General features: G+C 74.2%; 56 protein-coding genes and 1 pseudogene (2 of these 57 only partly in view). 35 read left to right on the top strand and 22 right to left on the bottom strand.

Features of this window, described 5'->3' with window-relative positions; translation table 11 throughout:
* Positions 1–1,334 carry the 3' portion of an MFS transporter gene (locus E4U91_RS04625; protein WP_137305414.1) on the top strand. The gene continues 118 nt to the left of window position 1, outside the view, so the window shows 1,334 of its 1,452 coding nt (coding positions 119–1,452); the start codon falls outside the window, past its left edge; its stop codon occupies positions 1,332–1,334.
* 104 nt (positions 1,335–1,438) lie between these two features.
* On the opposite strand, the gene E4U91_RS04620 is transcribed toward E4U91_RS04625, so the two are convergent.
* Entirely contained in the window at positions 1,439–2,374 is a 936-nt protein-coding gene (locus tag E4U91_RS04620; protein WP_137305412.1) for a M56 family metallopeptidase, read from the bottom strand.
* 136 nt (positions 2,375–2,510) lie between these two features.
* A complete protein-coding gene (locus E4U91_RS04615; RefSeq protein WP_137305410.1) occupies positions 2,511–3,101 on the bottom strand; it encodes a DUF5134 domain-containing protein in 591 nt (196 codons plus the stop codon).
* A gap of 197 nt (positions 3,102–3,298) precedes the next feature.
* On the opposite strand from E4U91_RS04615, the gene E4U91_RS04610 reads away from it, so the two are divergent.
* Together E4U91_RS04610 and E4U91_RS38405 are read left to right on the top strand one after the other, a co-directional pair.
* Positions 3,299–4,984 (top strand): FUSC family protein, encoded by a 1,686-nt coding sequence (locus tag E4U91_RS04610; RefSeq protein ID WP_137305408.1) that lies wholly within the window; start codon positions 3,299–3,301, stop codon positions 4,982–4,984.
* Between the two features lie 269 nt (positions 4,985–5,253).
* The gene (locus E4U91_RS38405) at positions 5,254–5,715 is read left to right on the top strand and encodes a MarR family winged helix-turn-helix transcriptional regulator (RefSeq protein ID WP_137310663.1); all 462 of its coding nucleotides are present in this window, start codon (positions 5,254–5,256) and stop codon (positions 5,713–5,715) included.
* Positions 5,716–5,764: 49 nt separating this feature from the next.
* Here the strand turns inward: E4U91_RS38405 and E4U91_RS04600 are convergent, their stop codons facing one another.
* Both E4U91_RS04600 and E4U91_RS04595 read right to left on the bottom strand, forming a co-directional pair.
* Positions 5,765–6,529 (bottom strand): VOC family protein, encoded by a 765-nt coding sequence (locus E4U91_RS04600; protein ID WP_137305406.1) that lies wholly within the window; start codon positions 6,527–6,529, stop codon positions 5,765–5,767.
* 72 nt (positions 6,530–6,601) lie between these two features.
* Positions 6,602–7,000: a VOC family protein gene (locus E4U91_RS04595; RefSeq protein ID WP_137305404.1), complete on the bottom strand. Its 399-nt coding sequence runs from the start codon at positions 6,998–7,000 to the stop codon at positions 6,602–6,604.
* Between the two features lie 141 nt (positions 7,001–7,141).
* On the opposite strand from E4U91_RS04595, the gene E4U91_RS04590 reads away from it, so the two are divergent.
* Positions 7,142–7,684, top strand: coding sequence for a GNAT family N-acetyltransferase (locus tag E4U91_RS04590; RefSeq protein ID WP_137305402.1), 543 nt, complete (start codon positions 7,142–7,144; stop codon positions 7,682–7,684).
* Positions 7,685–7,702: 18 nt separating this feature from the next.
* On the opposite strand, the gene E4U91_RS04585 is transcribed toward E4U91_RS04590, so the two are convergent.
* Entirely contained in the window at positions 7,703–8,386 is a 684-nt protein-coding gene (locus tag E4U91_RS04585) for a glycerophosphodiester phosphodiesterase (RefSeq protein WP_137305401.1), read from the bottom strand.
* A gap of 252 nt (positions 8,387–8,638) precedes the next feature.
* Here E4U91_RS04585 and E4U91_RS04580 point away from each other — a divergent pair, with 252 nt between their 5' ends.
* The 4 genes from E4U91_RS04580 to E4U91_RS04565 all read left to right on the top strand — a co-directional run bounded on the left by E4U91_RS04580 (position 8,639) and on the right by E4U91_RS04565 (position 12,571).
* Positions 8,639–10,036, top strand: a complete 1,398-nt coding sequence (locus E4U91_RS04580; protein WP_137305399.1) for a DUF6421 family protein — start codon at positions 8,639–8,641, stop codon at positions 10,034–10,036.
* 38 nt (positions 10,037–10,074) lie between these two features.
* Complete coding sequence (locus E4U91_RS04575; RefSeq protein ID WP_137305397.1) at positions 10,075–10,821, top strand: SDR family oxidoreductase; 747 nt, start codon at positions 10,075–10,077, stop codon at positions 10,819–10,821.
* Positions 10,818–11,888: a threonine aldolase family protein gene (locus E4U91_RS04570; RefSeq protein WP_137305395.1), complete on the top strand. Its 1,071-nt coding sequence runs from the start codon at positions 10,818–10,820 to the stop codon at positions 11,886–11,888. The genes E4U91_RS04575 and E4U91_RS04570 overlap by 4 nt, the downstream gene beginning before the upstream one ends.
* A gap of 89 nt (positions 11,889–11,977) precedes the next feature.
* Positions 11,978–12,571 carry a transglutaminase domain-containing protein gene (locus E4U91_RS04565; RefSeq protein WP_168218066.1) on the top strand — a complete coding sequence of 198 codons (594 nt, stop codon included), beginning with the start codon at positions 11,978–11,980 and terminating at the stop codon, positions 12,569–12,571.
* Positions 12,572–12,576: 5 nt separating this feature from the next.
* Here the strand turns inward: E4U91_RS04565 and E4U91_RS04560 are convergent, their stop codons facing one another.
* On the bottom strand, positions 12,577–13,470 hold the full coding sequence (locus tag E4U91_RS04560; RefSeq protein WP_137305391.1) for a LysR family transcriptional regulator: 894 nt from the start codon (positions 13,468–13,470) through the stop codon (positions 12,577–12,579).
* A gap of 214 nt (positions 13,471–13,684) precedes the next feature.
* Here E4U91_RS04560 and E4U91_RS04555 point away from each other — a divergent pair, with 214 nt between their 5' ends.
* Complete coding sequence (locus E4U91_RS04555; protein ID WP_137305389.1) at positions 13,685–14,578, top strand: SDR family oxidoreductase; 894 nt, start codon at positions 13,685–13,687, stop codon at positions 14,576–14,578.
* Between the two features lie 99 nt (positions 14,579–14,677).
* On the opposite strand, the gene E4U91_RS04550 is transcribed toward E4U91_RS04555, so the two are convergent.
* Entirely contained in the window at positions 14,678–15,406 is a 729-nt protein-coding gene (locus tag E4U91_RS04550; RefSeq protein WP_137305387.1) for a lysophospholipid acyltransferase family protein, read from the bottom strand.
* Between the two features lie 188 nt (positions 15,407–15,594).
* Positions 15,595–16,011, bottom strand: a complete 417-nt coding sequence (locus tag E4U91_RS04545; RefSeq protein WP_137305385.1) for a DUF4395 domain-containing protein — start codon at positions 16,009–16,011, stop codon at positions 15,595–15,597.
* A gap of 75 nt (positions 16,012–16,086) precedes the next feature.
* Here E4U91_RS04545 and E4U91_RS04540 point away from each other — a divergent pair, with 75 nt between their 5' ends.
* The 4 genes from E4U91_RS04540 to E4U91_RS04525 all read left to right on the top strand — a co-directional run bounded on the left by E4U91_RS04540 (position 16,087) and on the right by E4U91_RS04525 (position 19,305).
* A complete protein-coding gene (locus E4U91_RS04540) occupies positions 16,087–16,500 on the top strand; it encodes a TlpA family protein disulfide reductase (protein ID WP_137305383.1) in 414 nt (137 codons plus the stop codon).
* 208 nt (positions 16,501–16,708) lie between these two features.
* Positions 16,709–17,281 (top strand): flavin reductase family protein, encoded by a 573-nt coding sequence (locus E4U91_RS04535; protein ID WP_137305381.1) that lies wholly within the window; start codon positions 16,709–16,711, stop codon positions 17,279–17,281.
* A gap of 219 nt (positions 17,282–17,500) precedes the next feature.
* Positions 17,501–18,289 (top strand): electron transfer flavoprotein subunit beta/FixA family protein, encoded by a 789-nt coding sequence (locus E4U91_RS04530; RefSeq protein WP_137305380.1) that lies wholly within the window; start codon positions 17,501–17,503, stop codon positions 18,287–18,289.
* A 53-nt stretch (positions 18,290–18,342) separates the two neighbouring features.
* Positions 18,343–19,305 carry an electron transfer flavoprotein subunit alpha/FixB family protein gene (locus E4U91_RS04525; protein ID WP_137305378.1) on the top strand — a complete coding sequence of 321 codons (963 nt, stop codon included), beginning with the start codon at positions 18,343–18,345 and terminating at the stop codon, positions 19,303–19,305.
* Positions 19,306–19,361: 56 nt separating this feature from the next.
* Here the strand turns inward: E4U91_RS04525 and E4U91_RS04520 are convergent, their stop codons facing one another.
* Positions 19,362–20,282 carry an endonuclease/exonuclease/phosphatase family protein gene (locus tag E4U91_RS04520; protein WP_137305376.1) on the bottom strand — a complete coding sequence of 307 codons (921 nt, stop codon included), beginning with the start codon at positions 20,280–20,282 and terminating at the stop codon, positions 19,362–19,364.
* A 196-nt stretch (positions 20,283–20,478) separates the two neighbouring features.
* On the opposite strand from E4U91_RS04520, the gene E4U91_RS04515 reads away from it, so the two are divergent.
* A complete protein-coding gene (locus E4U91_RS04515) occupies positions 20,479–21,783 on the top strand; it encodes a DUF6986 family protein (RefSeq protein ID WP_137305374.1) in 1,305 nt (434 codons plus the stop codon).
* A gap of 71 nt (positions 21,784–21,854) precedes the next feature.
* Here the strand turns inward: E4U91_RS04515 and E4U91_RS04510 are convergent, their stop codons facing one another.
* The 3 genes from E4U91_RS04510 to E4U91_RS04500 form a co-directional block, all read right to left on the bottom strand.
* Positions 21,855–22,244 carry a VOC family protein gene (locus E4U91_RS04510; RefSeq protein ID WP_137305372.1) on the bottom strand — a complete coding sequence of 130 codons (390 nt, stop codon included), beginning with the start codon at positions 22,242–22,244 and terminating at the stop codon, positions 21,855–21,857.
* A gap of 85 nt (positions 22,245–22,329) precedes the next feature.
* Entirely contained in the window at positions 22,330–23,091 is a 762-nt protein-coding gene (locus E4U91_RS04505; protein ID WP_137305370.1) for a hypothetical protein, read from the bottom strand.
* Positions 23,092–23,098: 7 nt separating this feature from the next.
* Positions 23,099–24,148: a LacI family DNA-binding transcriptional regulator gene (locus E4U91_RS04500; RefSeq protein WP_137305368.1), complete on the bottom strand. Its 1,050-nt coding sequence runs from the start codon at positions 24,146–24,148 to the stop codon at positions 23,099–23,101.
* Between the two features lie 239 nt (positions 24,149–24,387).
* Between E4U91_RS04500 and E4U91_RS04495 the strand changes: the two genes are divergently transcribed.
* The 3 genes from E4U91_RS04495 to E4U91_RS04485 all read left to right on the top strand — a co-directional run bounded on the left by E4U91_RS04495 (position 24,388) and on the right by E4U91_RS04485 (position 26,881).
* A complete protein-coding gene (locus E4U91_RS04495; RefSeq protein WP_137305366.1) occupies positions 24,388–25,341 on the top strand; it encodes an ROK family protein in 954 nt (317 codons plus the stop codon).
* A gap of 154 nt (positions 25,342–25,495) precedes the next feature.
* Positions 25,496–25,690, top strand: a complete 195-nt coding sequence (locus E4U91_RS04490) for a hypothetical protein (RefSeq protein WP_137305364.1) — start codon at positions 25,496–25,498, stop codon at positions 25,688–25,690.
* A 147-nt stretch (positions 25,691–25,837) separates the two neighbouring features.
* Positions 25,838–26,881, top strand: coding sequence for an NUDIX hydrolase (locus tag E4U91_RS04485; protein WP_137305362.1), 1,044 nt, complete (start codon positions 25,838–25,840; stop codon positions 26,879–26,881).
* A gap of 159 nt (positions 26,882–27,040) precedes the next feature.
* Here the strand turns inward: E4U91_RS04485 and E4U91_RS04480 are convergent, their stop codons facing one another.
* Positions 27,041–28,396, bottom strand: a complete 1,356-nt coding sequence (locus E4U91_RS04480) for a dipeptidase (protein WP_137305360.1) — start codon at positions 28,394–28,396, stop codon at positions 27,041–27,043.
* A 193-nt stretch (positions 28,397–28,589) separates the two neighbouring features.
* On the opposite strand from E4U91_RS04480, the gene E4U91_RS04475 reads away from it, so the two are divergent.
* On the top strand, positions 28,590–29,846 hold the full coding sequence (locus E4U91_RS04475; RefSeq protein ID WP_137305358.1) for a geranylgeranyl reductase family protein: 1,257 nt from the start codon (positions 28,590–28,592) through the stop codon (positions 29,844–29,846).
* Positions 29,847–29,925: 79 nt separating this feature from the next.
* Here E4U91_RS04475 and E4U91_RS04470 read toward each other — a convergent pair whose 3' ends face one another.
* The gene (locus tag E4U91_RS04470) at positions 29,926–30,378 is read right to left on the bottom strand and encodes a nitroreductase family deazaflavin-dependent oxidoreductase (protein ID WP_137305357.1); all 453 of its coding nucleotides are present in this window, start codon (positions 30,376–30,378) and stop codon (positions 29,926–29,928) included.
* Between the two features lie 147 nt (positions 30,379–30,525).
* Between E4U91_RS04470 and E4U91_RS04465 the strand changes: the two genes are divergently transcribed.
* The 3 genes from E4U91_RS04465 to E4U91_RS04455 all read left to right on the top strand — a co-directional run bounded on the left by E4U91_RS04465 (position 30,526) and on the right by E4U91_RS04455 (position 33,524).
* Positions 30,526–31,215: a TetR/AcrR family transcriptional regulator gene (locus tag E4U91_RS04465; RefSeq protein ID WP_137305355.1), complete on the top strand. Its 690-nt coding sequence runs from the start codon at positions 30,526–30,528 to the stop codon at positions 31,213–31,215.
* Between the two features lie 411 nt (positions 31,216–31,626).
* Positions 31,627–32,862: a sensor histidine kinase gene (locus E4U91_RS04460; RefSeq protein WP_137305353.1), complete on the top strand. Its 1,236-nt coding sequence runs from the start codon at positions 31,627–31,629 to the stop codon at positions 32,860–32,862.
* Positions 32,859–33,524 (top strand): response regulator, encoded by a 666-nt coding sequence (locus E4U91_RS04455; protein ID WP_137305351.1) that lies wholly within the window; start codon positions 32,859–32,861, stop codon positions 33,522–33,524. Before E4U91_RS04460 ends, E4U91_RS04455 begins: the two co-directional genes overlap by 4 nt.
* On the opposite strand, the gene E4U91_RS04450 is transcribed toward E4U91_RS04455, so the two are convergent.
* Positions 33,485–33,769, bottom strand: a complete 285-nt coding sequence (locus tag E4U91_RS04450) for a DUF6332 family protein (protein WP_137305349.1) — start codon at positions 33,767–33,769, stop codon at positions 33,485–33,487. The genes E4U91_RS04455 and E4U91_RS04450 overlap by 40 nt on opposite strands.
* 94 nt (positions 33,770–33,863) lie before the next feature.
* Positions 33,864–35,363 (bottom strand): MFS transporter, encoded by a 1,500-nt coding sequence (locus E4U91_RS04445; protein WP_137305347.1) that lies wholly within the window; start codon positions 35,361–35,363, stop codon positions 33,864–33,866.
* A gap of 87 nt (positions 35,364–35,450) precedes the next feature.
* On the opposite strand from E4U91_RS04445, the gene E4U91_RS04440 reads away from it, so the two are divergent.
* Entirely contained in the window at positions 35,451–35,837 is a 387-nt protein-coding gene (locus E4U91_RS04440; RefSeq protein ID WP_137305345.1) for a MarR family winged helix-turn-helix transcriptional regulator, read from the top strand.
* 33 nt (positions 35,838–35,870) lie between these two features.
* Here the strand turns inward: E4U91_RS04440 and E4U91_RS04435 are convergent, their stop codons facing one another.
* Both E4U91_RS04435 and E4U91_RS04430 read right to left on the bottom strand, forming a co-directional pair.
* Positions 35,871–36,608 carry a maleylpyruvate isomerase family mycothiol-dependent enzyme gene (locus E4U91_RS04435; RefSeq protein WP_137305343.1) on the bottom strand — a complete coding sequence of 246 codons (738 nt, stop codon included), beginning with the start codon at positions 36,606–36,608 and terminating at the stop codon, positions 35,871–35,873.
* Between the two features lie 124 nt (positions 36,609–36,732).
* Positions 36,733–37,905: an MFS transporter gene (locus E4U91_RS04430; RefSeq protein ID WP_137305341.1), complete on the bottom strand. Its 1,173-nt coding sequence runs from the start codon at positions 37,903–37,905 to the stop codon at positions 36,733–36,735.
* A gap of 292 nt (positions 37,906–38,197) precedes the next feature.
* Between E4U91_RS04430 and E4U91_RS04425 the strand changes: the two genes are divergently transcribed.
* From E4U91_RS04425 to E4U91_RS38870, 6 genes and pseudogenes are all read left to right on the top strand, one after another.
* On the top strand, positions 38,198–38,824 hold the full coding sequence (locus tag E4U91_RS04425; protein WP_137305339.1) for a DUF6629 family protein: 627 nt from the start codon (positions 38,198–38,200) through the stop codon (positions 38,822–38,824).
* Positions 38,825–38,966: 142 nt separating this feature from the next.
* Positions 38,967–39,152 (top strand): hypothetical protein, encoded by a 186-nt coding sequence (locus E4U91_RS04420; RefSeq protein ID WP_241678934.1) that lies wholly within the window; start codon positions 38,967–38,969, stop codon positions 39,150–39,152.
* 82 nt (positions 39,153–39,234) lie between these two features.
* On the top strand, positions 39,235–39,804 hold the full coding sequence (locus tag E4U91_RS04415; protein ID WP_137305335.1) for a TetR/AcrR family transcriptional regulator: 570 nt from the start codon (positions 39,235–39,237) through the stop codon (positions 39,802–39,804).
* Positions 39,805–39,940: 136 nt separating this feature from the next.
* Positions 39,941–40,642 (top strand): SDR family oxidoreductase, encoded by a 702-nt coding sequence (locus tag E4U91_RS04410; protein WP_137305333.1) that lies wholly within the window; start codon positions 39,941–39,943, stop codon positions 40,640–40,642.
* 168 nt (positions 40,643–40,810) lie between these two features.
* On the top strand, positions 40,811–42,709 hold the full coding sequence (htpG, locus tag E4U91_RS04405; RefSeq protein ID WP_137305331.1) for a molecular chaperone HtpG: 1,899 nt from the start codon (positions 40,811–40,813) through the stop codon (positions 42,707–42,709).
* Positions 42,710–43,376: 667 nt separating this feature from the next.
* Positions 43,377–44,216, top strand: a pseudogene (locus E4U91_RS38870) (MSCRAMM family protein); the annotation flags it as partial.
* Between the two features lie 256 nt (positions 44,217–44,472).
* Here E4U91_RS38870 and E4U91_RS04395 read toward each other — a convergent pair.
* Positions 44,473–45,252 (bottom strand): DeoR/GlpR family DNA-binding transcription regulator, encoded by a 780-nt coding sequence (locus tag E4U91_RS04395; RefSeq protein WP_137305327.1) that lies wholly within the window; start codon positions 45,250–45,252, stop codon positions 44,473–44,475.
* Positions 45,253–45,376: 124 nt separating this feature from the next.
* Here E4U91_RS04395 and E4U91_RS04390 point away from each other — a divergent pair, with 124 nt between their 5' ends.
* Complete coding sequence (locus E4U91_RS04390) at positions 45,377–46,258, top strand: SIS domain-containing protein (RefSeq protein WP_137305325.1); 882 nt, start codon at positions 45,377–45,379, stop codon at positions 46,256–46,258.
* 180 nt (positions 46,259–46,438) lie between these two features.
* Positions 46,439–47,293: a class II fructose-bisphosphate aldolase gene (locus tag E4U91_RS04385; RefSeq protein WP_137305323.1), complete on the top strand. Its 855-nt coding sequence runs from the start codon at positions 46,439–46,441 to the stop codon at positions 47,291–47,293.
* Here E4U91_RS04385 and E4U91_RS04380 read toward each other — a convergent pair.
* Positions 47,280–48,425 carry a methyltransferase gene (locus tag E4U91_RS04380; protein WP_137310662.1) on the bottom strand — a complete coding sequence of 382 codons (1,146 nt, stop codon included), beginning with the start codon at positions 48,423–48,425 and terminating at the stop codon, positions 47,280–47,282. The genes E4U91_RS04385 and E4U91_RS04380 overlap by 14 nt on opposite strands.
* A 66-nt stretch (positions 48,426–48,491) precedes the next feature.
* Between E4U91_RS04380 and E4U91_RS04375 the strand changes: the two genes are divergently transcribed.
* Both E4U91_RS04375 and E4U91_RS04370 read left to right on the top strand, forming a co-directional pair.
* Positions 48,492–49,187: an alpha-ketoglutarate-dependent dioxygenase AlkB family protein gene (locus tag E4U91_RS04375; protein ID WP_137305321.1), complete on the top strand. Its 696-nt coding sequence runs from the start codon at positions 48,492–48,494 to the stop codon at positions 49,185–49,187.
* Positions 49,184–50,428, top strand: a complete 1,245-nt coding sequence (locus tag E4U91_RS04370; protein ID WP_137305319.1) for an ROK family protein — start codon at positions 49,184–49,186, stop codon at positions 50,426–50,428. The genes E4U91_RS04375 and E4U91_RS04370 overlap by 4 nt, the downstream gene beginning before the upstream one ends.
* A gap of 26 nt (positions 50,429–50,454) precedes the next feature.
* Here E4U91_RS04370 and E4U91_RS04365 read toward each other — a convergent pair whose 3' ends face one another.
* Together E4U91_RS04365 and E4U91_RS04360 are read right to left on the bottom strand one after the other, a co-directional pair.
* Entirely contained in the window at positions 50,455–51,048 is a 594-nt protein-coding gene (locus E4U91_RS04365; RefSeq protein WP_137305317.1) for a DUF4865 family protein, read from the bottom strand.
* 14 nt (positions 51,049–51,062) lie between these two features.
* The gene (locus tag E4U91_RS04360; RefSeq protein ID WP_241678503.1) at positions 51,063–51,644 is read right to left on the bottom strand and encodes a TetR/AcrR family transcriptional regulator; all 582 of its coding nucleotides are present in this window, start codon (positions 51,642–51,644) and stop codon (positions 51,063–51,065) included.
* 200 nt (positions 51,645–51,844) lie between these two features.
* Here E4U91_RS04360 and E4U91_RS04355 point away from each other — a divergent pair, with 200 nt between their 5' ends.
* The 3 genes in view from E4U91_RS04355 to E4U91_RS04345 are tightly spaced (each overlapping or abutting the next) and all read left to right on the top strand, a layout consistent with a single transcriptional unit that may run on beyond the window.
* Positions 51,845–52,129 carry an SHOCT domain-containing protein gene (locus E4U91_RS04355; protein ID WP_137310661.1) on the top strand — a complete coding sequence of 95 codons (285 nt, stop codon included), beginning with the start codon at positions 51,845–51,847 and terminating at the stop codon, positions 52,127–52,129.
* Positions 52,126–52,878, top strand: coding sequence for an ABC transporter ATP-binding protein (locus E4U91_RS04350; RefSeq protein WP_137305314.1), 753 nt, complete (start codon positions 52,126–52,128; stop codon positions 52,876–52,878). The genes E4U91_RS04355 and E4U91_RS04350 overlap by 4 nt, the downstream gene beginning before the upstream one ends.
* Positions 52,875–53,884: the 5' portion of an ABC transporter permease gene (locus E4U91_RS04345; RefSeq protein WP_137305312.1), read on the top strand. 1,552 nt of this gene lie beyond the right edge of the window; 1,010 of the gene's 2,562 nt are visible here — the first part of the coding sequence; it begins with the start codon at positions 52,875–52,877; its stop codon lies beyond the right edge, outside the window. Before E4U91_RS04350 ends, E4U91_RS04345 begins: the two co-directional genes overlap by 4 nt.

The raw sequence follows: 53,884 nt of genomic DNA, 5'->3' as shown, positions 1-53,884 counted from the left end.
CGTCCTTCGCTTCCTCCTCCGGAACAGCGGCCACCCTGAGCTCCTTGTCCTGGGTGCTCAACGCCTACGCCATCGCCCTCGCGGCCCTCCTCGTCGTGGCGGGCCGCCTGGGCGACCGGATGGGGCAGCGGCCGGTGTTCCTCGCGGGCGTCACCGTCTTCACCCTCGCCTCGCTCGCCTGCGCCCTGGCGCCCGACCTGGGGACCCTGGTGGCGGCCCGGGCCCTCCAAGCCGTCGGCGCCGCCGCCCAGTTGCCCACCTCCCTGGCGCTCCTGCTGGCCTCCGTGCCGGCCGAGCACCGCACCCGCGCCACCCGCAACTGGGCGGCCGTGGGCGGGCTCGCCGCGGCCGCGGGACCCGTCGCCGGCGGACTGCTGGTCCAGGTCGACTGGCGCTGGGTCTTCGTCATCAACCTCCCCATCGGCATCGCCACCGTGGCCGCGGGGCTGCGCGTCCTGCCCTCGACCGCACGCAGGGAGAAGGGGCGACTGCCCGACCTGACGGGCGCCGTGCTGATCACCCTCGCGATCGCCGCCCTGTCCGGCGCCCTGGTGCAGGCACCGGACTGGGGCTGGCTGGACACCAGGAGCCTGGCGCTGTTCGCCCTCGCACTGGCCGGTGCCGCCGCCTTCGTCCGCCGCTCGCTCCGGCACAGCCACCCGCTGTTCGAACTGCCCCTGCTGCGCCTGCCCCAGTTCGGTGCCGCGAGTGCCGGCACCTTCGCGTTCGGCATCGCTTTCGCGATCATGCTCTTGTCCAACGTCCTGTGGTGCCAGGAGATCTGGCACTGGAGCGCCCTGCGCACCGGTGTCGCCATGGTCCCCGGCCCCGCCCTGGTCCCCGTCGTCACCCTGCTCACCGCGCGCTCCGCGCAGCGCCGGGGACACGGGCCGCTGGTCGCCACGGGCGGACTGCTCTTCGCCGCCGCCATGCTCTGGCGTACCTGCTTCGCCTCCCTCGACGCCGACTACTGGCGCGACCTGCTGCCCAGCCTGGTCCTCGGCGGCGTGGGGGTCGGGCTGACCCTCGGCACCCTGGTGGCCGCCGGCGTCAGCTCCCTGCCCGGCCACCGGGCGGCCACCGGGTCGGCCCTGGTCAACTCCGTGCGCCAGATGTCCGCCACGGTGGGCGTCGCGCTCCTTGTCGCCATCGTCGGCACGCACGTCGGCCCGGCGCAGCGGCAGGACTTCCGTGTCGCATGGGTGGTCGCGGCGGCGCTGAGCATCGCGACGGCCGTCGTCGGCGTGCGGCTCACCCGCAGCTCCACCCGCACCCGCTCGGCCACCGCCCCGGCGGAGGCCCCGGCCGCCGCCCCCCTCGCCGAGCCGCGCTGACCGGTAACCGGTCGCCCGCACACCCGCCGGAGCGATCGCCGCCAAGTGGCGCCCCTGACGCGGCTTCCGGAGAGCCCGGCCCTCTGGCGCAGCACCCCGGTGTTTCAGCCCAGCACCCTCAGCGCCGGCACCAGCGTCACCAGCACCGGGAGCGCGGGGACCAGCGCGGCCGTCGCGGTGAGGCCGAGCCTGCGCGTCGCGGGGAGGCGGTCCTGGGGTGCCAGCAGGCGCCGGACGCGCTCCGGGACGTACGCCTGCGGGGTGGGGGAGGGGCCGAACACACCACGGTCCTCGTTGAGTTCGACGAGGGCGAGGGCCGTGGTCAGCCGGCCGTGGCGCCGGGAGGCCATGTCGTCGGCGGCCAGCTCGACCAGGCGGTGCATCTCGTCGCGGAACGCCGCGAACACCGGAACCTGGGGGAACCCGCTCGCCAGCGCGGTCGAGCAGTGCAGCAGCCAGTGGTGCCGAGCCGTCGCGTGCCCCTGCTCATGGGCGAGGACGGCGTCCAGCCGACGCCCCTTCAGCCGGCGCAACGCGGCCGTGGTGACCACCAGTTGGGGCGCCGACCCCGGCAGCCACCAGGCGTCGGGTCGCTCGCCCTCCAGCACGACCAGCCGCCCCGCCTGCGGCTCCTCTCCCGGCAACAACGGGGCCCGCAGGCGGAGTTCGGCCTGTCGCAGCCGCAGCCCCCGCCGGGCCCGGGCGACCTCGCGGACGAGCATCGCGCCGCTCCACAGCCCGGCGCAGAACAGCGCCACGGCGATCGGGGCGGCCCACGGACCGGGCGCGCCCAGGGCGTACGCCTCCACGACTCCGGGCGGCGCGGGCGCGAACACGTGCCCGCGCACCGCCTGCCAGGCGGCCGCGGCGCAGAGGGTCATCGACAGCGCGCAGCACAGGAGCACCGCCGCCACCACGCACTGCCACGCCCAGAGCGCGACCACCGGTTCGCGGTCCGGCCAGTCGGCCCGGGCGAGCAGCCGGGGAGCCACGACGGCCGTCACGGCGGCGAGCAGCAGCAGGACCGCGGGGACCATCATGGGCAGCACCCTATGAGCGGCCCACCTCCCGGCGGTACGGCCTTCCGCGGTGAAGTGACGCACTCCACGCGCCCCACGCGTCCCACGTGCCGCGACACGGAGGGCAGCCCTCGCGGCAGGCCCGCGTGACCCCGCCTCACATCGTCAGCAGCATCGCCAGCATCCCGATCCCCATCGACAGCCGGCACGCGCGTGCCAGCTCCGGCCGGTCGCCCCAGCGCGGGGCGCCGACGCCGGTACGCCCCCCGCCTGCCGACGGCACCGCGGTCACGGCCGCGCCCGCCGGTACGGGGATCAGCCGCGCGCCGGTGAGAAGGACGTAGCCGGTGAAGTAGGCCAGCAGCGCGCCGGTCAGCACCGGGACGCCGGAAGCCCCGTGCACGTGGCCGTGGGCCCCGGCGGGGGAGGCGGCCATGGTGAGCGCCATGTAGATCATCGCCGCCGTGCCCACGAGGTGGTGCAGGTGGTGGGCGCTCCGGCGGGCCGCCCACAGGGCGCGCAGCGCCGCCGCGCCGAAGACCGCGGTGTAGGCCGGCCAGGCCCAGCCCGGCGGCGCGAACACCGCGGCCGGCACGGCCATCGCGGCCATCCCGAACCCCATCAGCGCCTCGCCGCCCGCGGCCCGGCGCTGCTCCTCGACGCCGCTGCGCATCCGCAGCAGGCAGTAGGTCCCGGTCACCGCGCACAGCGCCACCAGGAGCCAGCCGGGCGAAGCCGGTCCGTGCACGCGCACCTCCCCGCTCGACGGTCGCTCGTCGGTCCGCTCCAGGGATGCGATGCCCGAGGCACGCGGCGCGCACGCAAGCGCAGAGGTGTACACGGGGAGCATTCGACGGAGCACGCGCGGTGAGCCGCAGGTGGGTCACCTGCGGACAGCTCGGCCCCCAAATGTTTCACTGGTAAAACACCTGTTAAGTTGGGTGCATGTCCCCGCGCCGTCTCCCCTCTCCCGGTACCCCTGGCCGACTCCCGCTCGTGGGCGTGCTGCGGCTGGGCCGGCCGTCGCCGATCTGGTTCAAGCCCGCCCTGAGCGTCGTGGTCGCGGTCGCCCCGCCGAACCTCACCCTCCTCGCGCTCGGCCGCCTCGACCTGGCGATGTACACGATGGCCGGCTCGCTGTGCGCGCTGTACGCCCACAATCGCCCGTACGCCGCCCGCGCACGCACCCTGGTCCGGGTGGTCCTCGGGATCGTCGCCGGGCTGGCCGTGTCCCTCGTCGCCGCCTCGCTCACCGCGAACGCCGTCGTGCTCGTCACCGTCGGCGCGCTGCTGGCCGCCGCGCAGAAGACCCTGTGCGACGCGACCCGCGTGGGGCCGCCCGGGAACGTGGTGCTCACCTTCATCAGCTCCGCCGCCCTCTTCCTGCCGCAGACCCTCGGCCAGGTGCCCGGCCACCTGGGCCTGGCCCTCGCCGCCGGCGCCTGGGCGTGGCTGGTCGGCATGGCCCCGGGACTGCTGCGGCCGCACGGCCCCGAGCGCAGGGCCGTCGCCCAGGCCCTGAACGCGACCGCCGGGTACGTCCAGCGCCACCGGGAGGCCCCCGACGCGGCGGACGACCCCGGGCCGCGCGCCGCCCCAGCCGCCGCCGTGCAGGCCGCCTGGCAGACGCTGCTCGCCCCCGGCGCCCGCACCGACGCCACGCGCCGCGCCCTGGAACGGCTGGTGGTCCGCGCCGAGGTCGCCCTCGCCGCCCCGGCCGACACCGACCCGGAGCGGCTGCGCGCCTGGTCACGCGATCTGCGCGGCACCGCGGCCGTCCCGCACCCGGACGACCTGGCCGACGACGACGAGATCCTCGGCGTCGAGGCCGAACTGGCCGCAGAACGCCGCCCGTGGGCCGGCCGCCTCCGCCACCTCGCGCCCCTCGCCGCCCGCACCGCGCTGGGCTGTGCCCTGGCCGGCTACGTCTCCCTGGCGCTCGGCGTGGGACGCCCGTACTGGGCCCTGGTCACCGCTGCCTCCCTGTACCAGGCGAACCTCGCCCTCACCTGGAGCCGGGCCGTGCAGCGCGTGGTCGGCAATCTGATCGGCGTCCTCGCCTTCGCCGCGCTCGTGCCGCTCGCCCACCTCCACCAGGCGGTGCTCGTCCTGTGCTGCCTCGCCCTCAACTTCGGCGCGGAGGCCCTGATCAGCCGCAACTACTGGCTGGGCAGTGTCTGCGTGACCCCGATGGCGCTGCTCATCACCGAGTTCGCCCACCGGCAGGACTCCGGCGAGCTGATCACCGAGCGGGTCGTGGACACCGTCGTCGGCGCTTTGGTCGGCTTCGTGGCGGCGCTCGTCGTCACCAACCGGAGGGCGGGCGACCGCCTCACGCAGGCCCTGAGTACCGCCGAACGCGCGCGTGAACGCGCGGCCCGTCTGCTCGCCGAGCCCGCGCCGGCGCCCGCCGCGCTGGAGGCGGCCCGCCGCTCACTGACCGCCGCGCTGACCGACCTGCGCACCACCGCCGACGCCGCCTCCGGCGAGTGGTGGCAGCGCGCCCTGCCGCAGGAGAGGGTGGTGGCGGCCGAGCGGTCCGGACACCGTACGCTCGCCGCTACGGTACGGCGCCAGGGCCTGCTCCTGGCCCGGGACACGGACGGCGGAGCGGAGGACGTACGGCGATGACGGCACCCCAGGTGGCCAGGGCGGGGAGCACGGCCGGGGCGGACACGGCACGGACGGGCACCGGCCGCAGCACGGGCACCGGCACGGGTACTGACGCGGGTACTGGCACCGGTGTCCGCGCGGGTACCGACAAGAGCACCGGTACGGGCACCGGCACCACCACCACCACCGGCACCGGCACCGGCACCGGCACCGGTACCGGCCAAGGCACCGGCACCCCCGCGGCCGCCCGGGACACCGTCGCCGGCGTCGTCCGGCAGTGGCGGGAGGTGCATCCCGAGCTGGACACCGGCCCCATGGAGGTCATCGGCCGGGTGAACCGCTGCGCGGCCCTCCTCCAGCAGGCCGAGGACGCCCCGCTGCACCGGGCCGGGCTGAGCCGCGCCGAGTTCGACCTGCTCGGGGCGCTGCGCCGCACCGGGCACGAGCTGACGCCCGGCGAACTGGCCCGGGAGACCTTCTCCTCGGGCGCCGCCGTCACCAAGCGCGTCAAGCAGCTGACCGAGCGCGGCCTGGTGGAGCGCCGGGGCGACACCCGGGACCGGCGCGTGGCCCACGTACGCCTCACCGAGGCCGGGCGGGCCCTGGTCGACGGCATCCTGCCCGAGCAACTCGCCTACGAGAAGGCCGTGCTGTCCGCGCTGGACGACGACCGGCAGGGGGAACTCTCCGGGCTGCTGGGCGAGTTGCTGAGCCGCCTGGAGGGCCACATGCAGGGCCTGCGGCCCTGAACGGCGGGACCGCGCACGGCGCCGCCCACACCCGCCCGGGCGGCGCTCCTCATCCCTCGTCCCCGGCCCGATGGACGCCGAACATCGCGCCCTGCGGGTCGCGCAGCACCGCGATGCGGGGACCGTCCGGCACGCTCGTGGGTTCCATCAGGGCGGTGCCGCCCGCGCCCGTGGCGACGGCCGTCGCGTCGTCGACGTCCGCCACCGCGAAGTAGGGCAGCCAGTGCGGCGGCACCTCAGGCGGGAACTTGTCGTCCATGGGCACCATCCCGCCGAAGTCCGCCCCGCCCACGCCCCACTGGGTGTAGTTCTCCGAGGTGCGCACGGTCCAGCCGAACACGGTGGTGTAGAAGGTCTCCGCCCGCCGGGCGTCGCGGGTCAGCAGCTCCACCCAGCCGAGGGCGCCGGGCGCGTTGAACAGTCCGGCGCCGGGGAACGCGCGTGCCTGCCAGAGCTGGAAGACCGCGCCGACGGGGTCGGCCGCCACCACGAAGCGGCCCGCCTCCAGGACGTCCATCGGACCGACGAGGACCCGGCCGCCGAGTTCGGTCAGCAGCCGGCAGGTGACCTCGGCGTCGGTCACACCGAAGGAGACGTTCCAGGCCACCGGCTGTTCCGGCTGGTACAGCGGGGCCAGCGCCGCCACGGCCGCGTCGCCGAGGTGGGCCATGGTGTAGCCGCCCGCCTCCTGCCGCGCGTCGGTCTCGGACCGCCAGCCGAACAGCTCGCCGTAGAAGCGCCGGGCGCCGTCGACGTCGGTGGTGCCCAGCTCCGCCCAGCAAGGGCCGCCGGGGACGGGCTTGTCGAGCTTCATGAGGTTCCTTCCGCGCGGACAGGCCCCTTCCAGCACGCTAAGCCCGGGTCCGCGCGTCGGCCATCCGGGGGATCAGATCCCCGGCCGGTACCGGATCGGGTGGTCCGCGGGCACCTCGACCAGCACGATCGGCAGTCCGTCCGGGTCGGCGATCCACATCTCGACCAGGCCCCACGGCTCCTTGACCGGCGGCCGGACGATCTCCACGCCCTCGGCCCGCAGTTCCTCGTGGGCCGCCGCGGCGTCCGGCACCTGGAGCCAGAGCCGCAGGGAGGGGTCCGGGTCCGGCGGGGTCTGCGCGCGGCCGGACAGCTCCAGGAAGCCGCCGCCGAGGAAGTAGACGGTCCCGCGCTCGGGACCGGTGCCGAACTCCCGGGCCACGGCGAGCCCCAGCCGCCCGCCGTAGAAGTCGCGGGAACGTTCCGGATCGGTGGGCCGGATCAGCGTCCGGCTGCTCAGTACCTGCACCATGCACCCGGACACTAGTGCCTGCCGCCCCGTTCGGCCCGGCCCGAAGCGGCCGTAGGTCATGGACGGCCTGATCCGGGCGGCGGGGGCCGGTGCCGCTACCCTCGTACCGGCCCCGCCGCGCCCGAGATCGGAGACCCCCGCATGGACACCGCCGCAGCCACCCCGCTGAGCTTCCGCGACGCCACCGAGGCGGACGTGGACGCCCTGGTCGCGCTGGTGGAGTCGGCGTACCGGGGGGACTCCAGCCGGGCGGGCTGGACGACGGAGGCGGACATCCTCGACGGGCAGCGCACCGACCCCGAGGGCGTGCGGGACATCGTCAGGTCGCCCGACAGCCGGCTGCTCACGGTGGAGCGCGAGGGCCGGATCGTGGCCTGCTGCCAGCTGGAGCACCGCGGCGAGCACGCCTACTTCGGGATGTTCGCGGTCAGCCCCGGACAGCAGGGGGCCGGGCTCGGCAAGGCGGTGCTCGCGGAGGCGGAGCGCCGGGCCCGCGAGACCTGGGGCGCCACGGAGATGCACATGACGGTGATCTCGGTGCGCGAGGACCTCATCGCCTGGTACGAGCGGCGCGGCTACCGCCGTACGGGCCGGACGACGCCGTTCCCGTACGGCGACGAGCGCTTCGGCATCCCGCGCCGCCCCGACCTGGCCTTCGAGCTGCTGGTCAAGCCGCTGGTGTGACGTTCCGCCGCGGGGCGCTCAGGCTGTGAAGCGGCCGGTGCGCTTGATCTCCGGGAGGTCGGTCGTCGCGCCGTCCAGCCCCAGGGCCCGTACCAGCCGCAGCTGGTCCTGGGTGTTCACCACCCAGCCGATGATCCTGAGGTCCTTCGCGCGGGCCAGTTCCACGATCTCCAGGGTGAGCCGGCGGATGTTGAGGCAGACCGTCGCGGCGCCCGCGGCCACGGCCCGGTCCACCACGTCGGTGCCGTAGCGGCTGCCGATCAGCGCGGTGCGCACGCCGGGCACCAGCCGGGCGATCTCGGCGATCGCCTCGTCGTGGAAGGAGGACACCTCCACCCGGTCCACCAGTGCGCGCGCGTGGAGCACCTCGGCGAGCGCCCGCGCCGCCTGCACGTCCTTGATCTCCGCCTGGAGCGGGCTGCGCACCGCGTCCAGGACCTCCTCGAACACCGGGACCCGCTCCCCGCGCCCCGCGTCCAGCGCCCGCAGCTCGGCGAGCGTCTGCTCGGCGATCGGGCCGGTGCCGTCGGTCGTGCGGTCCACGTCCGCGTCGTGCATGACGACGAGCGCGCCGTCCTTGCTCAGGTGGAGGTCCAGTTCGATCACGTCGAGGCCGGCCTGCTCGGCGGCGACGAAGGACCGGAGGGTGTTCTCGGGCTCTACGCCCATGAGCCCGCGGTGACCGATGGTGAGGAAGTTCAACGTCGCCTCGCTTCCGTCGACGGCAGCCGGAGCCGCAGCCTAGTGCTCTTCGCCAGGGATGTACCCGCCCGTACGCCGGAGTTTCCGTCGCCGTCACACAGCCGGGGAAGGCGCCGTCCCGACGGGGAACCACAGGAAAAACTTCCGTCACCACGAAGTCATACGGGACGATTTCCCGATGATCCTCTTGCTGGGGGAAACCTCGTCCGCATACGGTGTCCTTACGCGAGGTTCTCCAGTGGAGGATGGGACATGACGGAAATTCTTGTGCAGGCGGCGACCGAGGAGCAGGTATCTCCGGCCGGCAGGGTCGTGGAGCACCCGGCCTGGCCGCGGCTCAAGGATGCCGTGGAGCAGATACGGCCCTGGCAGTCCGAGGACGGCTCGATCGACTTCGACGCCGAGGGCGCCCCGGGCCGGGCCGACGCCGAGGCCGCGGTGCGCCGCGTGACCGAGGCGGTCCGTGAGCTCTCCCCGCTGCTCCCGCACGACGCCGCCTATCACCAGGCCCTGGTCGAGGACCTGCACGCGTGGGCCGACGGCGGCTTCGCGGTGCCGGACTTCCTGGACTCGCTGCTGGCCTTCCAGCCCGCCGCCGACCGCCGCGACGGCCTGCAGCACCTGGTCGTCTTCCCGATGTACACGCAGAACGGCAACCCCGACCGCAACCTCGAGGCGGTCGTGCTGCGGATGGTCTGGCCGGACTGGCTCGCCGAGCTGGAGCGCACCCGCTACGACAACCCGCTGTTCTGCGGCATCACCTTCGAGGACTTCACGGCGGGCTACGACACCAACTCCGCCGTCCTCTTCCCCGAGACCATCGCGGTCCGCCAGGCGCCGGAACGTTTCACCTGGGGTGGGATCTTCTGCGACCGCGAGGCCGCCCGCTTCCGCCGCGTCACCGCCGCCGCCGTCGACATCCTCGGCCTGGACCTGCCCGAGGACATCGCCGCCATGGTCCACGACCAGAAGCGCTGCCAGGACGCCTTCGTCCTGTGGGACATGGTCCACGACCGCACCCACAGCCACGGCGACCTGCCGTTCGACCCGTTCATGATCAAGCAGCGCCAGCCGTTCTGGATGTACGGCCTGGAGGAGCTGCGCTGCGACCTCACCGCCTTCAAGGAGGCCGTGAAGCTGGAGGCCGACGGCGTCCCGCAGGCCCGTGACGTGCAGTACGCGGTCCTCTTCGACCGCATGTTCCGCTTCCCCGTGACGGGCGAGCGGGTGCGCAACTACGACGGCCTCGGCGGCCAGCTGCTCTTCGCCTACCTGCACAAGCACGACGTCGTCCGCTGGACCGACAACAAGCTGCACATCGACTGGCAGCGCGCCCCGCAGGTCACCAACGAGCTGTGCGCCGAGATCGAGAAGCTGTACCGCGACGGCATCGACCGCCCGAAGCTCGTCCACTGGTTCGCCGGCTACGAGCTGGTCGCCACCTACCTCGCCCCGCACCCCGGCTCCACGTGGGCCAAGGGCCCCGACGCCCTGGACCTGACCCAGCCGCCGCGCAAGCTGGTGGACGACGTGCTCCCGGACGAGTTTCCCCTGAGCATGTTCTATGAGGCACTGTCCAAGAAGCTGAAGAACGTGATCGCCTCCACCAAGGGCATCACGGCCGACGGCGCCGAGCGGGTCGCCGCGTGAGCGACCGACTCCAGCACACTGCCGCGAAGGGGAAGAACATGGGCAACGGGGCTCTCGACGGTGCGGTCATCGCGGTGGCCGGTGCGGGCGGACCGGCCGGCCGGGCGGCACTGCTGCGGCTGGCCGAGGCCGGTGCCACGGTCATCGGCGCGGACAACGACCCGGAGCGGCTCGCCGAGGCCGTGGACGCGGCCCGCTACGCCTCCGGCGGGGCCACGGTCACCGGGGAGACGGTCGACCTGCTCGACCTGCAGTCCACCCGTGACTGGGCCGCCCGCACCGAGAAGGAGTTCGGCCGCGTCGACGGCCTGGTCCACCTCGTCGGCGGCTGGCGCGGCAGCGAGACCTTCATCAAGACCAGCCTCGACGACTGGGACTTCCTGGAGCTGCTGCTGGTGCGCACCGTGCAGCACACCTCGCTGGCCTTCTCCGAGGTGCTCCAGCGCAGCGACCGCGGCCGGTACGTGCTGATCAGCGCCGCGGGCGCGACCAAGCCGACCGCGGGCAACGCCGCGTACGCCGCCGGCAAGGCCGCGGCCGAGGCGTGGACGCTCGCCATGGCGGACTACTTCCGCAAGGCCGGGGGCGAGCAGGGCCCGACGTCGGCGGCTGCGATCCTGGTGGTCAAGGCGTTGGTGCACGACGCGATGCGCGCGGACCGGCCCAACGCGAAGTTCGCGGGCTTCACCGACGTGAAGGACCTCGCCGAGGCGATCGTCCGGGTGTGGGAGAAGTCCGCCCCGGAAGTGAACGGACAGCGCCTGTGGCTCACCGAGAAGCCGTGAACCCCCCGAAGACCGACGCGCGTCGTCATCACGACCCGGAGGTCCGCGGTTTCGCCAGCGACAACTACGCCGGGGTCCACCCCGAGGTCCTGGCCGCCCTGGCCCTGGCCAACGGGGGCCACCAGGTGGCGTACGGCGAGGACGAGTACACCGAGAACCTCCAGCGGATCATCCGCAGCCACTTCGGCCCCACGGCGCAGGCGTTCCCGGTCTTCAACGGCACCGGGGCCAACGTCGTCGCGCTCCAGGCGGTCACCGACCGCTGGGGCGCGGTGATCTGCGCGGAGAGCGCCCACATCAACGTCGACGAGGGCGGGGCCCCCGAGCGGATGGGCGGGCTCAAGCTGCTCACCGTGCCGACGCCGGACGGCAAGCTCACCCCCGAGCTGATCGACCGGCAGGCGTGGGGCTGGGAGGACGAGCACCGGGCGATGCCGCAGGTCGTCTCGATCACCCAGAGCACGGAGCTGGGCACCCTCTACACGCCCGAGGAGATCCGCGCGATCTGCGACCACGCGCACGCCCACGGCATGCGGGTCCACCTCGACGGCTCCCGGATAGCCAACGCGGCCGCCGCGCTGGACGTCCCGATGCGGACGTTCACCAACGCGGTCGGCGTCGACGTCCTGTCCCTGGGCGGCACCAAGAACGGTGCGATGTTCGGCGAGGCGGTCGTGGTCATCAACCAGGACGCCGTCCGGCGGATGAAGCACCTGCGCAAGCTGTCCATGCAGCTCGCCTCCAAGATGCGGTTCGTCTCGGTGCAGCTGGAGGCGCTGCTCGCCAAGGACCTGTGGCTGCGCAACGCCCGGCACGCCAACGAGATGGCCCAGCGGCTGGCCGAAGGCGTGCGCGCGGTGCACGGCGTCGAGATCCTGCACCCGGTGCAGGCCAACGGCGTCTTCGCCCGGCTCCCGCACGACGTGAGCCTGCGCCTGCAGAAGCGCTTCCGCTTCTACTTCTGGGACGAGGCCGCCGGGGACGTGCGCTGGATGTGCGCCTTCGACACGACCGAGGACGACGTGGACGCGTTCGTCGCGGCGGTCAAGGAGGAGATGGCCCGGTAGCCACCGGGCCGACTCACTGAATGCATAGGTATGCGGTCACCTGAAAAGTCATTGACGCTCGGGTGATCGCTTTCCTATGCTCTGCGGGCATGCAGCTGATCCAGAAAACGCCCGACCTCTCCGCGTACCTGGCCGCCGACGAGGTCATCGACCACGACCACCCGGTGGTCCGGCGGACGGCCGCGAGCCTGGCCCGGGAGGCCGCCGACTCGTATGACTATGCACGGTTCGCCTTCGCGTTCGTCCGCGACACGATCCCGCACTCCCAGGACGCCGGGGACCCCCGCGTGACCTGGCGTGCCTCGGACGTCCTGGAGCAGCGCACCGGCATCTGCCACGCCAAGGCCCACGCGCTCGCCGCCCTGCTGCGCGCCGAGGACATCCCCACCGCGCTGTGCTACCAGCGCCTGCGCCACGACGACGGCACCGGACACGTCGTCCACGGACTGGTCGCCGTCCGCTTCCACGGCGCCTGGCACCGCCAGGACCCCCGGGGCAACAAACCCGGCGTCGACGCCCGCTTCTCCCTGGACGGCGAGCGCCTGGCCTGGGTCCCCGAACCGGCGGTCGGCGAGTCCGACTACCCGGAGCTGTACGCCGCACCCCACCCGCTCGTGCTCGACGCGCTGCGCGCCGCACCCGACCGGGAGCACCTGTGGAGGTCGCTGCCCACCGCGCTCTGAGCCGCTCAGGCGGGGCCGGTGAGCAGCGCCCGTGCCGTCCGGCGGAACTCCGTCACCAGACGGCGGCGGTCTCCGGCCCGGGTCACCAGCAGCACCGGGGTGGGTCCGACGTCCTCCAGCGGCACCGTCGTCACGTCGGGGCGCAGCGTGCGCGTCCGGGGCAGCGGGACGATGGCCACGGCCCGCCCGTCGGCGATCACCTCGAACTTGTCCTCCAGCTCGTCCACGACCGGACCGTCGGGGGCGGGGCGCCCGTCGGGCCGCGGGTCGATGCGCCAGTACGCGTTCCACGCCGCGTCCCGCACCACCGGCATCGGCTCGTCCCCGAGGTCGTCGAGGGTCACGCTCTCCTTGCCCGCCAGCCGGTGGTCCAGCGGCACGACCAGCACGCGCGGCTCGTCGTACAGGGGCGTGACCTCCAGCCCCTGGGTGCGCAGCGGCTGCCGGGTCACCGCCGCGTCGACCCGGTGGTCGAGCAGCGCGTCCCGGGCCTCGTTCCACTTCAGGTGCACCGCGCGCACGTCCGCGTCGGGCAGGCGGTGGCGCAGCTCGCGCACCGCGGGCGTCACGATGATGCCCAGCGTGTAGCCCACGGTCAGCACGTCCGACTCCCCGGCGGAGCGGGCGTGGGCCGCCGCCTCCGCGGCCGCCCGCAACAGCGCCCGGGCGCGCGGCAGGAACACCTCGCCGGCCTCCGTGAGCCGGGTGCCGCGCGGGGTGCGGTCCAGCAGCCGGGCGCCCACCTGCTGTTCCAGGCGGCGGATCTGCCGGCTCAGTGACGGCTGGGCGATGCGCAGTGCGTCGGCGGCCCGCCCGAAGTGACGGTGCTCGGCGACGGCGACGAAGTACCGCACCAGACGCAGGTCGAGGTCCACGGACGGCGGCGGGGTGGGCGGCATGCTCCCCACGGTAACGCCGACCGGTGCGCGGCGACCGCCGTGCGCTGCGGTGATGCCTAAAGCGCATCACCCCGTGCCGAACGGGTCTTGGACCCGCGGGACGGTCGGCCCGCAGGCTGGAGTCACCGGCCCGGCAGCGGATCCGCCGGGCCCCCTCCCGTCGGTGGTTCCCGTGTGAATCCCGATCGATCCCCGCTTGAGGAGTGCAGCGACTGTGCGTGTCTTCGTCACCGGTGCCACCGGCTTCATCGGTTCCGCCGTGGTCCGTGAACTGCTCGACGCCGGCCACCGGGTGGTCGGCCTGGCCCGCTCCGACCGGAGCGAGGCGACGCTGAAGGAGGCCGGCGCCGAGCCGCTGCGCGGCGACCTCGCCGACCTGGGCGCCCTGCGCCGGGGCGCCGCCGAGGCGGACGGCGTCATCCACTTGGCCTTCATCCACGACTTCCAGAACTACCCGGCCGCCGCCGAGGCCGACCGGCGGGCCATCGAGGCCATGGCCGGGGAACTGGCGGGCTCCGACCGGCCGTTCGTCGCCACCTCGGGGACGCTGCTCGTCGCCCAGGGCCGGCTCGCCACCGAACGGGACGTCCCCTCGGCGGAGGGCCGGGCCCTGCCGCGCAAGTCCGAGGAAACCGCCCTGTCGTTCGTGGAGCGGGGCGTGCGCGCCTCGGTCGTGCGGCTGTCGCCGACCGTGCACGGCCGGGGCGACCACGGCTTCGTCCCGCAGGTCATCGAGGTGGCCCGCGCCCAGGGCCTGTCGGCGTACCCGGGCGACGGCTCCCAGCGCTGGTCGGCCGTCCACCGCCTGGACGCGGCGCGCCTGTTCCGGCTGGCCCTGGAGGAGGCCCCGGCGGGCAGCCGGCTGCACGGCGTCGACGAGGAGGGCGTGCCGGTGCGTGCCATCGCCGAGACCATCGGCCGTCACCTGGACGTCCCGGTGCGGTCGCTGCCGGCGGACCAGGCGGAGCACCACTTCGGCTGGCTCGCGCCGTTCCTGTCGGTGGACGGCCCGGCGTCCAGCGCCCTGACCCGCGAGCTGCTGGACTGGCACCCCGAACAGCCGGGCCTGCTGGCCGACCTGGACGAGGGCCACTACTTCGGGGCGTGAACCCCGGCCCGGGGGAGGGCGCTCAGCAGGGGCGAGGAGCTCCGGGGGACGGGGCCCGCCAGGCGGGCCGGCCACCCGGGGCACCCCCGGTCGGCCCGCTCAGCGCGCCTCGGCCTCCCGGACCTGCTCCGGCGTCGGCGCCGTACCGCCGAGGTGGGCCGGCATCCACCAGGTGTCGTCCGGGCCCTTGGGGCGTACGGGGTAGGCGCGCTGGGCGGCCTCCAGCAGCTCCTGGACGCGCTCGCGCAGACGGCGCGTGATGGCGCCCGCGTACTGGTCGCGCGGGGCCTCGATCGCCTCGCCCACCCGGATCGTGATCGGCGTGTGGCTGCGGCGGAAGTTGCGCGGCCGGCCCTTGGTCCACAGCCGCTGCGTGCCCCACACGGCGATCGGGATCAGCGGCACGCCCGCCTCCTGGGCGAGGCGGGCGGCGCCCGACTTGAAGCTCTTCAGCGTGAACGACGGGGAGATGGTGGCCTCGGGGAAGACGCCGATGATCTCGCCGGAGCGCAGCGAGTCCAGGGCGTGCTGGTAGGCGGCCTCGCCCTGGGCACGGTCGACGGGGATGTGCTTCATCCCGCGCATCAGCGGGCCCGAGATCCGGTGCCGGAAGACCGACTCCTTGGCCATGAACCGCACGAGGCGCTTCTGGGGGAGCGCGGCCAGGCCGTTGAAGATGAAGTCCAGGTAGCTGATGTGATTGCTCACCAGCACGGCTCCGCCGGACCGCGGGATGTTCTCCGACCCCTTGCAGTCGATCCTGAGGTCCCAGACCTTGAACAACGTCTTCGCGAAACCGATGACGGGACGGTAGACAAGCTCTGCCATGGGCGGGGCGGACCCTTCCTTCTCTTCTCGGCCTGGGAAGGGGACTCCCGGCGGGGAAAGTTACGCTGCCGTAGGTTTGCGGCATCTCGCAGATCGTGCCCGAAGAACGGCCGGACCTCCAGTCCTGGTGCCCGGCCACCGCGAGATCCTCGTCACGTCCGCGGCGCGCCCCGCCCGCCCCGCCCGCCTCACTCGGCGGGCACCGTCACCCGGCGCAGGAGCAGGTAGGTCTCGCAGCCGAGGCAGTACCCGAAGGCGGCGTTGAGAAACGCCGCCGCGAGCGCGGCCCCCGTGGCCGCGAGCCCCAGCCACGCGGGCCCCGCCCAGAAGCCGACGAGCCCCACCCCGGCGAACACCAGCCCCACGGCCTGCGCGAACCGCGGCGGTTCGGGCGACTCGAACGCGGTCGGCGGGCCCAGCCGGGGCCGCACCACCGCACGGAACAGCCGGCCGTAGGGTGAGCGCGCCACCCCGCCCGCCGCGCCGAGTGCGAACGCCAGCGTCTGCCAGGCCAGCAGCCAGGCGCTGCCGGTGATCAGCACGACCGCGAGGACCACGGTCGTGACGGCCGCGCCGAAGCGCGGCCCTCGTGCATCGATGTCCATGAATCAAGCATTCCGCAGCGGACACCGGGAAGGGTGGCGGGAATCTTTTCAGTCTCATGAACGGTTGAGCAGACGATGACGGGAATCGTGGTGTGCCTCGCGGTGCTCGCGGCGGCGAGCGCCTTCGGGGTCGTCCAACGACGGCGGAGCGGGAGGGTCCGGGTGCGCGGGCGGGACGAGGGCGAGCGGCTGCGGTCCGACCGGCTGGGCGGCGAACTGGGCACGCGCGCCACGCTCGTGCAGTTCTCCAGCGCCTTCTGCGCCCCCTGCCGGGCCACCCGGCGGGTCCTCGGCGAAGTGGCGGCCATGGTCCCGGGCGTCACCCACCTGGAGATCGACGCCGAGGCCCGGCTCGACCTGGTCCGCGAGCTCGGCATCCTCAAGACGCCGACCGTGCTGGTGCTCGACGCCGACGGACGGGTCGTGCGCCGCGCCACCGGGCAGCCCCGCAAGGCCGACGTCATCGCCGCGCTGGGCGAGGCGGTGTGAGGCCGGCGGCGGCCCCCGGTCCCCGCGTGCGGACCGGTACGTACTTGACCGGCCGGGCCATGCCTCGTCAGCCTGACCCCATGCCCAAGGAACTCCTTCTGCACGGGCGGGTCCACGTCGACCTGGCCCGTCACGCGAGCGCGCGCTGTCCGGGCCGTTGAGCACCCACGGACTCCCGCGCCCCTCCTCGCAGAAGGACCACCCCTCGATGACTGTCACGTCCGGCACCTCCGCCACGTCAGCCACCCCGACCACGCCGACCGCCTCGACCGCGTCGGCCCCCGTTGGCCTCGGCACCGCCCAGCTCGCCTCTCCCGACCTGTTCCGCTCCGTCTTCCGGCGGCACGCGGCGGGCGTCGCCGTGATCACCGCGTCCGGTGACGGCGGCCCGGTGGGCTTCACCGCCACCTCCCTGAGCTCCGTCTCCGCCGAGCCCCCGCTGGTGTCCTTCGGCATCGGCACCGGCGCCTCCAGCTGGCCCACGGTGTCCCGGGCCGAGTACGTCGGCGTCCACGTACTGGGCGAGCACCAGCGGGAGCTGGCCGCCACCTTCGCGCGCAGCGGCGCCGACCGGTTCGGCGCGCCGACCTCCTGGCACGAGGGGCCGCACGGCGTCCCTGTCCTCGACGGCGTGCTCGCCTGGCTGGTCTGCCGCGTCCACGCGCGCGTGCCGGCCGGCGACCACCGCCTCGTGCTGGCCGAGGTCGTCCTGGGCGACCCCGGCGGTGCCGGCCGGCCGCTGCTCTACCACCAGGGCCGTTTCACCGCTCTGCGTGATTGATCACGCCCCCTCTCCCTGCGAGATCGCTGCATTCCGGTTACGCTGCGTTGCACAGGTCACAGTTCAAAGCGCTTGCTTAGCGGGCAGGAACTGGGTGTACTGACGAGTAATATCTCGGTCGGAGCGCGGGCCGCCCCGGACCGGGAACGGCCGCTTCGGGCGCCTATGCTGCCTGGAAGTAGGCAGCCGATGAACTGACGATGCAGTAGGAGAGCCGGCGTGAGCTTGAGGATCGTTGTCACTGTGAAGTACGTGCCCGACGCCACTGGCGACCGGCACTTCGCCGATGACCTGACCGTCGACCGGGACGACGTGGACGGTCTGCTCTCCGAGCTGGACGAGTACGCGGTCGAGCAGGCGCTGCAGATCTCCGAGAACTCCGACGACGACGTCGAGGTCACCGTGCTGACCATCGGCCCCGAGGACGCCAAGGACGCGCTGCGCAAGGCGCTGTCCATGGGCGCCGACAAGGCGATCCACGTCGAGGACGACGACCTGCACGGCACCGACGCCATCGGCACCTCCCTGGTCCTCGCCAAGGCGATCGAGAAGGCCGGCTACGACCTGGTGATCTCCGGCATGGCCTCCACCGACGGCACCATGGGCATCGTGCCCGCCCTGGTCGCCGAGCGCCTGGGCGTCCCGCAGATCACGCTGCTGTCCGAGATCTCCGTCGAGGGCGGCACCGTCACCGGCCGCCGCGACAACGACGCCGCCTCCGAGACGCTCGAGGCGTCGCTGCCGGCCGTCGTGTCGGTCACCGACCAGTCCGGCGAGGCCCGCTACCCGTCGTTCAAGGGCATCATGGCCGCCAAGAAGAAGCCGGTGGAGTCCTGGGACCTGTCCGACCTGGAGATCGAGGCGGACGAGGTCGGCCTGGAGGGCGCGTACACCAAGGTCGACGCCGCGAACGAGCGCCCGGCCCGCACGGCCGGCACCATCGTCAAGGACGAGGGCGAGGGCGGCAAGCAGCTCGCTGAGTTCCTCGCGGGCCAGAAGTTCATCTGAGCCCCGCAGCCGCTGACCGCCCCTCAACTTCGTTTCGCAGGAGATGCATTCCCATGGCTGAAGTCCTCGTCTACGTCGACCACGTGGACGGTGCCGTCCGCAAGCCCACCCTGGAGCTGCTGACGCTGGCCCGCCGCATCGGCGAGCCCGTCGCCGTCGCGCTGGGCAACGGCGCCGGTGACACCGCCGCCGTCCTCGCCGAGCACGGCGCCGTGAAGGTCCTGACCCACGAGGCGTCCGAGTACGCCGACTACCTGGTCGTGCCGAAGGTCGACGCCCTGCAGGCCGCCGTCGAGCAGGTGTCCCCGGCCGCCGTGCTGGTGCCGTCCTCCGCCGAGGCCAAGGAGGTCGCCGCCCGCCTGGCGCTGCGCATCGGCTCCGGCATCATCACCGACGCCGTCGACGTCGAGGCCGGCGAGGAGGGCCCGGTGGCCACCCAGTCGGTGTTCGCCGCCTCGTTCACCACCAAGTCCCGTGTCGTCAAGGGCACCCCGGTCATCACGGTCAAGCCGAACAGCGCGGCCGTGGAGGCCGCCCCGGCCGCCGGCACCGTCGAGGCGCTGTCCGTCACCTTCTCCGAGAAGGCCACCGGCACCAAGGTCACGGGCCGCACGACGCGTGAGTCGACCGGCCGTCCGGAGCTGACCGAGGCCGCGATCGTGGTCTCCGGCGGCCGTGGCGTGAACGGCGCGGAGAACTTCGCGATCATCGAGGCCCTGGCCGACTCGCTCGGCGCGGCCGTCGGCGCCTCGCGTGCCGCGGTGGACGCGGGCTGGTACCCGCACACCAACCAGGTCGGCCAGACCGGCAAGTCGGTCTCCCCGCAGCTGTACATCGCCAACGGCATCTCCGGTGCGATCCAGCACCGGGCCGGCATGCAGACCTCGAAGACGATCGTGGCCATCAACAAGGACGCCGAGGCCCCGATCTTCGACCTGGTCGACTACGGCGTCGTCGGCGACCTGTTCGACGTCGTCCCGCAGCTCACCGACGAGATCAAGACCCGCAAGGGCTGATCCCCGCCCGGCTGCCCGAGGCCCCCGCGACCCCTTCCGGTCGCGGGGGCCTCGGCTCATTCCGGGGCCGCCGGGAGCCGCAGCGACGCACACACCGGGAAGTGGTCGCTGGGCCACTGCCCGCCGTCCGCGGAGAGGTCGACCCAGGCCCGCAGGACCGTCACGTCCGGCGTCGCCAGAATCCAGTCGATCCGGTCCCCGCCCGGCGCCGGCGCCCCCCAGCCGTGCCACGTGCCGTAGGCCGGACCCCGGCTGCGGGCGGCGTCCCAGGTGTCGACGAGACCGGCGCCGAGCAGCGTGGCGTGCGCGGGGCTCTCGTGGGCGATGGCGTTGAAGTCGCCGGTGACCACCAGCGGCGCGGACCCGGCGAGGCCGGGGACGCGGTCGGCGATCAGGGCGGCGGCCCGCGCGCGTGCGTACGCGCTCCCGTTGTCCAGGTGGGTGTTGAGCACGCAGAACGGCCGTCCGCCGGCCGCCCGGTCGTGGAAGCGCACCCAGGTGACCATGCGCGGGTGGGCGCCGCCCCAGGTGTTGGAGCCGGCCCGGCCGGGGGTGTCGGACAGCCAGAAGTCTCCGTGGCCGACCGGCACCAGCCGGCGCCGGTCGTAGAAGACCGCCGCCGACTCGTCCTCGCCGCCGTCGCGGCCGGTGCCGAGCCAGTCGTAGTGCGGCCCGAGATCGGACTCGACGTCCGCGAGCTGCGGGCCCTGGCCCTCCTGGGTGCCGATGACGTGCGGAGCCGCCCGGCGCAGCAGCTCCCGCATCACCGGACGGCGCTCGGGCCAGCTGTGCGGGCGAGTGGGGGAGGCGAAGCGCAGGTTGTAGCTCATGACCTCCAGCGGCGGGGGAGCCGCGGTGCGCTCCGGTGCGCGCCGGGCGGCGGAGGCCCGCACCGTCGCGAGCAGCGGAACCGCCACGGCGGCCGCCAGTGCCGTCCGCAGCCCCGTCCGGCGCGTCACTCCTCCCGGGCCCGCCATGTGCCCTCCTTCCCCCTGCGCGTCAGGATGGGGGGAGCGGACGCCGGACGGAAGGGGCCGGACGGCGAAGGAGGGATGGAGGAGCGCTCCGGTGGCGGACCAGTTGGTGGACCGGGTGTTGACCCGCGGGAAGATCCCCGTTAGCTTCGTTCTACGGATTGTTGATTCCGCACAGCGGAAAACAGGAGGGTGTGGCATGGGGCAGGGCCAGCAGGAGACGGTGGCGACGAGCCTCGCGGGCGCCGTCGGCGAGGAGATCAGCGCCTCCCTCGCGCCGGTCGACGCCGAACTGGAGCGCCGCTACCCCGGCGACCCCGGCACCCGCCAGCCCGTCCACACGGTCTACGTCCCCGGCGACGCCTTCGCCGCCGACACCCTGCGCACCTGGGGCGACCAGGCCCTCGCCGCCCTCGACGAGCACGCCCCCGACGCCGCGTCCTTCGCCGCCGTCCTCGGCCTGCCGGACGACCTCGCCGAGCCGGTGTACACACGCGTGCGCGCCAAGCTGGAGCGCGAGCCCGTCGAGGACCTGCGCGTCGACTTCGAGGACGGCTACGGCCCCCGCCCCGACGCCGAGGAGGACGAGGCGGCCGCCCGCGCCGCGCGCCTGATCGCGGGGGCGTACGCCGACGGCACCGCCGCCCCGTACATGGGCATCCGCATGAAGTGCATGGAGGCGCCGGTGCGCGACCGGGGCATCCGCACCCTCGACGTCTTCCTCACCGGCCTGACGGAGCACGGCGGACTGCCGGACGGGCTGGTCCTGACCCTGCCCAAGGTGACCTACCCCGAGCAGGTCACCGCGATGGTCCGGCTGCTTGAGGCCTTCGAGAAGGCGCGCGGCCTGGAGCCCGGCCGGATCGGCTTCGAGATCCAGATCGAGACCAGCCAGGCGATCCTGGCCGCCGACGGCACCGCGACCGTCGCCCGCATGATCCAGGCCGCCGAGGGCCGCGCCACGGGCCTGCACTACGGCACCTTCGACTACAGCGCCTGCCTCGGGGTCTCCGCCGCCCACCAGGCCAGCGACCACCCGGCCGCCGACCACGCCAAGGCCGTCATGCAGGTCGCCGCCGCCGGCACCGGCGTCCGGGTCTCCGACGGCTCCACCAACGTGCTGCCCGTCGGCCCGGCCGCGCAGGTCCACGACGCCTGGCGGCTGCACTACGGCCTGACCCGCCGCGCCCTCGCCCGCGCCTACTACCAGGGCTGGGACATGCACCCCGGCCACCTGCCCACCCGCTACGCCGCCGTGTTCGCCTTCTACCGCGAGGGCTTCGCCCAGGCCGCCGCCCGACTCGCGCGCTACGCCAGCCGCACCGCCGGCGACGTCATGGACGAGCCCGCCACCGCCAAGGCCCTCAGCGGCTACCTCCTGCGCGGCCTGGACTGCGGCGCCCTGGACACCGCCGAGGTCACGGAGGCCACCGGCCTGACCCGTACTGAGCTGGAGGGCTTCGCCGCGCCCCGCCGGGGCGACCTCACGGCGTCGACGAAGTAGGTCCGGCGGGCGGGACGGCGGAGGCCGGGCCGCCGTGCGCGGGAGCGCGACGGCGGCCCGGCCCGGACGCCCTACTGCGGGTGGCTGCCGTACGGGCGCGTGATGATCTCCATCCCGTGCCCGGCGGGGTCGAGGAAGTACAGGCCCCGGCCGCCGTGGTGGTGGTTGATCTCGCCGGGCTGCCGGCCGTGCGGATCGGCGAAGTAGGTGATCCCGGCCTGCCGGATCCGCTCGAAGGCGGCGTCGAACTCGTCGTCGGGGACGAGGAACGCGTAGTGCTGCGTGACGATGGACTCGGCGGGGATCGCGGCGAAGTCCAGGGTGACGCCGTTGCTCGTGGCGACCGGGACGAACGGGCCCCACTCGGGGCCGACTTCGAGCCCCAGCACGTGCGCCAGGAAGCGCGCGGACTCGTGGTGGTCCTTTGCGTGGACGATGGTGTGGTTCAACTCGACGGACATGTGTGGAATGCCTCCGCGGGCAATCTCACGGGCACCTCCATGCCTCACCCGGCCGGTGACCGACACGCGATGCCGTACGTCGATCCTAGTCCGGCACCCCCGCGTCGCTGAACAGGTGTTCCAGCCCGGACCGGGTCACCCACCCCTCCCGCGCGAACAGCCGGGTGCCCCGCACGCAGAGGTGCGCGTCGGCCCGGGCCCGGGCGCAGAACTCCTCCGGGGTGTTCCCGAGGAGCCGACGCAACGCGGGGGAGGCCAGCAGGAGTTCCGTGATCAGGGCGCGCTGCCCGGGGTGGTCGCGCGGCGCGCCGGTGCCGTCGTGCAGGACGCCCCGGCGGTTGGCGTAGGCGAACACCTCCGGCAGGACCGTGCCGTCCGCCGGCTCGACCCGCACGTCCGGCACGGGCAGCCGTACGCGCACGAAGTTGCCGTCGGGCAGCGTGGCGCCCTCGCTCGCGTCGATCACGGCCAGTTGCTCGGCGTCCAGCCAGAGCAGGACCAACTCCCGCACGGCGGCGGGGCAGCGGACCGGCGCCGCCGAGACGTACCCCATGCGGCTGATGTGGGCGGAGGCACCGACCCCGAGGCCCGTGACCCGGCACCGCACCATCGGGACCGGCGCGGTGATCCCGAACATGGCCATCTTGTCGCGCAGTTGGCCGGGGCAGGCGTTGGAGCCGACGCACAGGACGGGCGTGCGGTCCGGGTGGACCAGGCGGTCCAGGGGCAGCATCCGGTCGCTGGCCAGCAGTCCCGACTCCCGTGGCCAGGCACCGGGATAGGCCAGCGGGAACGCGCGCGGGGCGTCGGCCAGCCCCAGTTCCTCCAGCGTGGCTCCCGACTCCACCGGTGCCTCAGTCCGCCGGGGGCAGCTCGCCCGAGCCGCGCGCGATCAGCCGGGTGGGCAGCTCGATGCGCTCGGGCAGCAGGAGCGCCCCGTCCAGCTGCCGGAACAGCCGGTCCGCCGCCGTACGCCCGATGGCCGCCGCGTCCTGCGCGACGACGGTGACGCCCGGCTGGAGCAGGTCGGCCAGTTCCAGGTCGTCGAACGCCACCAGGGCCACCCGCCGGGACTGCTCGGCCAGCACCCTGATCACGGTGACCGTCACACGGTTGTTGCCGGAGAAGACCGCGGTGACCGGCGAGGGCCCGGACAGCATCTCCTCGGCCGCGCGCCGCACCCGCGCCGGGTCGGTGGCGCCCAGGGACATCCAGGCGTCCTCGACGGCTATCCCCGCGTCCTCCATGGCCGTCCGGTAGCCGCGCAGCCGCTCGGACGCGGTGTGGATGCGGGGCATGTCGCCGATGAAGCCGATCCGGCGGTGCCCGTGCGCCACGAGGTGGGCGACGCCCTGCCGGGCACCCCCGAAGTTGTCCGACAGGACGCAGTCGGCGTCGATCCCCCCGGCGGGCCGGTCCACGAACACGGTGGCCACACCGGCCTTGATCTCCGGCTCCAGGTAACGGTGGTCGTCACCGGCCGGGATGATCACCAGGCCGTCCACCCGGCGGGCACACAGCGCCAGCGCCAGCTCCTGCTCCCGGTCGGGGTCCTCGGCGCTGGAGCCGTTGATCAGCAGGGCGCCGTGGGCGCGGGCCACCTCCTCCACCGCGCGGCTGAGCGGGCCGTAGAACGGGTCGGCGAGGTCCTCCAGGACCAGGCCGACGCTGGCGGTGCGGCCCTTGCGCAGCACGCGCGCGCTGTCGTTGCGGCGGAAGCCCAGCGCGTCGATGGCCTCCTGGACCCGCCGCTCGGTCTCCGGGGTGACGCCCGACTCGCCGTTGACCACCCGGGACACGGTCTTCAGGCCCACGCCCGCGCGGGCGGCGACGTCCTTCATGGTGGGACGGTTGCCGTAGCGTGGGGCGCTCGGACGGTCGGCGCGGCGGGGCGTCTCGGGCACGATGCGGAGTCCTTTGTCCTGTGGTCCACGGGTCCGCGGGGGCCCGGCGGGGCCGGTCCGCACGGAACGGGTCCGCGGGGATGCGGAAGTCCGTGGTGTGTATGAGGATGTGGCGTCGAGCATAGAGCCTGGACAACGTTGTCAGATGCGGGGGAGACTGTCCATCGCAATCTCCGGCCCGCGTCCCCCACCGCTGGACCGGCCAGCCCTTTTCGTGGTGAGCGGGAGATCCCTGACTGATGCACACCGACCTCGTGGCCGCGCTCGACATCGGCGGCACCAAGATCGCCGGGGCGCTGGTGGACGGCGACGGCACGATCCTGGTCCGCGCGCAGCGCCCCACGCCCGCCCAGGAGGACGGCGACACCGTCATGCGGGCGGTCGCGGAGGTGCTGGGGGAGCTGACCGCGTCCGAGCTGTGGGGGCGGGCGCGGGCCGTCGGCATCGGCAGCGCGGGGCCGGTGGACGCCTCCGCGGGCACCGTCAGCCCGGTCAACGTGCCCGGCTGGCGCGCCTACCCGCTGGTCGACCGGGTCCGCGCCGTCACCGGGGACCTGCCCGTCGAGCTGATCGGCGACGGCGTGGCCATCACGGCGGCCGAGCACTGGCAGGGAGCGGCGCGCGGCCACGACAACGCGCTGTGCATGGTGGTCTCCACGGGCGTCGGCGGCGGACTGGTCCTCAACGGCCGTCTGCACCCGGGGCCGACGGGCAACGCCGGTCACATCGGCCACATCAGCGTCGACCTCGACGGCGATCCGTGCCCCTGCGGGGCGCGCGGCTGCGTCGAGCGGATCGCGAGCGGGCCGAACATCGCCCGCCGGGCGCTCGCGAACGGCTGGCGGCCGGGCCCGGACGGCGACACGTCCGCGGCCGCGGTGGCCGCCGCGGCGCGGGCCGGCGACCCGGTCGCCGTCGCCTCCTTCGAGCGCGCCGCCCAGGCCCTCGGCGCGGGCATCGCGGCCACGGCGACGCTGGTGGAGATCGACATCGCCGTCGTCGGCGGCGGTGTGGGCAAGGCGGGCGAGGTGCTGTTCGCCCCGCTGCGCAAGGCCCTCAAGCAGTACGCGACCCTGTCGTTCGTCCGGCGCCTGACCGTGGTCCCGGCCCAGATGGGCACGGACGCGGGGCTGGTGGGGGCCGCCGCGGCGGCGCTGGCGGGGAGGGCGGGGACGGCACCGGCGGGGGTGTGAACGGGCGGCAGGAACGTTCCCGGCGGCCAGGGGTGGCGGGGGGCGCACCCAGGGCCCGGGGTGGGCCGCCCGGCAGTCGGTCCGGTGGGCCACCCGGCGGTCGGTGACCGCCCCGGCCCGTGACCTCCCGGCCCGTCGCGTAGTTGATCCCGGCATGAAGAAGCGCAGCATGCTCGCCATCGCCTCCCTGGCCACGGGGTTCGTCGTCGCGGCCATCACCCCGTCCCACGGGCAGGACGCCGGGGACCTCGGGAACCTGAACGTGGGGGACACCCTCACGTCCCTGGACCACACCATCGCCAGCGAGAGCTTCGCCCTCGACGACGACGCGCCGGGGCGCACCGACTGAGGCGGGCCGGTTCCCCGGACGACGGCGCCGGTGCCCCGAAGGGGTGCCGGCGCCGTCGCCGTCGTCCGGGGCGCCCTCAACTGGGCCTGGTTTCCGTGGCAGGGTGGAGCGGGCAAGCCACAGGGGGCCAACAGAAGAGGGGGACACGTGACCGTCGTCTGGATCAACGGCGCGTTCGGTGCGGGGAAGACGTCCACCGCACGGGAGCTGATCGAACTGATCCCGAACAGCACGCTCTTCGACCCCGAGGTCATCGGGGCGGGACTCCCGCACCTGCTGCCGGCCAAACGCCTCGCCGAGGTCGGCGACTTCCAGGACCTGCCGATCTGGCGGCGCCTGGTGATCGACACGGCGGCGGCGCTCCTCGCCGAGCTGGGCGGCACCCTCGTCGTCCCCATGACCCTGCTGCGCCAGGAGTACCGCGACGAGATCTTCGGCGGCCTCGCGGCCCGCCGCGTCCCCGTACGGCACGTGCTGCTCGCCCCGGCGGAAACGATCCTGCGCCGACGGATCGCCGAGCGGGAGGTGCCCGACGACCTGCCCGACGACGAGCTGCGGCCGCGCGGATGGGCGTACGACCACATCGAGCCGTACCGCGTGGCGCTCGCCTCCTGGCTGGCCGCCGACGCCCACCTCGTGGACACCGGCGCCCTCACCGCGCGCGAGGCCGCCGTGCGCATCGCGGAGGCCGTGAGCACCGGCGCGGTGCCCGTCTGCGACATCGTGCAGACCCCCGAGCCCACCGCCGAGACGCAGGCCGCGGGCGTGCTGCTCTTCGACGACCAGGACCGCGTGCTGCTGGTCGACCCGACCTACAAGCCCGGCTGGGAGTTCCCCGGCGGTGTCGTCGAGCGCGGTGAGGCACCCGCGCGGGCGGGCATGCGCGAGGTCGAGGAGGAGACCGGCATACGGCTCACCGAGGTGCCCCGGCTGCTGGTGGTCGACTGGGAGCCGCCGAAGCCGCCCGGCTACGGCGGTCTGCGCCTCCTCTTCGACGGCGGCCGGCTCGACCCGGCGGCCGTCGAGGGCCTGCTGCTGCCCGGCCCCGAACTGCGCGCCTGGCGCTTCGCCACCGAGGAGGAGGCGGCCACCCTGCTGCCCCCGGTCCGCTACACCCGCCTGCGCTGGGCCCTGCGCGCCCGCGAACGGGGCGCCGCGCTGTACCTGGAGGCGGGGGAGCCGGTGGGCTAGGCGCACGGCGCGCGTGCAACCTCCCGGAGGCCGCGCCACCCCCCTACCTCCCGGAGGCCGCGCCAACCGCCCCTGACCTCCCGGGGGGCCGCAGCGCCCGCCGCCCTGACCTCCCGGGGGCCGCGGCATCATCCGCCGCCCCCGGGTGTGTCCCGCGGGTCAGTCCGTCGCGTAGTTGCTCAGGAACAGGGCCTCCGCCACCGAGAGGCGCTCCAGCTCCTCCGGCGAGACGCTCTCGTTGACCGCGTGGATCTGGGCCTCCGGCTCGCTGAGGCCGATCAGCAGGATCTCCGCGCTCGGGTACAGGGCGGCGAGGGTGTTGCACAGCGGGATGGAGCCGCCCTGGCCGGCGTACTGCATCTCCTGGCCGGGGTAGGCGGCCGCCATCGCGTCGGCCATCGCGGCGTACGCCGGGCTGGTGGTGTCGGCGCTGAACGGCTGGCCCTGGCCGACCTGTTCCACGCGCACGCGCGCGTTCCACGGCGTGTGGGCCTCGATGTGGGCCTGGAGCAGCTTGGTGGCCTCCGCCGCGTCCACGCCCGGCGGCACCCGCAGGCTGATCAGGGCCCGCGCGCTCGCCTGCACGGACGGCGTGGCGCCCACCACCGGCGGGCAGTCGATGCCGAGGACGGTGACGGCCGGGCGGGCCCAGATGCGGTCGGCGACCGTGCCGGAGCCGATCAGGTCCACGCCGTCCAGGACCTTGGCGTCCTGGCGGAACTGGTCCTCCGCGTACTGCAGGCCCTCCCAGGACGCCTCGCCGGCGAGCCCGTCGACCGTGGTCGAGCCGTCCTCGGCGCGCAGCGAGTCCAGGACCCGGATCAGCGCGGCCAGCGCGTCGGGCGCCGCGCCGCCGAACTGCCCGGAGTGCAGGTTGCCCTCCAGCGTGTCGACCTGCACCCGCAGCATGGTCATGCCGCGCAGCGTCGAGGTGACCGTGGGCAGGCCGACGCGGAAGTTGCCCGCGTCGCCGATGATGATGGTGTCGGCGGCCAGCAGCTCCGGGTGCTCCTCGGCGTACCGCTCCAGACCGCCCGTGCCCTGCTCCTCGGAGCCCTCGGCGATCACCTTGACGTGCACCGGGACCCCGCCGTTCGCCTTCAGGGCGCGCAGCGCGAGCAGGTGCATGATCACGCCGCCCTTGCAGTCGGCGGCGCCACGCCCGTACCAGCGGCCGTCCCGCTCGGTCAGCTCGAACGGCGGAGTGGTCCAGCCGGCTTCGTCGAGCGGCGGCTGCACGTCGTAGTGGGCGTAGAGCAGGACGGTCTTCGCACCCTCGGGGCCGGGCAGGTAGCCGTACACCGACTGCGTGCCGTCGGGCGTGTCGAGCACGGCCACGTCCTGGAAGCCCTCGGCGGCCAGCGCCTCCGTGATCCAGCGCGCGGCGGCCTCGCTCTCGCTCTTCGGGAACTGGTCGAAGTCCGCCACCGACCGGAAGGCCACCAGCTCGGCGAGCTCCGTCCTGGCCTGCGGCATCAGCGCGGCGACGGTCCCGGCGATCGGATGCGACGACATGGGCACGCTCCTTGTGGGTGCGACGTTGTACTCGTGAGCGCACGTGTGTGCGTAACGACCGTGCGAGCGTACGCGCCTGCCGGGGCGCGGGGCATCTCGCGGTCGTCTCCCTGCCCGGCGGTGCGTGACGATCTCCGCCGTAGGATGCGGGGGACAGCAGCGGCAGGCGGCGGATCGGGAGCAGTAGACCATCGTGAGCAGCGAGAACTCTTCGGCGGACGACGTGCGGCAGGTGTGGGACGTCGTCGTGGTGGGCGCGGGACCCGCGGGGGCTTCGGCCGCGTACGCGGCGGCGGTCGCGGGAAGACGCGTCCTGCTGCTGGAGAAGGCCGAGCTGCCGCGCTACAAGACGTGCGGCGGAGGCATCATCGGCCCCTCCCGTGACGCACTGCCGCCCGGCTTCGAGCTGCCCTTCAGAGACCGGGTGCACGCGGTGACGTTCTCGAACAACGGCCGCTTCAGCCGCACCCGCCGTTCCCGGCAGATGCTGTTCGGGCTGATCAACCGGCCCGAGTTCGACCAGCAGCTGGTCGAGCACGCCCAGAAGGCGGGCGCCGAACTGCGCACCGGCGTCACGGTGACGCGGGTCGAGCAGCACGGCTCGGCCGTCCCGGACCGGCGCACCGTCGCGGTCGTCCTCCAGGGCGGCGAGACGCTGCTGGCCCACGCGGTGGTCGGCGCCGACGGCAGCGCCAGCCGCATAGGAGCCCACGTCGGGGTGAAGCTGGACCAGGTGGACCTCGGCCTGGAGGCGGAGATCCCCGTCCCGGAGACCGTCGCGGAGGACTGGAAGGGCCGGGTGCTCATCGACTGGGGCCCGATGCCCGGCAGTTACGGCTGGGTGTTCCCCAAGGGCGACACGCTCACCGTGGGCGTGATCTCGGCGCGCGGCGAGGGCGCCGCCACCAAGCGGTACCTGGAGGACTTCATCGGCCGCCTGGGCCTGGCCGGGTTCGAGCCGAGCATCTCCTCGGGCCACCTGACCCGGTGCCGGGCCGACGACTCGCCGCTGTCCCGCGGGCGGGTCCTGGTCTGCGGGGACGCGGCCGGTCTGCTGGAGCCGTGGACCCGCGAGGGCATCTCCTTCGCGCTGCGCTCGGGCCGCCTCGCGGGCGAGTGGGCGGTGCGCATCGCGGAGGCGCACGACGCGGTGGACACCCGCCGCCAGGCGCTGAACTACGCGTTCGCGATCAAGGCGGGGCTGGGCGTGGAGATGGCGGTCGGCAAGAGCATGCTGTCGGTGTTCGAGCGGCGCCCCGGCGTCTTCCACGCCGCGCTGACCGGCTTCCGGCCGGCCTGGCGGTCGTTCGCGGACATCACCCGGGGCCGGACGACCCTCGGCGAGCTGATGCGGACCCATCCGCTCGCCCAGCGCGCGCTCATGGCGTTCGACCGGCGGCCTGCGGCGGTGCGGGCGGAGCCGGAGGCACAGGAGCAGGCGGAGTCCTGACCCGCCCGTCCGGGAGGCGGTCGCCCACCGTCTCCCGCCGCTGTCCGCGTCGCCCGGGTTCCTCGCGTTGTGCGCGGTGTCAGCCGTCGACCGTGATGCGGAAGACCGGGTGGTCGGGTGCGGCAGCCAGGATCTCCTCGTCGGAGGACTTGGCGGTGACGCCCTGGAAGTACTGGTTGACCTCCCAGCCCCACTTCTCCAGGTAGGACCGCAGGAGGGGGAGCTTCTCGGCGTCGGGGACCTCCACCGCGGTGAAGCGCCGCACCCTGCGCCCGACGCGCAGTTCGCCGGCGCCCGCGGCCCGCATGTTGCGCACCCACTGCGAGTGCCCGCGGGCCGAGACGAGGTACTGCCCGCCGCCGTAGGTGTGCGGGTTGACGGGGACGCGCTGCATCCGGCCGCTCTTGCGTCCGGGCACCGACAGTTCGGCCGTGCCCGCGAAGCTCAGCCCGTGCCGGGCGAGCCAGCCGATCACGCGGTTGAACCCGACGTTCAGCGGGCTGCCCTTGAGGTAGTACGGCGACGACGACATGGATGACTCCCCGGTGGTGGATGCGGTGCCCGTTGCGAGAGCGGTGCTCTCGTCTGCTCCCTCAGTGTCGAACGGGCCGGTGTGCCGGCGCAAGAGCAGTGCTCTCTCTTGTGTGCACCGCTCTCGTTCCATGGAACACTGTCCACCATGACCAGCACCGCCCGAGGGGCCCGCGCCCGCGCCCGGATCGAAGTCACCGCCGCCATCAAGGAGGAGGCGCGCAGACAGCTCGCGGCCGAGGGTGCCGCCCGGCTGTCGCTCCGTGCCGTCGCCCGCGAACTGGGCATGGTCTCCTCGGCGCTGTACCGCTACTTCCCCAGTCGCGACGACCTGCTCACCGCGCTGATCATCGACGCCTACGACTCCCTCGGCGAGGCCGCCGAGGCCGCGCACGCCGCCGCGGCGCAGGAGGGCCCGCGGCAGCGCTGGGTCGCGGTCTGCGCCGCGGTGCGCCGCTGGGCGCTGGCCCACCCGCACGAGTACGCGCTGATCTACGGCTCACCCGTCCCCGGCTACCACGCCCCCGAGACCACCGTCCCGGCCGCCGCCCGCGTGGGCCTGCTGCTCATCGGCATCGTCCGCGACGCCCACCGCGGCCCGGGACTCGCCGACCTGCCGCTCCCGGCCGACCTGCGGCCCGAGGCCGAGCGTCTGGTCGCCGACCTCGCGCCCGACCTGCCGCCTGCGGCCGGGGCGGCCCTGGTCGCGGCCTGGGCTCAGCTGTACGGGCTCGTGGGCTTCGAGTTGTTCGGCCAGTTCCACCGGGTCGTTGAGGACCGCGAGCCGTTCTTCCGCCACGCGGCGACCCGGCTGGCCGACCAGGTGGGCCTGCCGTAGCCCGCGGTACGGCGCGGTTCCCGGGGCCCGGGGCACTCCCCTTCGTGTCCCTGCACCGGGGTGCGCGCCGTCGCCGCGCGGGCTCTCCCGGAGGCGGGCGCCGCGACCGCGCCGCCCCTCCCGGCTTTGTCCTGCCCGCCTGGCGTCAGCGCCGCGGCGGCCCGGGACGCCCTCGTCGCGCCCGCACTCTTGGTGACCGCGCCGGCCCTCCTGATATGCCCGCGTCCTGCCGCGCTCTCCACGCCTCAGTCGCGCCTGTCCCCTCGGGGCGCGCGTCGTGGCCGCGCCGGGCTCTCCCGGCGTCCGCCTGCAGTCAGCGCCGCGGCGGCCCACCCGTACTTCCCCGGGAGTACGCCTGGTCACCCCGTCCGGCGGACGTGCCGGGCGGTCCGGGACGTCTAGCGTGGCCGCATGGACGGACAGTGGGCGGGTGCGGGCGGGCCCGGGCGGTGGTGGCGGTACGGGCCGCCCTGGGCCCGGCGCGGCGAGGACGGCGAACCCCGCGTCCCCCGGCTGCCCTGGCCGTCCACCCTGCTGATCACCGCCTTCGTCCTGCTCGCTTCGAACTTCGCGGCCCACGCCCAGGAGGGCGAGCGGGCCGCGCTGGACCCATTCGCGCGGGCGCTGCTGCTCGTCGCCTCGGGCCTGCTGCTGTGGCGCGGGCGCCGGCCGGTGGCCGTCGTGTTCGGCACGGCGGCGGCCGTCGCCGTCTACCTCGGCGCCGGCTACCCCTACGGGCCGGTGTTCGTGCCGGTCGCCGTCGCCTGCTTCGCCGCGGTCGTCGCCGGGCACCGCCGGGCCGCCTGGTGGGCGGTGGGCGCGCTGTGGGCGGTGCACGTGCTCGTGGCGCAGTGGCTGTACCGGTGGCTGCCGCCCGCCGGGGACGACCGGGCCTCCCTCACCCAGGAGTTCGTGCTCGCCACCTGGATCGTGGTGATCGTCGCGGTGTCCGAGCTGGCACGGACCCGGCGCGAGCAGTGGGCGCGGGAACGGGCCGAACGCGCCCAGGCCTCCCGGCGCCGCGCCGACGAGGAGCGGCTGAGGATCGCCCGCGAACTGCACGACGTCCTCGCCCACAGCCTGTCGGTCATCAACGTCCAGGCCGGTGTCGGCCTCGCCCTCCTCGACTCCGACCCCGAGCAGGCCCGCACCGCGCTCACCACCATCAAGTCCGCGAGCAAGGAGGCACTGGGCGACGTACGGCAGGTGCTCGACACCCTGCGCACGCCCGGGGACGCCCCGCGCACCCCGGCACCCGGCCTGGACCGGATGCCCGAACTCGTGGAGCAGGCCGCGCGCGCGGGGCTCACGGTCCGGGTGGAGGGCGCGCCGCCGCGGCTGGCCCCCGGCGCGGACCTCGCCGCGTTCCGCATCGTCCAGGAGGCCCTCACCAACGTCGTACGGCACTCCGGGTCCCGGTACGCGCGCGTGTGCCTGGAGGACGCCGGGCAGTCGCTGCGGCTGCGGATCGACGACGACGGGCCGGCGACCGGCGCCGAGGCCGGCGGCAGCGGCAACGGGCTCGCCGGGATGCGGGAGCGGGCCGCCGCCCTGGGTGGCACGATCGAGGCGGGTCCGCGCCCGGACGGCGGCTTCCGGGTGCTGGCCGTACTGCCGCTGACCGGGAAGGTGGGGGAGGACCAGTGATCCGGGTACTGCTCGCCGACGACCAGTCCCTGGTGCGGGCCGGGTTCAGGGCGCTGCTCGACGCGCAGGCCGACATCGAGGTGGCCGGCGAGGCCGCCGACGGCGAGCAGGCCGTGCGCGCGGTGCGGGAACTGCGCCCCGACGTCGTGCTGATGGACATCCGCATGCCCGTGCTGGACGGGCTGGCCGCCACCCGCCGCATCACCGCCGACGCGGCCCTCGCCGGGGTGAAGGTGGTCATGCTCACCACGTTCGAGCTGGACGAGTACGTCTTCGAGGCGATCCGCTCGGGTGCCTCCGGCTTCCTGGTGAAGGACACCGAGCCGGACGAACTCCTGCGCGCCGTACGGGCGGTGGTCGCCGGGGACGCGCTGCTGTCACCGGGGGTGACGCGCCGGCTCATCGCCGAGTTCGCCGCCCGCTCCAAGGAGCCCGCCGCGGCCGACGTGCTGGCCGCCCTCACCGAGCGGGAGCGGGAGGTGATGGCGCTGGTCGGCATCGGCCTGTCCAACGAGGAGATCGCCCGCCGGCTGGTCGTCAGCCCCCTCACCGCCAAGACCCACGTCAGCCGCACCATGGTCAAGCTCGGCGCCCGCGACCGGGCCCAACTGGTCGTCCTGGCCTACGAGTCGGGGTTGGTGCGCCCCGGCTGGCTGGGCTGAGCGCCCCGCCGGAAACGGACCAGCACCGTGACGACCCGGGTGAGGAACAGCACCGGGGCGATCACCACGGCGGCCCCCTTCAGCGAGCGCTCCGCGAGGGCCGGCAGGTCGAACAGCAGCGCCGGACCGGCGACCGCCCCGACCACGACCGCCGTCGCGAAGGCCGCGCTGACCAGCGCGTACCCGATCTCTACGGTGATCGCGTCCCGATCGGCCTGGGTGCGCCGCCCCTGATGCCCCGTCACAGTGGTTCCCCCTCGGACGTCATACGGGGAGTCTCACAGGCCGGTGCCCCGGCGGGCAAGGAAGCCCGCCGGGGCACCGGGGGGAGGCGCCCCCCTAGTCGCGGACCGGCACGCGGTCCGCTTCCGCCTCCCGGAGGGTGGACTGGGCGACCACCACCGACGGCCGGGGGCGACGGGTGCGCAGGCCGGTCAGGGTGATCAGGAAGCCGGCGGCGGCGATGCACGCCACCACGGTCAGGCCCGGACGGTAGCTGTCCAGGACGGCCTGCGGGGTCGGGTCGGCCGGGGCGCCCGCCGTGATCACCGCGGTCACCACGGCGAGGAAGATCGCGCCGCCCACCTGCACGGAGGTGTTGAGCAGCCCGGAGACCATGCCCTGCTCGTGGTCGTCGACACCGTTGGTGGCCTGGATGTTGAGCGAGGGGAAGACCAGCGCGCAGGCCGCGCCGATGAGCAGCATCGACGGCAGGATCACGGCCGCGTACACCGGGTCCAGGTCGACGCGCAGGAACAGCACGTACCCGACGACCATCAGCGCGAAGCCGACCGCGATGAGCCGCGGGGTGCCGAACCGGTCGACGATCGCGCCGACCTTGGTCGACGACACCGCGACCAGCGCGCCCGCCGGCAGGAAGGCGAGGGCGGTGTGCAGCGCGGACCAGCCCAGCAGTGACTGCATGTAGAGCGTGGCCAGGAACTGGAAGCCCACGTACGAGCCGAAGAAGGCCATCGCACCGAGCTGGGCGCGGACCTGGCTGCCCGAGCGCAGCACGCCCAGGCGGATCAGCGGCCCGGGCGAGCGCCGCTCGACCAGGACGAACACGGTCAGCAGGACCGCCACCGCGAGGAAGGACAGCAGGGTGCGGGCCGAGGTCCAGCCGGCCTGGGGCGCCTGGACGACCGTGTACACCAGCAGCAGCATGGACGCGGTGCCGAGGATGGCGCCGGGGACGTCGTAGCCGTTGTGGTCCCGTTCGCGGGCGCTGCGCGGCAGCAGCTTCAGGCCGGCCGCGAGGGCGAGCAGGGCGATGGGCGCGGGCAGCAGCATCGTCAGCCGCCAACTCGCCTCGGTGAGCAGGCCGGACAGGACCAGCCCCATGGAGAAGCCGGTGGCGGCGCAGGTGGTGTAGATCGACAGGGCGCGGTTGCGCAGCGTGCCCTCGGGGAACGTCGTCGTGATGATCGACAGCCCGGCCGGCGCGGTGAACGCCGCGCTCAGGCCCTTGACGAAGCGGCTGGCGATGAGCAGCGGGCCGGAGTCGACGAGGCCGCCGAGCAGCGAGGCGAGGGCGAAGACACCGAGCGCGACGAGGAAGACCTGGCGCCGGCCCAGCAGGTCGGCGGTGCGGCCGCCGAGGAGCAACAGGCCGCCGTAGCCCAGGATGTAGCCGCTGACGACCCATTGCAGCGTCGAGGTGGACAGGTCGAGGTCGGTCGCGATGGACGGCAGGGCGACGCCGACCATCGACACGTCCAGCGCGTCGAGGAACATCGCGGCGCACAGCACCAGGAGGGTGCCCCACAGCCGGGGAGTCCAGCGCACCGCCGACGCGGAGGGCGCCGGGGACGCGGGGGAGGGGAGCGGAGTGGTCATGGCGACGACCATTCCATGCGCATGCATCGAATGCAAGTGCATTTAATTCGCGTGCAACGAAAGGCGTTCTCTGCTACGGTGCCGCGCATGACGGCGACGCGGGGTGAGCAGCAGGAACTCGCGCGGCGGTGGCGGGACCTCCTGGCCCTGCACGCCCGCACCCAGTGCGAACTGGACCGCGCGTTGCACCACCACGGCCTGTGCGCCAGCGACTTCGAGGTGCTGGACGTCCTCGCGGAGGGCACCGGCCGCACCGGCTACCGGGTGCAGGAGATCGCCGAGCGCGTCCACCTCAGCCAGAGCGCCCTGTCCCGGCTGATCGCCCGCCTGGAGAAGGACGGCCTGGTCGAGCGCTGTCTGTGCTCGGAGGACCGGCGCGGCGTCCGCGTCGTCCTCACGGCGAAGGGGCGCGCGCTGCACGGCCGGGTGCTGCCGGTGCAGCGCGCGGTGCTGGGACGCATGCTCGCGGGCTGAACCACCCCGCACGGGGCGGTGGATGAGCTTCCGTCAGTTCCAGGTGACCGCCGACTTCTCGCGCCACAGCTCGGCCAGCGAGGCGTCCCCGGTGACCGCGGGGAACGGCTGCCGGTTCCATAGGGACAGGTACAACTGCTCGGCCCCCCCGCTGAGTTCGCAGTCCGCCGCTCCCGACTCGCCGCGCTCCGCCACGGGCGGCTCGGGCGACAGCCGTACGGTCCACACCGCGTCGTCCGCGTCGGTCGCCCGCACGCGCAGCACCCGGGGCCGCTCGGTGCGCACCCGGCTCTTGGCGCGGGCGTGGAAGGAACGCAGGAGTTCGTCGATGCCGTCCACCGCGACGGCGGGCTCGACCGGGCCGATCGTGCCACGCGCCGACTCGGCGTCGACCCGGTGCACGGTCGTCTCGTGGGCCTGCCGCCGCGCCCAGAACTGCAGCGGGGAGGGGGCGGGCATGAACTGCCAGCACGCGAGGTCGGGCGGGGCGGCCAACAGGGCGTCGACCAGGGCCCGGTGGCCCTCCTCGAACCACGCCAGCAGCGCGTCGCCGTCGAGGTCGGGCAGACCGCCGTCGGGGTGGTAGGCGGTGTGCCCCTCGACGACGAACGTGGTCGCCCAGCGGTGCACCATGCCGGTGTGCCGCACCAGGTCCCGCACCTGCCACTGCGGGCACGTCGGCACCTTCGCGTCGACCCCGGCCGCGGCGGCGGCCTCGCCGAGCGACCGGCCCTCCCGGTCCAGGACGTCGATGAACTGCGCAGTCTCCATGGGGTGAGTGTGCACGATCAAGCGTCATGCGGGGGAGGGGGTCCGGTCGGCCCGGCACGCCCTTAGGGGCGGGGAAGGGCTGGCCAGCCGGACCGGCGTCCTACCGGGAGGGAGGCTCGGCCGGTCAGCCCGGCGCGACGTCCCGCACCGCGAACCCGATCAGCGCCGCGATCCCCGCGAGGACCGCCACGCTCGTCAGGGCCGCCGACAGGGACAGCCACTCCGCCAGGAACCCGATGGCGGGCGGGCCCAGCAGCATGCCGCCGTAGCCGAGCGTGGAGGCGGTGGCGACACCGTCGGGTCCGGCGAGGGCGCCGGCCCGCTCGACGGCGACGGGGAAGAGGTTGGCCAGCCCGAGACCGGTGACGGCGTACCCGGCCAGGGCGGCCCACGGGCTCGGGGTCAGGGAACCGGCGAGCATGCCGACGGCCGCGGTGCTGCCGCCCACGACGACGGTACGGGTGCGGCCCAGCCGCTCCAGCAGGGTCGTCCCGGTCAGCCGCCCGAGCGTCATGGCCAGCGCGAAGCACGCGTAGCCGGCAGCCGCGACCCCGGCCGACGTCCCGAGGTCCTGCTTCAGGTGCAGGGCGCCCCAGTCCGCCATGGCGCCCTCGCCGTAGGCGGTGCACAGGGCGATCAGCCCGAAGACGACGACGAGCCGCCGGTGGCCGCCGGCCGCACGGGACGGCGTGCCCGGCCCGGGGGCGGGTTCGGGGTCCGGTCGGCGGGGTGGTTCGTGGCGCAGCAGCGTGGGCGCGGCGAGCGCGGTCACCAGCAGCCCGACCAGCGTGAGGCAGAACAGGTGCTCGGTCGGGGTGAGCAGCCCGGCGACCAGCCCGCCGAGCCCGGCGCCCACCATGCCGCCCAGGCTGAAGGCCGCGTGGAAGCTCGGCATGATCGGCCGTCGCAGCGCGGCCACGAGGTCGACGGCGGCGCTGTTGAACGCCACGTTGATGCTGCCGTACGCCGCCCCGAAGGCCAGCAGGACCAGGCCCAGCGCGAGCGCCGAGTGGGTCAGCGGGGGCAGGGCGACGCTCAGGGAGAGCAGGACCGCGCAGACGACGGTCACCCGGTGGCTGCCGTAGCGGCGGCACAGGCGCCCGGTGAGCGTCATGGTCACGACGGCACCGGCGGAGACGCCGAGCAGGGCGAGGCCGAGGGCGCCGGCTGAGGCGTGCGTCTGTTCCTTGATGTCGGGGATGCGGACCACCCAGCCGGCGAACACGAAGCCGTCGAGGGCGAAGAAGACGGTGAGGACGAGGCGGAGTCGGGACAGGAGGCTGCCGTTTCCCGGCACGGCGCTGTGCGATCGGGTTTTGTTTATTTGCGGCACAAAGTCAGGCTAGGTGAGGGTTGCGACCGGGGCAAGGTGCCCGGTCCCTCCCCTCTTCGCCGGTGGGCCGCGACCTGTCGTGCGGAGGCCGCCGGGCGCTCGGAGGCCGGGGGCGGGGCGCGGTCCGGGATGACGGAGGGGCGGACGGGGCGTGAGGGGTGTGCCGACGGGGGAGGGGAGCAGGGTGGGCGTCCGGCGTGAGCGGCCGGCACGACGGGCCCTTCCATGATCCGACGGCGCGACCGATGGTGGGGCGATGTGCTGGAGTGCGACGGCCGATCTCGTGGCGGGCACCGCCGTCGCCGCCGTGGGAGTCGCCTGCGTGGCGCGCGCCCGGCGTGCCCGTGACCTGCCGCTCGCCGCGCTGCCCCTGCTGCTCGGCGCCCACCAGCTGGTCGAGGCCCGGGTCTGGCGCACCGGCGGGGGCACGGGTCCCGCCACCCTCGCCTGGGCCGTGATCGCGCTGCCGCTGCTCGCGGCGTGGGTGCCGGTGGCCGTGTGGTGCGCCGTGCCGGGCCCAGCCCGGCGCCGGCTGCTGCTCCCCCTGGCGTCGGGCGCCGTGACCGCCGCACTCCTCACCCACGCCCTGGCCACCCGGACCGTGCGCGCCGAGATCCGCGGCCACACCGTCGGCTACGTACTGGGGCTGCCCCACCCCGAACTCCTCGTCGCCGGTTATCTCGTGGCCACCATCGGCGCGTTCCTGCTGTCCGGCGACCGGGTGCTCGTGACGCTCGGGTCCCTGGTCGCGGTGGGCGCACTGGTGTGCGGGGCGCTGTGGCGGCTGGAGTTCGTGTCGACGTGGTGCGCGGTCGCGGCGCTGTGCTCGGTGGTGGTGTGGGCGTGGGTGGGGCGGCGAACGCCGGCCGTCGTGGGTGCGTAGGGCTTCGCGGGCTGGTTCCTGCCCCGGAGGCAGGGGCGGAGGACCCTGGCGTGTCACCCACATGCCCGATCCAAGGAGCCGTCCCCCAGGGGGCCGTGCTGCGATGGGAGCTGACCTCGATGTCTCCCGGAGGGAGCTGAGAGTGCACGAGATGTGGTGTGGCTCCGACGACGCGGGCGAGCCGGTGTGGCACGTCCTCGCGACCGACAAGACCTCGACCCTGTGCGGTGTCGACAAGAGACAGGAATGGCCACCGGGGAGCGAGCCGACGGACCGGCACTGCTTCCCCTGCATGCGGGCCTTCCAGCGGACCATGCAGACGAGCTGACCGGTGGGTGTCCGGGCCGACCGGCCCGGACAGCGGAAACCGATCGGTTTCGTTCCGGCGTGGACGGCGTTACCCTCGCGGCATGACCGCACCGGTGAAGCCGACCTCCCGGGACCGCCTGCTCGACGCGACGGCCGCCCTCGCCTACCGCGAGGGCGTCGCCGTCGGTGTCGAAGCCCTGTGCAAGGCCGCCGGGGTGTCCAAGCGTTCCCTGTACCAGTTGTTCGCCGGCAAGGACGAGCTGCTGGCGGCCAGCCTGGAGCGGCGCGCGGCGGACTACTCCGCGCGGCTGCTGCCCGACCCCGACGACGGCCGTCCGCCCCGCGCGCGCGTGCTGTCGGTCTTCGAGCGCGCCGTCGCCCAGGCCGCGGTGCCCGAGTACCGGGGCTGCCCCTACCTCGCCGTCCAGATCGAACTCAAGGACGACGACCACCCCGCCAGCCGTGTCGCGCGCCGCGTCAAGGAGGAGCTGGCGGCCTTCTTCCGCGCCGAGGCCGCGCGGGGCGGGGCGGCCGACCCCGACCTGGTGGTCCGTCAGCTGATGCTGCTCTTCGACGGTGCCGCCGCCCGTGCGGGCATCCACGTGGACACCCTGGAGGACCTGGTGGTCCCCATGGCGGCCGGCGTGCTCGACGCCGCGGGGGTGCGCTGAGAGCTGTTCGGGAGGGACGTTCCAAGACGATTTGAAAATCCAACCTTGCATCCGGAAACCGATCGGTTTACCTTGGTGGAAACCGATCGGTTTCCGATGTCTCCCGGCACCGGATGCCCTCACGTCTGGAGCTGACATGACCTCGATCAAGGGTGCCGTCGTCCTCGTCACCGGTGGCAGCCGCGGCCTCGGCCGGGCCTTCGTGGACGAGCTGTTCGCCCGCGGGGCGGCCAAGGTGTACGCCACCGCGCGGGACCCGCGCACCGTCACCCACCCGGACGCCGTACCGCTGACGCTGGAGGTCACCGACCCCGCCTCGGTGGCCGCGGCCGCCGCCCGGGCCCAGGACGTCACCGTCCTGGTCAACAACGCCGGCGTCTCGCTCGGCGGCTCGTTCCTCGACTCCCCGGTGGAGGACGTGCGCCGTGCGTTCGAGACCAACTTCTACGGCCCGCTGCTGGTCACCCGCGCCTTCGTCCCCGTGCTCGAGCGCAACGGCGGCGGCCACGTGCTGAACGTCCACTCGGTGCTCTCCTGGCTGGGCGTCGCCGGCCCCTACAGCGCCTCCAAGGCGGCCCTGTGGTCGCAGAGCAACTCCCTGCGCCTGGAGCTGCGCCCGCGGGGCATCGCGGTCACCGGGCTGCACGTCGGGTACGTCGACACGGAGATGGCGGCGGACGTCGACGCGCCGAAGTCCGACCCGCGCGACGTCGCCGCCCGTGCGCTGGACGGGGTGGAGTCCGGGGCGCACGAGGTGCTGGCCGACGACGTCAGCCGCCAGGTCAAGGCGGGCCTCGCCGGGGACCTCGCACTGCTGTACCCGCAGCTGGCCGCCTAGGGGGTGTCTCCCCTAGCGAGCCGGCCGGCGGGCCGCCCGCAGGACCCGTGTGACCCGGGGCGGGGAGCGGCGGGTGGCAACAACCGGCGCCCCCGGCTGACTTGGTGTTTTACAGTGATTCCCACCAGATCCGGCGACCGTGGGACCTGTGAGGGGAAGACGCCAACCATGCCGACCGAAACGTTTGAGTTCCAGGTAGAGGCACGTCAGCTGCTCCAGCTGATGATCCACTCGGTCTACTCGAACAAGGATGTGTTCCTGCGCGAGCTCGTCTCCAACGCCTCCGACGCGCTGGACAAGCTGCGCCTGGCCGCCCTGCGCGACGACGGCCTCGACGTCGACACCTCCGACCTGCACATCGAGATCGAGACCGACCCCGAGGCCCGTACGCTCACCGTGCGCGACAACGGCATCGGGATGTCGTACGAGGAGGTCGGGCAGCTCATCGGCACGATCGCGCACTCCGGCACCGCCCAGTTCCTCAAGGAGCTCCAGGAGGCCAAGGACGCGGCCGGCGCCGAGGGGCTGATCGGGCAGTTCGGCGTCGGGTTCTACTCGGGGTTCATGGTGGCCGACGAGATGACCCTGCTGACCCGGCGGGCCGGGGAGGACCGGGGCACCCGCTGGTCGTCGCGCGGTGAGGGCACGTACACCCTGGAGACCGTCGACGACGCGCCGCAGGGCACGTCCGTCACCCTCCACCTCAAGCCCGCCGACCCCGAGAACCAGCTGCACGACTACACCTCGCCCTGGAAGGTCCGTGAGATCGTCAAGCGGTACTCCGACTTCATCACCTGGCCCGTCCGGATGACCCCGGAGAAGGGCGAGGGCGAGGAGACCTCCGAGCCCGAGACGCTCAACTCGATGAAGGCGCTGTGGGCGCGCTCCCGGGACGAGGTGTCGGACGAGGAGTACCACGAGCTGTACAAGCACGTGGGCCACGACTGGCGCCCGCCGCTGGAGACCGTACGGCTCCAGGCCGAGGGCACCTTCGAGTACCAGGCCCTGCTGTTCCTGCCTGAGCACGCGCCGCACGACCTGTTCACCCAGGGTTACCGGCGCGGGCTCCAGCTGTACGTCAAGCGCGTCCTGATCATGGACGACTGCGAGGCGCTGCTGCCGCCGTACCTGCGCTTCGTCAAGGGGGTCGTCGACGCGCAGGACCTCTCGCTGAACGTCTCCCGCGAGATCCTCCAGCAGGACCGGCACATCCGGATGATCCAGCGCCGGCTGACCAAGAAGGTCCTGTCCACCGTGAAGGACCTCAAGGCGAAGGACGCCGAGCGCTACGCCACGTTCTGGCGGGAGTTCGGCGCGGTGGTCAAGGAGGGCCTGCTCAGCGACACCGAGAACCGCGACGCGATCCTCGCGGTGGCCACCTTCGCCAGCACGCACGCCGAGGACGAGCCGACCACGCTCCAGCAGTACGTGGAGCGGATGGGCGACGGCCAGGACGACATCTACTACATGACCGGCGAGTCCCGGGAGAGCATCGAGAACTCCCCGCACATGGAGGCGTTCCGGGCCAAGGGCGTCGAGGTGCTGCTGCTGACCGACCCGGTCGACGAGGTGTGGGTCGACGCGGTCGGCGAGTTCGAGGGCAAGCGGCTGCGCTCGGTCGCCAAGGGCGAGGTCGACCTGGACGCCCAGGGCGACGAAGCGGCCGGCGAGGAACGCGAGAAGCAGGGCGAGGAGTTCGCCGGGCTGCTCGGCTGGATGAAGGAGCAGCTGGGTGACGAGGTGAAGGACGTGCGCCTGTCCTCGCGGCTCACCGTCTCCCCGGCGTGCGTGGTCTCCGACGCGCACGACCTCACGCCGGCCCTGGAGAGCATGTACCGCGCGATGGGTCAGGAGGTGCCGCAGACCAAGCGCATCCTCGAACTCAACCCGGACCACCTGCTGGTGAAGGGGCTGAACCAGGCGTACAAGGAGCGCGAGGACCGCTCCGGCCTGGTCGACACGGCCGAACTCCTGCACGGCCTCGCGGTGTTGGCCGAGGGCGGCCGGCCCAAGGAGCCGGGCAAGTTCGTGAGGCTGGTCGCGGAGCGGCTGGAGCGCGCGCTCTAGCCCTCCGGACACGGAGGGGTGCCCGCCGGACCGGGGGCACCCCTCCCGCGCGTGCGAGCCCCGGCTTCCGTGCGTGCAGGGCCCGCCGCCAACTCCTGTGTGCGCACGGAACGTTCACGTCGTGCGCACCGAAACTCTGGTTGCTTGAGTCAATCAAAGGCCCTAGATTCTGGGGACGTCGTGCAGGCCCGAGACCGCCCACGGAGGCCCGGCCATGTCCCCAGCGCAACCCCGGTCCGCGGAGGCGGGGGAGCCCGTCGTGGGTGGCCGCGCCGCCCTCGTCGTCGCGGTGCTGGCCTTCGGCGGCATCGTGGTCTCACTGATGCAGACCCTGGTCATCCCGATCGTCCCCGAACTGCCGCGACTGCTGCACGCCTCGGCCTGGGACGCCGCCCGGGCCGTGCTGCCCTCCGAGAACGGCTTCGGGACGGTCATGGCGATCGGCTCGGGAGCGGCGGTCCTGGCACTGGTGGTCGCCGCGTTCATCCCGGGACGGGGAAGGGCGACGGCGGGAGGGGCGACGGACCGCACGGTGTCACCGGCCGCCCCGGCCCCGACCTCGGCGCACGCGATATCGACGGACGAGGCGGGGAGGGGCGCGGTGCAGACCGACGAGGAGAGGGCCGGCACGGCGGCGGGGGTGCAATCGCCGGAGCACGCGGTAGGGTCCGCGGTCGCCGTGCCGCTCGCCCGCGCGGTCGCGGAGCTGGTCGCCACGGTGCCGGGCCTGACCGAGGGCGGTCCGGCCGGTGGGCACCCGGTGCGCGGTCACGTGCGCGGCGGGGAGAACGCCCCGGTCGCCGGGGCCGCCGTCACCCTGATCTCGCTCGCCGGGCGCCAGCTGGACCGCGCGGTCGCCGACACCCGGGGCGCGTACGCCGTCGAGGCGCCAGGGGAGGGGACGTACGTCCTCATCGCCGCCGCCGACGGCCACCGGCCGCTGGCGACCACGATCGTGGTGGGCGCGGACCCGGTGACGCACGACGTGCTGCTCGGCAGCACCGGCGGGCTGGCCGGCACCGTGCGCTCCGCGGACGGCGGGGCGCCGGTCGCCGGGGCGGTCGTCATCGTGACCGACGTGCGCGGCGACGTCCTGGCCACGACCCGCACCGACGGGCTCGGCGCGTACGCGTTCACCGACCTGGTCCCGGGACCGGTGACCCTGGCGGTCAGCTCGCCCAAGCACCGCCCGCTGGCGCTGTCCGTCGAGGTGGCGGGCACGGGGACCACCCGCGCCGACGTGGAACTGTGGCCCGGTGCGCAGGTGCGGGGCACGGTCCGCGCGGCGGGCGGCCCGCTGGGCGACGCCCGGGTCACCCTGGTCGACGCCGCCGGCAACGTGGTCGCCACGACGACGACCGGCCCGGACGGGGCCTACGCCTTCTCCGACCTCGACACGGGCGCGTACACGGTGATCGCCACCGGCTATCCGCCCCGAGCGACGGGGATCCACGTCGGGGGCGACGTGGACGGCCACGACATCGCACTGGCGCACGCGGGCGGCTGAGGGGCGTCGACCCGCACTTTTCCCCAACGGAGGTTCTCGCGTCGCCGGGCGCTGCCCCGTGACGGCCACGGTTAACCCAGGTGCCGCGTCGGGCACATCTTGGGCGCGGCCGAGAACTTTTCGCCGCAGGGCCGGCGCCCGCCCCACTCGGGCGCCGGCCCGTGGGGAGCGGGGGCGGCCCGTGGGGGCGGATCCCCGGGTCGGCGGCCGACCCGTGGGGCGGGGATGCCCCTGGGGCGGCGCCCGGCCGGTCCGCTCAGGCCACGATCACCCGCAGTCCCGCCTCCTCGAACCGGCGTACCGTCCCCGGGTCGGCCGTCGTGTCCGTGACCAGTGTTCCCACCGCCGCCGTGGCGCAGATGCCGGCGAAGGCCCGGCGGCCGAGCTTGCTGGAGTCGGCGGCGACCACCACGCGTTCGGCCCGTTCGCACAGCATCCGGTTGACCGCCGCCTCCGCCTCGTCGTGGGCGGCGGCGCCGTGCGCGACGTCGAAGGCCCCCACCCCGAGCACCGCCACGTCCAGCGTGATCCGCCCCAACACCCCGTCGGCCAGCGGCCCGACGAGCTCGTAGGACTGCGCCCGGGCCACCCCGCCCGTCACCACGATCTTGAACTGGGGGCGTACCGCCAGCTCGTTGGCGATGTTGAGCGCGTTGGTCACGACCGTCAGGGCCGGGGAGCCGGTGGCGAGGTCCCCGCGCACGGCCAGGGCGCGCGCCACCTCCGTGGTGGTCGTGCCGCCGGTCAGCCCGACCGCCTCACCCGGCGCGATCAGCTCGGCGACCGCGCGGGCGATGCGCTGCTTCTCCGACGCGTGCCGGGCCGTCTTGTAGCGCAGCGGCAGTTCGTACGACACCCCGTGCACGACCGCGCCGCCCCGGGTGCGCACCAGCATCTGCTGCTCGGCGAGCCCGTCGAGGTCGCGCCGGATGGTCGCCGCCGACACCTCCAGCTCGGCGGCCGCCTCCTCGACGTCCAACCGGCCGCGCTCCACGAGCAGTTCCAGCAGCGCCTTCCAGCGGGCGTCGCGTGACATCCGGCCTCCGATCCCCGGTCACTTCCGGTGACCCTAACGCATCCCCGTACCGTCCAGATGCTTGAAGTTGCGCGAAAGATGGCACTACTGTGCACGAACAATCATTGCTGGGGAGGGGTACGGCATGACCCACGTCGAGGACGAACTGCGCGACCAGCCTGAGTGCTGGACCCGGACCGCCGCCCAAGTCGCCGACCATGCCCAGGTGTTGCCCGCGCTGGGGGAGCGGGTCGCGTTGGTCGGCTGCGGCACCTCGTACTTCATGGGCCAGGCCGTGGCCGCCCTGCGCGAGACGAGCGGCGCCGGGGAGACCGACGCGTTCCCCGCCTCGGAGTTCCCGCACGGCCGCCGCTACGACCGGGTCGTCGCCCTCACCCGCTCCGGCACCACCACCGAGGTGCTGGACCTGCTGGCCCGCCTGCGCGGACACACCCGCACGACCGCGATCACCGCGGACCCGGACACCCCGGTCATGACGGCCGCCGACGACCTCGTGGTGCTGGACCACGCCGACGAACGCTCCGTGGTGCAGACGCGGTTCGCGACCACCGCCCTCACCCTGCTGCGCGCCCACCTCGGCCTGCACACCGACGCCGTGGTCGCCGATGCCCGCACCGCGCTGGAGACCCAGCTTCCCGAAGGGCTTGTGGACTGCGGGCAGTTCACCTTCCTCGGGCGCGGCTGGACCGTGGGCCTGGCCCGCGAGGCCGCGCTGAAGATGCGCGAGGCGTCGCTGTCCTGGGCGGAGGCCTACCCGGCGATGGAATACCGGCACGGCCCCGTCAGCGTCAGCACCACCGGTACGGCGACCTGGATGTTCGGCGAGGCACCCGAGGGGCTGGCCCGACAGGTGCGCGACACGGGCGCGCTGTGGGTTCCCGGCCGGCTCGACCCGCTCGCCGAACTCGTCCTGGCCCAGCGGCTCGCCGTCGCGGTCGCCGCCGCCCGCGGCCTGGACCCGGACCGCCCCCGCCACCTCACCCGCTCGGTGATCCTCGCCCCCTGACGCGCCCCGCAGCATGCGGACGCCCAGTGCAGCCCATGATCCCGGCGCCCTCGGACGCCCACTTCGTCCCCCCGGCGCCCCTGCACGCCCCCCCCCGGCGCACTCGGAGGCCCACCTCGAACCCTCGGCACCCCCGGACGCCCGCCCCACCCCGCCGACCCACCGCAGCGAGGAGACGCCGTGCCCCTCACCACCACCGGTGACCTCGTCACCCGCGCCGACCGGGTCCGCTCGGCCGTCGTCGCCTTCAACGTCGTCACCCTGGAACACGTGGAGGCCGTGCTCGACGGCGCCGAGGCCGCCGGTGCCCCCGTCGTCCTCCAGGTCAGCGAGAACGCCGTCCGGTTCCGCCGGGGCCACGTCCTGCCGCTCGCCCGCGCCGCGGCCGCCGCCGCCGAACGCGCCGGCGTGCCGGTCGCCCTGCACCTCGACCACGTCCGCAGCGACCACCTGCTGCGGCAGGCGCCCGGCGCCGGATTCAGCTCCGTGATGTACGACGCCTCGCGCCTGCCCTACGCGGACAACCTCGCCGCCACCCGGGCCGCCGCCGACTGGGCCCATTCCCAAGGGCTGTGGATCGAGGCGGAGTTGGGCGAGATCGGCGGCAAGGACGGTGAACCCCCGCGCGACCCCCACGCCCCCGGCGCCCGCACCGACCCGGCCGAGGCCCGGGCGTTCGTCGCGGACTCCGGCGTCGACGCCCTGGCCGTCGCGGTCGGCAGCGCCCACGCCATGACGACCCGCACCGCCACCCTCGACCACGACCTGATCACCCGCCTGGACACGGCCCTCGACGTGCCCCTCGTCCTGCACGGCTCCTCCGGCGTGCGGGAGGACGAGCTGGCCGCGGCCGTCGCCCGGGGCGTCGCCAAGGTGAACGTGGGCACCGCCCTCAACCAGGCCATGACCGGGGCGGTGCGCCGCCACCTGGCCGCCCACCCCGAGGCGGTCGACTGCCGCGCCTACCTCACGGCCGGACGTGAGGCGATGACCCGGGAAGCGACCAGGATCCTGGCGGGGTTCAGCCGCGCTTGACCGCCCTGAGCACCACGAACTTCGGGTTGCCCGCGACGACTTCGCTGTTCCCGAACAGCCGGCGCAGCTTCACGTGGTAGCCCAGGTGCCGGTTCCCGACCACCCACAGCTCGCCGCCCGGCCGCAGTGCGCGCCGCGCCCCCGTGAACATCCGCCACGCCGTCGCGTCCGACGTCGCCTGGTGGGAGTGGAAGGGCGGGTTGTTCAGCACGAGGTCCACACTGTCGGCGGGGACCCCCGCGAGCCCGTCCCCGACCCGGAACTCGGCGTGCCCGGGCACCCCGTTCGCCTGGTACGTGGCCTCCGCCGACGCCACCGCCTGGAACGACTCGTCGGTGAACAGCACCTCCGCCCCCGGGTCGGCCAGCGCGACCGCCGTGCCGACCACGCCGTTGCCGCAGCCCAGGTCGACCACGCGCCGCCCGCCCCGGGTGTCGGGCAGGTGCCCGAGGAAGAAGCGGGTGCCGATGTCGAGGCGGTCGGCGCAGAACACCCCGGCGTGGTTGACCACCGGCTGCCCGGACAGCGCGCCGAGGCCGTCCGGGAGGGCGTAGGTGTGCGGCCACGGGTTGGCGGGCCGGGGCCGCTCCGGGTCCGGGGCGCTGAAGACCAGCCGGGCCTTCTGCTCGGCGAGCGAGGTGTGGGTCGGGCCGACGATGCCCTCGAACAGGTCCAGCGTGGAGGTGTGGATCTCCTTCACCATGCCGGTGCCGACCACCACCGTGTCCGCGTGCAGCGACGGCGCGAGCCGCAGCAACTGGTCCTCCAGGAGCGCGAGGCTCTTGGGCACCCGCACCAGCAGGACGTCGATCCGCTCCGGCGGGGTGTCCTGGGTGGTGAGCAGCCGCACTTCACCGGGCGCCACGCCGTTGCGGGCGAGGTTGGCGCGGGTCGCCTCCTGGCCGAGGTACGAGTCGGTGATCTGCGTCGGGCGGTGCGCCGCGAGCGCCGTGGCCAGGGCGCCCCAGCGGTCGCCGAGCACCACGACCGTGCCGGCCGTCGGCAGGCCGCGCGCCTCCCGCTCGGCGAGGTGCCGCAGCAGGTAGGCGTCGGAGGCGTCCCAGGCGCGCAGCCGGTCCCGCGGGTCCTCGGGGAAGCGGGCCAGGTCGAGCTCGCCCCAGGGCGTCGTCATACGGTCGTTCACCGGGCCCAGGCTAGCGGAACCGCAGCTCAGGCGGCGTGGGGCAGGATGGGGTGCATGGACGCCGAGCTGTTCCCCCGGGAGCGGGCCGAGATCGCCCCGGGCGCCGTGCACGTACCGGGCTGGCTGGACGAGGCACAGCAGCGCGCGCTGCTGGCGGCCTGCCGTGACTGGGCCCGCCCGCCGGCCGGCCTGCGCACCGTGCGCACCCCCGGCGGCGGCACCATGACGGCCCGCCAGGTCTGCCTGGGCTGGCACTGGTACCCGTACGCCTACGCCCGCACGGTCGTCGACGGCGACGGCTCCCCGGTCAAGCCGTTCCCCGACTGGCTCGGCGAGCTGGGCCGTCGCGCCGTCGCCGACGCGCTCGGACCGGGGGCCGCCGACCCGGCGCCGTACGACATCGCGCTGATCAACTTCTACGACGGCGACGCGCGCATGGGCATGCACCGGGACGCCGACGAGCGGTCCCCGGCGCCCGTGGTCTCGCTGAGCCTCGGCGACACCTGCGTCTTCCGCTTCGGCAACACAGCCACCCGGACCCGGCCGTACACGGACGTCGAGCTGCGCAGCGGCGACCTGTTCGTGTTCGGCGGGCCCGCGCGCCTCGCGTACCACGGCGTGCCCCGGGTGCGGCCGGGCTCGGCCCCGCCGTGGCTCGGGCTGACCGGGCGGCTCAACGTCACGCTGCGCGTGAGCGGGCTCACCGGCGGCGACGGCGGGGAACGGATCATGGGAGACTCGCCTTCATGAGCGGCAAGGCGGACCCCCGGCCGGCGGGGGAAGGAACCACCTCCAGGGCGCGGCTTGACCGGGGGCGCGGTGCGCTCGGACCCGCGCTGGAGCTCGTGCACACCGGTCGCGCGCCCACCCGTGCCGTCCTCACCGCCGAACTGGGCGTCACCCGCGCCACGGCCGGCGCGGTCGCCGCCGAACTGGAGGCGCTCGGCCTGATCCGGGTCGACGCCCGGCCGGGCGCCGCCGCGGGTTCCCAGGGCCGCCCCTCGCACCGGCTCGGCGTCGCCGAGGACGGACCGGTCGTGCTGGCCGCGCAGGTCCACGCGGACGGTTTCCGGGCCGCGCTGGTCGGCCTCGGCGGCCGGATCGTCGCCACCACGCCGAGCTGCGAGACCGTCGACGCCGACCCCGGCAAGATCATCGGCACGGTCGTCGAGGCCGGTGCCGAGCTGCTGCGCACCACCGGCCGCCGGTGCGTGGGCGCGGGGCTCGCCGTGCCGTCGGCGGTCGCCGAACCCGAGGGACTCGCCCTCAACCCGCTGCACCTGGCCTGGCCGGTGGGCGCGCCGGTCCGGGAGATCTTCACCGAGCGGGTGCGCGCGGCGGGCGTCACCGGGCCCGCCTTCGCCGGCAACGACGTCAACCTCGCCGCCCTCGCCGAGCACCGGCACGGCGCCGGACGCGGCGCCCGCGATCTGCTGTGCGTGGCCACCGGCCACCGGGGCGTCGGTGGCGCCCTGGTGCTGGACGGCCGTCTGCACACGGGCAGTTCGGGCCTGGCCCTGGAGGTCGGCCACCTCACCGTCAACCCCGAGGGCCGCCCCTGCCACTGCGGCAGCCGCGGCTGCCTCGACGTCGAGGCCGACCCGCTGGCCCTGCTCACCACCGCCGGTCGCGAGCCCGGCCCCGAGGGCTCCCTGCTGAAGCAGGCCGAGCAGCTGATCCGCGAGGAGTACGCCGACCCGGTCGTGCGCACCGCCGCCGAGATCCTCATCGACCGGCTCGGCCTCGGCCTCGCCGGCCTGGTGAACATCCTCAACCCCGACCGGATCATCCTCGGCGGACTGCACCGCACCCTCCTGGACGCCGACCCGGACCGGCTGCGTGCCGTCGTCGCCGACCGCAGCCTGTGGGGCCGCAGCGGCGGGGTGCCGATCCTCGCCTGCTCCCTGGACCACAACAGCCTCGTCGGGGCGGCCGAGTTGGCGTGGCAGCCGGTCCTGGACGACCCGCTGGGCGCGCTGGCCCCCGCCTGAGCGTCAGGACGCGGGCCCGTCGGCCCTCACCACTGCCGACCGTGGGGGAGCGCCGCCAGGCCCGGCGCCGACAGGTGCAGCACCTGGAACAGGTCGCCCTCGACCTTCGGCGCGTCGTGCTCCCACAGTGAGAAGTGCACGACCTCCCAGCGGCCCGTGTCCACGGCCGCCGCCGCGAGCACCGCGCCGTCCTCCCGCGCCAGCCGCCCGGTCCCGGCGACCACCTCGTCCACGAAGTCGCCCAAGGCCGCCCCGTCCGGCACCGGTTGCCGTCGCCGCACCGCGAACCGCGCGACCGCACCGGCCGATCCGCCCCCCGCTCCGGGCTCGTACGCCAGCCCCGACCACTGCCGCACCACGGGACGCCCGAAGTCGTCGCTCAGCCCCCGGAAGCCGGGGCCCCACAGGAACGCGTTCATGCCCTCCGTGGTGTTCCACAGGTAGAACGGCGCGTACTGCTGGACGGGCGAGCCGTGCGCGCCGCGCTCACGGATCAGGTACGCCTTGAGCCCGAGGCCGTCCCAGGCGTCGAGGAGGTGCCCGCGGCGGGCCACCCGGTCACGGATGACGTCCATGTCGTAGTCGGCGGGCAGCGTGATCTCGTACTGCATCGCGTGCATGCGGATCCCTCTCCTCAGTCGGCGGCGGGTGCTGCGGGCGAACGGGGGGCCAGCAGGGCGAGCAGTCCGCGCACCCCGGCGTCGAAGGCGTCCGGGTTGCCGGAGGCGCGGGCCAGGACGTAGCCGCCCTGCACCGTGGCGACGACTGCGGCGGCGATCTCGTCCGGGTCCAACTCGGCCGGGAACTGGCCCAGTCGGCGGCCCTCGTCGACGACGGCGGCGAGCCGTCCGCGCAGCCAGCCGATCGTCTCCTCCACGGGCGCGCGCAGCGCGTCGCTCGCGATCACGTCCGGGTCCATGGTCAGCCGCCCGACCGGACAGCCGCGCAACACGTCCCGCTCCCGCCGCAGGTACGCCGCGACACGGTCGTACGGCGTGCCCGGCCCGTCGAGCACGGCGTCCGCGGCGGCCCGCAACTCCTCGGCGGTGCGCCGGATCGCGGCCAGCGCCAGGTCGGGCTTGCCCGTGAAGTGGTGGTACATGCTGCCCTGCCCGGCGCCCGCCCGCTCCAGGATCGCCTTGGGGCTGGTGCCCACGTATCCGCGTTCCCACAGCAGGTCCCGGGTGGACTCGATCAGTCGCTCGGCGGTGCCCATGACCGCACTGTACATACCAGTAGGTACAGAAGTCGAGGTGAGGGCCGTGCCGGGACGTCCGGAGCAGCCACCGGCCGTCCGCGTACTCCCCGGGAGGTACGCACACGGCCGCTGGCCGTACGACGACCGGCACCCCCTCCCCGCGCGAGTCTCGAGTCATCGCCGAGAACCGGCCCCACCCGACCAAGGAGATGACCGAGATGCAGACCCTCGCCCAGTGGGACGGAGGCCCCGGCCCGTGGATCCTGTTCTTCCCGCTGATCTGGGCGGCCGTCGTCGTCGGCGCCGTCACCCTGCTGCGCCGCACCGCCGGACGCGGCCGACGCGGCCCGTGGGGCCCGGCCGACGTGTCGCGCCCGGCCGGTGACTCGCCGCTCGCCGTCCTCGGCCGCCGGTTCGCCTCCGGTGAGATCGACGAGGACGAGTACTGGCGCCGACTGTCCGTCCTCGACGAGCAGTTCGGCCGCCGCGGCGGTGCGGCATGACCGCCACCGCGACCACCACTCGCACGGCCGCCCGGGTCGCCGACGCCGTGAAGGTCCACGGCGCCGGCGACACCGCCGTCCGCGCCCTGGACGGGGTGACGCTCGGCTTCCCGGCCGGACGGTTCACCGCGATCATGGGACCGTCCGGGTCGGGCAAGTCCACGCTGCTGCACTGCGCCGCCGGCCTGGACACCCTCACCTCGGGCTCCGCCCACATCGGCGACACCGAGCTGGGCGCCCTCGACGACCGGCGGCTGACCCTGCTGCGCCGCGACCGGATCGGCTTCGTGTTCCAGGCGTTCAATCTGGTCCCCACGCTCACCGTCGCGGAGAACGTCCGGCTGCCGCTCGACCTCGCCGGACGGCGCGGCGACCCCGACTGGATCGACGCGCTGATCGACGTCGTCGGACTGCGCGACCGGCTCCACCACCGGCCCTCCGAGCTGTCCGGCGGACAGCAGCAACGCGTCGCCGTGGCGAGGGCGTTCGCGGGCCGGCCCGACGTGGTCTTCGCCGACGAGCCGACCGGCAACCTCGACTCCCGCTCCGGCGGCGAGGTCCTCGGCCTGCTCGGCCGCGCCGCCCGCGAGACCGCCCGCGCGGTCGTCATGGTCACCCACGACCCGGTCGCCGCCGCCCACGCCGACGAGGTCGTCTTCCTCGCCGACGGACGGCTCGTCGACCGCATGGCCGCCCCGACCGCCGACCGCGTGCTCGACCGCATGAAGGCCTTCGAGGTGCCGTCGTGAACGCTGCCGTCCGGCTCAGCCTGTCCTCCCTGCGCGCACACCGCCGCCGCTTCGCGGGCACCTTCCTCGCCGTGTTCCTGGGCGTGTCCTTCCTCGCCGGCACGCTCGTCATGGGCGACACCCTGCGGGCCGGCTTCGACACGATGTTCGGCGACGCGACCGCCGGCACCGACGCCGTCGTGCGCGGCGCCGACACCATCACCACGCCCGGCGAGAGCCAGGGCGTGCGCCGCCCCGTCGACACCGCCCTGGCGGCCACGCTCGCCCGGGTGCCGGGGGTCGCCGCCGCCGTGCCCGACATCCAGGGCGCCGGCCAGCTCGTCGGCGGCGACGGCAGACCCGTCGGCGGCCAGGGCCCGCCCACCCTCGCCGGCAACTGGATCACCGACCCGCGGCTCAACCCCTACCGGCTCGCCGAGGGCCGCGCCCCCGAGCACCCCGGCGAGGTCGTCGTCAACCGCGGCGCCGCCGAGAAGGGCGGACTGCGCCTCGGCGACACCACCGTCCTTCGCACCCCCGACCCGGTGCGCGTGACCGTCGTCGGGCTCGCCACCTTCGGCGGCGAGGACGGCATGGGCCAGGTGACCTTCACCGGCATGACCCGGGCCGACGCCGAGAAGTACCTGACCGCCCGGCCGGGCGAGGCGGCCGGCATTCTGGTGCGCGCCGCCCCCGGAATCGGCCAGCGCGAACTCGTCGACCGGCTCGCCCCGGTCCTGCCCCGGGGCGTCGAGGCGATCACCGGCCAGGAGTCGGCCCAGGAGAACACCGACATGATCTCCAGCCAGTTCCTGACCCTGTTCACCACCTTCCTGCTCGTGTTCTCCGGGGTCGCCCTGCTGGTCGCGACGTTCTCCATCCACAACACCTTCGCCATCGTCGTCGCCCAACGCACCCGCGAGAACGCCCTGTTGCGCGCCCTCGGCGCCTCGCGCCGCCAGGTCACCGCGGCCGCCCTCGTCGAGGCGGGCGCGGTCGCCGTGACCGCCTCCGCCGCGGGCCTCGC

The sequence above is a fragment of the Streptomyces lasalocidi genome, assembly GCF_005280215.1.
Classification (GTDB): Bacteria; Actinomycetota; Actinomycetes; order Streptomycetales; family Streptomycetaceae; genus Streptomyces; species Streptomyces longwoodensis.
This window is presented reverse-complemented; position numbering and strand designations above follow the sequence as displayed.

What these genes read in the sequence shown, in the direction of transcription:
- E4U91_RS04620 (WP_137305412.1), bottom strand. Translation starts at nt 2,374, where the DNA reads ATGATGGTCCCCGCGGTCCTGCTGCTGCTCGCCGCCGTGACGGCCGTC.
- E4U91_RS04610 (WP_137305408.1), top strand. Translation starts at nt 3,299, where the DNA reads ATGTCCCCGCGCCGTCTCCCCTCTCCCGGTACCCCTGGCCGACTCCCG.
- E4U91_RS04600 (WP_137305406.1), bottom strand. Translation starts at nt 6,529, where the DNA reads ATGAAGCTCGACAAGCCCGTCCCCGGCGGCCCTTGCTGGGCGGAGCTG.
- E4U91_RS04595 (WP_137305404.1), bottom strand. Translation starts at nt 7,000, where the DNA reads ATGGTGCAGGTACTGAGCAGCCGGACGCTGATCCGGCCCACCGATCCG.
- E4U91_RS04590 (WP_137305402.1), top strand. Translation starts at nt 7,142, where the DNA reads ATGGACACCGCCGCAGCCACCCCGCTGAGCTTCCGCGACGCCACCGAG.
- E4U91_RS04580 (WP_137305399.1), top strand. Translation starts at nt 8,639, where the DNA reads ATGACGGAAATTCTTGTGCAGGCGGCGACCGAGGAGCAGGTATCTCCG.
- E4U91_RS04575 (WP_137305397.1), top strand. Translation starts at nt 10,075, where the DNA reads ATGGGCAACGGGGCTCTCGACGGTGCGGTCATCGCGGTGGCCGGTGCG.
- E4U91_RS04565 (WP_168218066.1), top strand. Translation starts at nt 11,978, where the DNA reads ATGCAGCTGATCCAGAAAACGCCCGACCTCTCCGCGTACCTGGCCGCC.
- E4U91_RS04560 (WP_137305391.1), bottom strand. Translation starts at nt 13,470, where the DNA reads ATGCCGCCCACCCCGCCGCCGTCCGTGGACCTCGACCTGCGTCTGGTG.
- E4U91_RS04550 (WP_137305387.1), bottom strand. Translation starts at nt 15,406, where the DNA reads ATGGCAGAGCTTGTCTACCGTCCCGTCATCGGTTTCGCGAAGACGTTG.
- E4U91_RS04545 (WP_137305385.1), bottom strand. Translation starts at nt 16,011, where the DNA reads ATGGACATCGATGCACGAGGGCCGCGCTTCGGCGCGGCCGTCACGACC.
- E4U91_RS04540 (WP_137305383.1), top strand. Translation starts at nt 16,087, where the DNA reads ATGACGGGAATCGTGGTGTGCCTCGCGGTGCTCGCGGCGGCGAGCGCC.
- E4U91_RS04535 (WP_137305381.1), top strand. Translation starts at nt 16,709, where the DNA reads ATGACTGTCACGTCCGGCACCTCCGCCACGTCAGCCACCCCGACCACG.
- E4U91_RS04525 (WP_137305378.1), top strand. Translation starts at nt 18,343, where the DNA reads ATGGCTGAAGTCCTCGTCTACGTCGACCACGTGGACGGTGCCGTCCGC.
- E4U91_RS04520 (WP_137305376.1), bottom strand. Translation starts at nt 20,282, where the DNA reads ATGGCGGGCCCGGGAGGAGTGACGCGCCGGACGGGGCTGCGGACGGCA.
- E4U91_RS04515 (WP_137305374.1), top strand. Translation starts at nt 20,479, where the DNA reads ATGGGGCAGGGCCAGCAGGAGACGGTGGCGACGAGCCTCGCGGGCGCC.
- E4U91_RS04510 (WP_137305372.1), bottom strand. Translation starts at nt 22,244, where the DNA reads ATGTCCGTCGAGTTGAACCACACCATCGTCCACGCAAAGGACCACCAC.
- E4U91_RS04495 (WP_137305366.1), top strand. Translation starts at nt 24,388, where the DNA reads ATGCACACCGACCTCGTGGCCGCGCTCGACATCGGCGGCACCAAGATC.
- E4U91_RS04490 (WP_137305364.1), top strand. Translation starts at nt 25,496, where the DNA reads ATGAAGAAGCGCAGCATGCTCGCCATCGCCTCCCTGGCCACGGGGTTC.
- E4U91_RS04480 (WP_137305360.1), bottom strand. Translation starts at nt 28,396, where the DNA reads ATGTCGTCGCATCCGATCGCCGGGACCGTCGCCGCGCTGATGCCGCAG.
- E4U91_RS04470 (WP_137305357.1), bottom strand. Translation starts at nt 30,378, where the DNA reads ATGTCGTCGTCGCCGTACTACCTCAAGGGCAGCCCGCTGAACGTCGGG.
- E4U91_RS04465 (WP_137305355.1), top strand. Translation starts at nt 30,526, where the DNA reads ATGACCAGCACCGCCCGAGGGGCCCGCGCCCGCGCCCGGATCGAAGTC.
- E4U91_RS04460 (WP_137305353.1), top strand. Translation starts at nt 31,627, where the DNA reads ATGGACGGACAGTGGGCGGGTGCGGGCGGGCCCGGGCGGTGGTGGCGG.
- E4U91_RS04445 (WP_137305347.1), bottom strand. Translation starts at nt 35,363, where the DNA reads ATGACCACTCCGCTCCCCTCCCCCGCGTCCCCGGCGCCCTCCGCGTCG.
- E4U91_RS04440 (WP_137305345.1), top strand. Translation starts at nt 35,451, where the DNA reads ATGACGGCGACGCGGGGTGAGCAGCAGGAACTCGCGCGGCGGTGGCGG.
- E4U91_RS04435 (WP_137305343.1), bottom strand. Translation starts at nt 36,608, where the DNA reads ATGGAGACTGCGCAGTTCATCGACGTCCTGGACCGGGAGGGCCGGTCG.
- E4U91_RS04425 (WP_137305339.1), top strand. Translation starts at nt 38,198, where the DNA reads ATGTGCTGGAGTGCGACGGCCGATCTCGTGGCGGGCACCGCCGTCGCC.
- E4U91_RS04415 (WP_137305335.1), top strand. Translation starts at nt 39,235, where the DNA reads ATGACCGCACCGGTGAAGCCGACCTCCCGGGACCGCCTGCTCGACGCG.
- E4U91_RS04410 (WP_137305333.1), top strand. Translation starts at nt 39,941, where the DNA reads ATGACCTCGATCAAGGGTGCCGTCGTCCTCGTCACCGGTGGCAGCCGC.
- htpG (WP_137305331.1), top strand. Translation starts at nt 40,811, where the DNA reads ATGCCGACCGAAACGTTTGAGTTCCAGGTAGAGGCACGTCAGCTGCTC.
- E4U91_RS04395 (WP_137305327.1), bottom strand. Translation starts at nt 45,252, where the DNA reads ATGTCACGCGACGCCCGCTGGAAGGCGCTGCTGGAACTGCTCGTGGAG.
- E4U91_RS04390 (WP_137305325.1), top strand. Translation starts at nt 45,377, where the DNA reads ATGACCCACGTCGAGGACGAACTGCGCGACCAGCCTGAGTGCTGGACC.
- E4U91_RS04380 (WP_137310662.1), bottom strand. Translation starts at nt 48,425, where the DNA reads ATGACGACGCCCTGGGGCGAGCTCGACCTGGCCCGCTTCCCCGAGGAC.
- E4U91_RS04375 (WP_137305321.1), top strand. Translation starts at nt 48,492, where the DNA reads ATGGACGCCGAGCTGTTCCCCCGGGAGCGGGCCGAGATCGCCCCGGGC.
- E4U91_RS04370 (WP_137305319.1), top strand. Translation starts at nt 49,184, where the DNA reads ATGAGCGGCAAGGCGGACCCCCGGCCGGCGGGGGAAGGAACCACCTCC.
- E4U91_RS04365 (WP_137305317.1), bottom strand. Translation starts at nt 51,048, where the DNA reads ATGCACGCGATGCAGTACGAGATCACGCTGCCCGCCGACTACGACATG.
- E4U91_RS04360 (WP_241678503.1), bottom strand. Translation starts at nt 51,644, where the DNA reads ATGGGCACCGCCGAGCGACTGATCGAGTCCACCCGGGACCTGCTGTGG.
- E4U91_RS04355 (WP_137310661.1), top strand. Translation starts at nt 51,845, where the DNA reads ATGCAGACCCTCGCCCAGTGGGACGGAGGCCCCGGCCCGTGGATCCTG.
- E4U91_RS04350 (WP_137305314.1), top strand. Translation starts at nt 52,126, where the DNA reads ATGACCGCCACCGCGACCACCACTCGCACGGCCGCCCGGGTCGCCGAC.